45 protein-coding genes and 4 pseudogenes (1 of these 49 running past the window's edge) are annotated in these 57671 nt (G+C 42.8%); 7 read left to right on the forward strand and 42 right to left on the reverse strand.

Annotated elements, in window-relative coordinates; translation table 11 throughout:
- Positions 1 to 72: 72 nt before the first annotated feature.
- From ARB69_RS02205 to ARB69_RS02280, 17 genes and pseudogenes are all read right to left on the reverse strand, one after another.
- Complete coding sequence (locus ARB69_RS02205) at positions 73 to 1308, reverse strand: sugar ABC transporter ATP-binding protein (protein ID WP_242857500.1); 1236 nt, start codon at positions 1306 to 1308, stop codon at positions 73 to 75.
- Positions 1309 to 1378: 70 nt separating this feature from the next.
- The gene (locus ARB69_RS02210; protein ID WP_055150562.1) at positions 1379 to 2407 is read right to left on the reverse strand and encodes a sugar ABC transporter substrate-binding protein; all 1029 of its coding nucleotides are present in this window, start codon (positions 2405 to 2407) and stop codon (positions 1379 to 1381) included.
- A gap of 183 nt (positions 2408 to 2590) precedes the next feature.
- Positions 2591 to 4177, reverse strand: coding sequence for a response regulator (locus ARB69_RS02215; RefSeq protein WP_055150565.1), 1587 nt, complete (start codon positions 4175 to 4177; stop codon positions 2591 to 2593).
- Positions 4170 to 5990 (reverse strand): cache domain-containing sensor histidine kinase, encoded by a 1821-nt coding sequence (locus ARB69_RS02220; protein ID WP_055150568.1) that lies wholly within the window; start codon positions 5988 to 5990, stop codon positions 4170 to 4172. The genes ARB69_RS02215 and ARB69_RS02220 overlap by 8 nt, the downstream gene beginning before the upstream one ends.
- A 3-nt stretch (positions 5991 to 5993) precedes the next feature.
- The gene (locus ARB69_RS02225; RefSeq protein ID WP_055150571.1) at positions 5994 to 6953 is read right to left on the reverse strand and encodes a substrate-binding domain-containing protein; all 960 of its coding nucleotides are present in this window, start codon (positions 6951 to 6953) and stop codon (positions 5994 to 5996) included.
- A gap of 266 nt (positions 6954 to 7219) precedes the next feature.
- Positions 7220 to 7663 (reverse strand): PD-(D/E)XK nuclease domain-containing protein, encoded by a 444-nt coding sequence (locus ARB69_RS02230; RefSeq protein WP_055150574.1) that lies wholly within the window; start codon positions 7661 to 7663, stop codon positions 7220 to 7222.
- Between the two features lie 371 nt (positions 7664 to 8034).
- Complete coding sequence (gene lgt, locus ARB69_RS02235) at positions 8035 to 8982, reverse strand: prolipoprotein diacylglyceryl transferase (protein WP_055150577.1); 948 nt, start codon at positions 8980 to 8982, stop codon at positions 8035 to 8037.
- Positions 8983 to 9027: 45 nt separating this feature from the next.
- Entirely contained in the window at positions 9028 to 10125 is a 1098-nt protein-coding gene (gene ychF / locus ARB69_RS02240; RefSeq protein ID WP_055150580.1) for a redox-regulated ATPase YchF, read from the reverse strand.
- 85 nt (positions 10126 to 10210) lie between these two features.
- Complete coding sequence (locus ARB69_RS02245) at positions 10211 to 10564, reverse strand: tyrosine-type recombinase/integrase (RefSeq protein WP_242857505.1); 354 nt, start codon at positions 10562 to 10564, stop codon at positions 10211 to 10213.
- Positions 10565 to 10800: 236 nt separating this feature from the next.
- Positions 10801 to 10986, reverse strand: a complete 186-nt coding sequence (locus ARB69_RS25760; protein WP_083486995.1) for an excisionase — start codon at positions 10984 to 10986, stop codon at positions 10801 to 10803.
- A gap of 22 nt (positions 10987 to 11008) precedes the next feature.
- Positions 11009 to 11719 carry an ATP-binding protein gene (locus ARB69_RS02250; RefSeq protein ID WP_173020109.1) on the reverse strand — a complete coding sequence of 237 codons (711 nt, stop codon included), beginning with the start codon at positions 11717 to 11719 and terminating at the stop codon, positions 11009 to 11011.
- Positions 11720 to 11812: 93 nt separating this feature from the next.
- Positions 11813 to 12088: pseudogene (locus ARB69_RS02255) on the reverse strand (replication initiator protein A); the annotation flags it as partial.
- A 577-nt stretch (positions 12089 to 12665) separates the two neighbouring features.
- On the reverse strand, positions 12666 to 13133 hold the full coding sequence (locus ARB69_RS02260; RefSeq protein ID WP_055150586.1) for a hypothetical protein: 468 nt from the start codon (positions 13131 to 13133) through the stop codon (positions 12666 to 12668).
- Positions 13123 to 14637, reverse strand: a complete 1515-nt coding sequence (locus ARB69_RS02265; RefSeq protein ID WP_055150589.1) for a DUF5060 domain-containing protein — start codon at positions 14635 to 14637, stop codon at positions 13123 to 13125. Before ARB69_RS02265 ends, ARB69_RS02260 begins: the two co-directional genes overlap by 11 nt.
- Before the next feature lie 185 nt (positions 14638 to 14822).
- Complete coding sequence (pgmB, locus tag ARB69_RS02270) at positions 14823 to 15452, reverse strand: beta-phosphoglucomutase (RefSeq protein ID WP_055150592.1); 630 nt, start codon at positions 15450 to 15452, stop codon at positions 14823 to 14825.
- Between the two features lie 80 nt (positions 15453 to 15532).
- Complete coding sequence (locus ARB69_RS02275) at positions 15533 to 18352, reverse strand: alpha-L-rhamnosidase (protein ID WP_055150595.1); 2820 nt, start codon at positions 18350 to 18352, stop codon at positions 15533 to 15535.
- A 32-nt stretch (positions 18353 to 18384) separates the two neighbouring features.
- Positions 18385 to 20073: a glycoside hydrolase family 3 protein gene (locus ARB69_RS02280; protein WP_055150598.1), complete on the reverse strand. Its 1689-nt coding sequence runs from the start codon at positions 20071 to 20073 to the stop codon at positions 18385 to 18387.
- A gap of 220 nt (positions 20074 to 20293) precedes the next feature.
- Between ARB69_RS02280 and ARB69_RS02285 the strand changes: the two genes are divergently transcribed.
- Positions 20294 to 21421: an AraC family transcriptional regulator gene (locus ARB69_RS02285; RefSeq protein WP_055150601.1), complete on the forward strand. Its 1128-nt coding sequence runs from the start codon at positions 20294 to 20296 to the stop codon at positions 21419 to 21421.
- Positions 21422 to 21515: 94 nt separating this feature from the next.
- On the opposite strand, the gene ARB69_RS02290 is transcribed toward ARB69_RS02285, so the two are convergent.
- From ARB69_RS02290 to ARB69_RS02305, 4 genes are all read right to left on the reverse strand, one after another.
- Positions 21516 to 23000, reverse strand: a complete 1485-nt coding sequence (locus tag ARB69_RS02290; RefSeq protein ID WP_055150604.1) for a family 43 glycosylhydrolase — start codon at positions 22998 to 23000, stop codon at positions 21516 to 21518.
- 72 nt (positions 23001 to 23072) lie between these two features.
- Positions 23073 to 24464: an MFS transporter gene (locus ARB69_RS02295; protein ID WP_055150607.1), complete on the reverse strand. Its 1392-nt coding sequence runs from the start codon at positions 24462 to 24464 to the stop codon at positions 23073 to 23075.
- 210 nt (positions 24465 to 24674) lie between these two features.
- A complete protein-coding gene (locus ARB69_RS02300; protein WP_083486996.1) occupies positions 24675 to 24968 on the reverse strand; it encodes a hypothetical protein in 294 nt (97 codons plus the stop codon).
- Between the two features lie 107 nt (positions 24969 to 25075).
- On the reverse strand, positions 25076 to 27397 hold the full coding sequence (locus ARB69_RS02305) for a family 78 glycoside hydrolase catalytic domain (RefSeq protein WP_055150613.1): 2322 nt from the start codon (positions 27395 to 27397) through the stop codon (positions 25076 to 25078).
- A 230-nt stretch (positions 27398 to 27627) separates the two neighbouring features.
- On the opposite strand from ARB69_RS02305, the gene ARB69_RS28180 reads away from it, so the two are divergent.
- Positions 27628 to 27735, forward strand: a complete 108-nt coding sequence (locus tag ARB69_RS28180) for an AraC family transcriptional regulator (protein ID WP_083487001.1) — start codon at positions 27628 to 27630, stop codon at positions 27733 to 27735.
- 3 nt (positions 27736 to 27738) lie between these two features.
- Here the strand turns inward: ARB69_RS28180 and ARB69_RS02310 are convergent, their stop codons facing one another.
- From ARB69_RS02310 to ARB69_RS02330, 5 genes and pseudogenes are all read right to left on the reverse strand, one after another.
- Complete coding sequence (locus ARB69_RS02310) at positions 27739 to 29937, reverse strand: glycoside hydrolase family 3 N-terminal domain-containing protein (protein WP_055150616.1); 2199 nt, start codon at positions 29935 to 29937, stop codon at positions 27739 to 27741.
- A 97-nt stretch (positions 29938 to 30034) separates the two neighbouring features.
- Positions 30035 to 32500 carry a glycoside hydrolase family 2 TIM barrel-domain containing protein gene (locus ARB69_RS02315; RefSeq protein WP_055150619.1) on the reverse strand — a complete coding sequence of 822 codons (2466 nt, stop codon included), beginning with the start codon at positions 32498 to 32500 and terminating at the stop codon, positions 30035 to 30037.
- Between the two features lie 58 nt (positions 32501 to 32558).
- The gene (locus ARB69_RS02320; RefSeq protein WP_055150622.1) at positions 32559 to 32990 is read right to left on the reverse strand and encodes a family 43 glycosylhydrolase; all 432 of its coding nucleotides are present in this window, start codon (positions 32988 to 32990) and stop codon (positions 32559 to 32561) included.
- A gap of 19 nt (positions 32991 to 33009) precedes the next feature.
- On the reverse strand, positions 33010 to 35637 hold the full coding sequence (locus ARB69_RS02325) for a family 78 glycoside hydrolase catalytic domain (RefSeq protein ID WP_055150625.1): 2628 nt from the start codon (positions 35635 to 35637) through the stop codon (positions 33010 to 33012).
- A 565-nt stretch (positions 35638 to 36202) separates the two neighbouring features.
- A pseudogene (locus tag ARB69_RS02330) lies at positions 36203 to 36490 on the reverse strand (IS66 family transposase); the annotation flags it as partial.
- A gap of 117 nt (positions 36491 to 36607) precedes the next feature.
- Between ARB69_RS02330 and ARB69_RS25770 the strand changes: the two are divergent.
- Positions 36608 to 36753: pseudogene (locus ARB69_RS25770) on the forward strand (helix-turn-helix domain-containing protein); the annotation flags it as partial.
- 276 nt (positions 36754 to 37029) lie between these two features.
- Here the strand turns inward: ARB69_RS25770 and ARB69_RS02335 are convergent.
- The 8 genes from ARB69_RS02335 to yhfZ form a co-directional block, all read right to left on the reverse strand.
- On the reverse strand, positions 37030 to 38241 hold the full coding sequence (locus tag ARB69_RS02335) for a phosphopentomutase (protein ID WP_055150628.1): 1212 nt from the start codon (positions 38239 to 38241) through the stop codon (positions 37030 to 37032).
- On the reverse strand, positions 38238 to 39398 hold the full coding sequence (locus ARB69_RS02340; RefSeq protein ID WP_055150631.1) for a YhfX family PLP-dependent enzyme: 1161 nt from the start codon (positions 39396 to 39398) through the stop codon (positions 38238 to 38240). Before ARB69_RS02340 ends, ARB69_RS02335 begins: the two co-directional genes overlap by 4 nt.
- A complete protein-coding gene (locus tag ARB69_RS02345; protein WP_055150635.1) occupies positions 39389 to 40498 on the reverse strand; it encodes an aminotransferase class V-fold PLP-dependent enzyme in 1110 nt (369 codons plus the stop codon). Before ARB69_RS02345 ends, ARB69_RS02340 begins: the two co-directional genes overlap by 10 nt.
- A gap of 4 nt (positions 40499 to 40502) precedes the next feature.
- Positions 40503 to 41417: a phosphotriesterase family protein gene (locus tag ARB69_RS02350; protein ID WP_055150638.1), complete on the reverse strand. Its 915-nt coding sequence runs from the start codon at positions 41415 to 41417 to the stop codon at positions 40503 to 40505.
- Positions 41418 to 41441: 24 nt separating this feature from the next.
- On the reverse strand, positions 41442 to 42755 hold the full coding sequence (locus ARB69_RS02355; RefSeq protein ID WP_055150641.1) for a YhfT family protein: 1314 nt from the start codon (positions 42753 to 42755) through the stop codon (positions 41442 to 41444).
- Positions 42756 to 42798: 43 nt separating this feature from the next.
- Complete coding sequence (locus ARB69_RS02360) at positions 42799 to 43161, reverse strand: DUF2620 family protein (protein ID WP_055150644.1); 363 nt, start codon at positions 43159 to 43161, stop codon at positions 42799 to 42801.
- A 24-nt stretch (positions 43162 to 43185) separates the two neighbouring features.
- Positions 43186 to 43545, reverse strand: a complete 360-nt coding sequence (locus ARB69_RS02365; RefSeq protein WP_055150647.1) for a PRD domain-containing protein — start codon at positions 43543 to 43545, stop codon at positions 43186 to 43188.
- A gap of 151 nt (positions 43546 to 43696) precedes the next feature.
- Positions 43697 to 44629 carry a GntR family transcriptional regulator YhfZ gene (yhfZ, locus tag ARB69_RS02370; RefSeq protein WP_055150650.1) on the reverse strand — a complete coding sequence of 311 codons (933 nt, stop codon included), beginning with the start codon at positions 44627 to 44629 and terminating at the stop codon, positions 43697 to 43699.
- Between the two features lie 159 nt (positions 44630 to 44788).
- Between yhfZ and ARB69_RS28185 the strand changes: the two are divergent.
- Positions 44789 to 45010, forward strand: a pseudogene (locus ARB69_RS28185) (DeoR family transcriptional regulator); the annotation flags it as partial.
- A gap of 5 nt (positions 45011 to 45015) precedes the next feature.
- Entirely contained in the window at positions 45016 to 45279 is a 264-nt protein-coding gene (locus ARB69_RS02380; RefSeq protein ID WP_083486997.1) for a DUF3847 domain-containing protein, read from the forward strand.
- 471 nt (positions 45280 to 45750) lie between these two features.
- Here ARB69_RS02380 and ARB69_RS02385 read toward each other — a convergent pair whose 3' ends face one another.
- The 4 genes from ARB69_RS02385 to ARB69_RS02400 all read right to left on the reverse strand — a co-directional run bounded on the left by ARB69_RS02385 (position 45751) and on the right by ARB69_RS02400 (position 51980).
- Positions 45751 to 46542 (reverse strand): AraC family transcriptional regulator, encoded by a 792-nt coding sequence (locus tag ARB69_RS02385; protein ID WP_055150656.1) that lies wholly within the window; start codon positions 46540 to 46542, stop codon positions 45751 to 45753.
- Between the two features lie 434 nt (positions 46543 to 46976).
- Positions 46977 to 47318: a galactokinase family protein gene (locus tag ARB69_RS28420; RefSeq protein ID WP_129878509.1), complete on the reverse strand. Its 342-nt coding sequence runs from the start codon at positions 47316 to 47318 to the stop codon at positions 46977 to 46979.
- A gap of 106 nt (positions 47319 to 47424) precedes the next feature.
- Positions 47425 to 48786 (reverse strand): MFS transporter, encoded by a 1362-nt coding sequence (locus tag ARB69_RS02395; RefSeq protein ID WP_055150659.1) that lies wholly within the window; start codon positions 48784 to 48786, stop codon positions 47425 to 47427.
- 155 nt (positions 48787 to 48941) lie between these two features.
- Entirely contained in the window at positions 48942 to 51980 is a 3039-nt protein-coding gene (locus tag ARB69_RS02400) for a glycoside hydrolase family 2 TIM barrel-domain containing protein (RefSeq protein WP_055150662.1), read from the reverse strand.
- Positions 51981 to 52190: 210 nt separating this feature from the next.
- Between ARB69_RS02400 and ARB69_RS02405 the strand changes: the two genes are divergently transcribed.
- Positions 52191 to 53051, forward strand: coding sequence for an AraC family transcriptional regulator (locus ARB69_RS02405; protein WP_055150665.1), 861 nt, complete (start codon positions 52191 to 52193; stop codon positions 53049 to 53051).
- A gap of 190 nt (positions 53052 to 53241) precedes the next feature.
- Positions 53242 to 53463, forward strand: a complete 222-nt coding sequence (locus tag ARB69_RS02410) for a hypothetical protein (RefSeq protein WP_055150898.1) — start codon at positions 53242 to 53244, stop codon at positions 53461 to 53463.
- Positions 53464 to 53649: 186 nt separating this feature from the next.
- Here ARB69_RS02410 and ARB69_RS02415 read toward each other — a convergent pair whose 3' ends face one another.
- The 4 genes in view from ARB69_RS02415 to pknB are tightly spaced (at most 3 nt apart) and all read right to left on the reverse strand, a layout consistent with a single transcriptional unit that may run on beyond the window.
- A complete protein-coding gene (locus ARB69_RS02415; protein ID WP_055150668.1) occupies positions 53650 to 54303 on the reverse strand; it encodes a thiamine diphosphokinase in 654 nt (217 codons plus the stop codon).
- Positions 54296 to 54958 (reverse strand): ribulose-phosphate 3-epimerase, encoded by a 663-nt coding sequence (gene rpe / locus ARB69_RS02420; protein ID WP_055150671.1) that lies wholly within the window; start codon positions 54956 to 54958, stop codon positions 54296 to 54298. Before rpe ends, ARB69_RS02415 begins: the two co-directional genes overlap by 8 nt.
- 3 nt (positions 54959 to 54961) lie before the next feature.
- The gene (gene rsgA, locus ARB69_RS02425) at positions 54962 to 55840 is read right to left on the reverse strand and encodes a ribosome small subunit-dependent GTPase A (protein ID WP_055150674.1); all 879 of its coding nucleotides are present in this window, start codon (positions 55838 to 55840) and stop codon (positions 54962 to 54964) included.
- 3 nt (positions 55841 to 55843) lie between these two features.
- A protein-coding gene (gene pknB / locus ARB69_RS02430; protein WP_055150677.1) for a Stk1 family PASTA domain-containing Ser/Thr kinase crosses the window boundary here: on the reverse strand, positions 55844 to 57671 show its 3' portion. Its footprint extends 287 nt past the window's final position; only the last 1828 of its 2115 coding nucleotides appear in the window; the start codon falls outside the window, past its right edge; the stop codon is at positions 55844 to 55846.

Here is a 57671-nt window from a genome sequence, read left to right on the forward strand (position 1 = left end):
ATATGACCACTATGTTTGTGCATTATGGCAAAGAAAAAGAAGCTCTGTTACGAGCTTCCTAAAGAATGAACGCTAAATCGACTGTGAATAGTAACCTTTCTGCTGGTTTCCGCCGCTTAAGTTCTTGACAAGCTGCCGCATAGTCGGAGTTTTTACGGTCAGCTTCTCAATCTGCTGCCGGCAGGCTTCCTCTTCTTTATTTCCGTTAATCAACACAAGAACATTTGTAATCCGGGGTGCGTATACAAAACTGATATTATCTTTTACAGACATGTTCAAAAACAGCCCCTGCTGCTTCCTGTCCTCGGGAATCAGTGCAATCCCATGTTTTATGGCATCCTCCGGAGACTGGATATTTACGGAACGTCCCTTGATCCGGATCTCTCCCTTCTGCATCTTATCCGCCCCGTATACCGCCCTTGCCGTCTCTGTACGACCTGCGCCGACCAGCCCTGCAAACCCAAGTCTTTCACCGCGGTAGGCCTCAAAAGATACCTCTTTTAAAAGCTCGGTACATACGTTTTGGACCTCCAGAACTTTTTCGCCTCTATCCGGAATAAATTCCGGAAACGTATCATTTAATTCCCGGTTTACCATCAGCCGGATCAGTTCTTCCTGTGTGGTGTCCTTTACATCCATTGTCTTTATGTAATGCCCGTCACGGAAAACAGAAACTTTATCACACAATTGAAATATTTCTTCCATACGGTGTGAAATGTACAGGATTGCCATGCCTTCCTGCTTCAGGGTTTTTACAATCTCAAACAAATACTCCAGTTCACTGTTTGTCAGAGCAGCGGACGGCTCATCCATAATCATAACCTTCACATCCTGTGAAAGTGACTTTGCGATTTCCACTAGCTGCTGATAACCGACCGACAGGTCTTTGACCAGCATCTTAGGATCTATCTTCACGCCAAGTCTGTCTAAAACCTTTGCCGCATCCTCTTCCATCCCACGAAAATCAATAAGCCCTCTTTTTTTTCGGTACCGGTTATAATAAATATTTTCTGCCACAGACAAGTGTTTCAGAAGATTAAGCTCCTGATAGATCGCCGTGATCCCCAGCGCCATCGATTTCTGTGGCGTATTGTCCTCGATTTGTTTTCCTTCAAATATGAGCGTCCCCTGCGTTGGTGCAATAGCTCCGGTAATCACTTTAATAAAGGTAGATTTGCCTGCTCCATTTTCACCGACAATCGCATGCACCTCTCCCCGGGAGAACCCCAGGGAGACGTCATCAAGGGCCACAACACCGGGATAAAGCTTTGTAATATGTCTTAATTCAAGTATTTTCTGCTCCATCATTCATAGGGGTCAGACCCCTTTGCCCTCCATTTTCAGAATTTTCTTAAAATATACAGTTGATTTTCAGCGCCTATTCAATATCATAATCCCCAATGTTCTCTTTTGTTACCTGGCTCATTTCATAGACGATCTGTTCTGATTTCGGTCCGTTTTCCAATACATCCTGTACTAAATCCAATACTTCCGCACCTTTTTCGGCGGGCTTGATGTCTACGGTTCCCTGATACATTGTATCTTGGGAGATCAGCTTGAGCGCTTCCGGCAGTGCATCCAGACCGATGATACAGGTATTGTCCGGTGTGTGCTCTTTATGTGTGAGACAGGATTCGTATACGCCCAGCGCGGAGGAATCGTTGATGCAGATGAACATTGAAACACCCGGATTGGACGTTAAGGCTGTTTCGGACAGGTTGTAACCTGTATCGGCATCCGCGGCGTTCTGCTCGTAGACATAGTTGATCTTCTTGTCGCCGGTATAAGTGTCTTCCAGCCCTTGTTTTAAGCCGTCTGCACGTTTGATAACTGACGGTATCTGGTCATAGCGGACAACCACGACCTCAATCTCGCCCTTATCGTTTGCAATATCGTCGATTGTGCCGTCGCTTTCTTTCTCGTTCAGCCATTGCCCTGCAAGCTCTCCGCCAAGCCGTCCGTATTCTTCTTCATCGATGCCGAAAAATGCATCCGAACCCTTTACTTCCTGGTCAAGGCTGATAACCGGTATCCCTGCTTCCTGAGCCTTCTTTACCGCATCTGCAGGCGCTTCCTGATCCACCGGACTGATGATGATGGCATCCACACCCTGAGATACAAAATCTTCAATCTGGCTGATATGCTTTGATGCATCTGCCTCAGCATCTGCAACTACCAGATCGATTCCTTTTTCCTTGGCCGCAGCCTTCATCCCCTCCACAATGGAAACAAAGTACGCATTTTCCATGCTTTGTACGGTATACCCTACCTTCAGGGTTCCGTCCTTTTTCTCTTTCGTGTCGGAAGAACCTCCTGCTGAATCATCCGAAGTCTTCACCAGGCTGCATGCCCCAAGGGACATCACCATCACCGCCGCTACCAGAATACTTAAAACTTTCTTTTTCATAAATTTTCTCCTTCCTATATGAAACAGTTCTATTTAAGATAGTTCTATTATAATTTTCATTGTCCAATCTGATAATCCAATATCATACGATAAACTTTAGATATCATACTCTCTTTCATATTGAACGGATTTCGGGTTAAGATAAACATTCAGCCAGGGTTCCCTAAAAAAAGAAGGCGGATGCTATACGCTCTCTCCGCCCCCGATTCCTTTAATCATTTTTTTATATTGTGAAACACTGACTCCCGTATATTTCTTAAAAGCCGCACTAAAATAAGCGGGATTATCATATCCAGACATATAGCCAATCTCCTGGATCTTATAATCGGAGTTCGTCAGGAGCAGCTGGGCCTCTTTCATCCTTCTGCCGATCAGATAATCTGTAAAACTTTCCCCTGTCACTTCCGTAAAGACCGAACTGAAATAATTGGGGCTTAAGCCCGTATGCCCGGCAACCTCTCCAATCCGGAGGCCCGGCTCGGCAAAATGCTCTTCTATATACTCACATGCCTTCTTGATCATTTGATCGTTGGATATGGCATCTCCGGCCTTGAAACGCTCAGCCATCTTTATCAGTTCCGTTTCCAGAAGCTCCATTGCATCGTCCAGCGTTTTTTGTTTGATCACATGACGGTATACTTCATCCAGACCGGCTTCACCTGTTTCTGCAAGCTGCTGGGTTTTCCCCAGCTCCCCTAATATGGAACTCAGAGAAAAAGACAGCATCAGCAAAGAATCACTTCCTGTATACCTCAGGTTATTTTTCAGCCTTTCCACATACTCATGGATCATCTCCGTATTTCCCATCAGAACTAATTTTGCCAGATATTCCACAAGACTTTTATTTACGGTATGATGCTGGTCAAAATATTTATCCAGATCTTTCTCCGTCAAATCCTTGCCCTTTTCCTCGCTGAACTGGTAGCTGCATATCTGGCGGACTTTTTCGTACGACAGACCCAGGTAGTATAACTCCGATACCGCCGGCCCCATGATAAATGATATTGTGGCTGGCATATTTCTCTCCCGTATCCTCTTTCTGCATTCTTCTTTGAAGCTGCCGGCATCCGCTTCTATCCTTTCCCCGCTGCCCCAGCAGCAGATCAGACTGTGTCCAAAACTACAGATATACTGGTATCCGCGCATCTGGCAGACGCTCTTCACGATCTGGTTTATTTCCGTCTCCTTCTCATCATCGTCAAACATGGCCTCCATAACAAGCCACTTTTGACTCTCCTGTTTCTGAAAAGGCTTCTCCAGTTTACGGCACACTTCTCTTGTGTATTTCTGGTTCAGAACGTTCTTAAAAAAGGTTTCCTCCAGGATCTTTTCGTCCTCAAGCACGATTTCTTCCAGTCCGCTGCTATGTTTTCTCAGAGTCTCCGCCCGTTTCTTTTCATTTTTCTGATATACAATCTGCCTCATCGTCTCCCGGAGCTGGCTCAGGTCAATCGGCTTCAGTAGATAATCGTCCACGCCCAGCCGCAGCGCCTTCTGTGCAAATTGAAAATCATCATAAGCGCTCATAATGACCACCTGAATCTCCGGACACTGCTTTTTGATCTGTTCCGTCAGGTGCAGCCCATCCATATTTGACATCTTAATATCTGTCAGAAGGATATCCGCCTGCTTTTCAATCGCTGCTTCCAGCGCCTGATCCCCATCCTCGACTCCGGCTGCCACTTCAATCCCCAGCTCCTCCCATGGAAACGCACAGCACATTCCCTTCAGCTGTATTTCATCATCGTCTGCGATCACCAATCTATACATGCATACGCTCCTCTCTTATCTCGATCAGAACTTTCATCCCTGCCCCTTCTTTGCTCTCAACCTTCATCCTGCACGCAGCTCCGAAGAAAAGCTTCAGCCGCTCGTTCACATTGGTAAGCCCGTAGCTCTCAGATTCCTCCACAAACCCTTCCGAAAGTTGTCTCTGGATTTTCCGGCAGCGTTCCTTTGGCATTCCAAGCCCATTGTCTTCCACCATAAGAACGATTCTCCCATTTTTTCTCCTGCAGTCAATCCGGATCTTCCCTCCGTCCTCTTTCCCCTTGATTCCGTGGTAAATCGAATTTTCTACCAGGGGCTGGAGGATTAGCTTCGGGAGTAAAAAATCCCTGATGTCTTCCTCCAGATATATGGAAAATGAAAGCTTCTTCTTATATCTCATAAGCTGAATCGTCAGGTAGCTTTCAACATTCGAGATTTCATATTTAAGGGACACTTCTTCCCTGCCATTGTTTAAACCCGTTTTAAAGAAACGGGTCAGGGCCTCCAGCATGTTCTCTGCGTCCCTCTGTTCGTTCATGCGAATCAGCCACATAAGGGAATCCAGCGTGTTATATAAGAAATGGGGATTGATCTGTGCCTGAAGCAGAAGCAGTTCATAGTGGCGCTGCCGCTCGTGTTCCTTCTGAATGCGCTCCATCAGGTTCCGTATTTCCACAACCATGACATTAAACTGGCTCCCCAGCTCCCCAATCTCGTCCTCTGATTCACATGTAACCGCTATTTCAAAATTCCCCTCCTGCACCTTTTCCACGGACTTCTTCAGGGACAGAATCGGCCTGGTGATGCTGCCGGCCACTCGGTAAGATATGTACCCGCCTATCACAATCAGGAGGATGGTTACGATAACCGACACCGCCAGCACGTTGATCAAAAGACTGTAGTATGCAGCCTGAGGCATGTAATAGGCGATAATCCAGTCATTTGTATGGAGCTGCTGGTAGGCCGTAATAAACTTCGAGATGGTTCCAAAATCTTTTTCCGGAAAATCTTTTTTCCAGTATGTCAGAAACCTGGACGCCTCCAGAACTTCCGGCATTTCTTCCACCACTTCCTCATGGCCCGCTATACCATTTTCACAAATTAGCGTAACTCTGTCATCGTCATAGAGCTTCACCTGTCCATCCCTGATTCTGATCTGTGTGTCCGGGTAAAACAAGTATAATTCTCCACGTTCCTCCTGATACTTGCTGTTGCGCAGAATATCCGATACCGCCACTTCTACCATCACACTGCCCAGCATACGGCCTGTTTTCTCTGCCGTTACCGGAATTGCCAGAGAGACAAATTCCGTTTCGGCCGTACTGACAAAAAAGGATTCACTGTGCAGTTCAAACCAGTTTGGTTCCTTTATCTCTTTTATCAGCTTATACCAGTCCTGGGATTTATAATCTTTTTCCTGGAGTGAGTATGGGCTGTCCTTATATACGCCGCCATTTTCTCCGACAATGTAGATCTTGATGGCCTCATCAAAATACCCGGATGTCCCCAACAATAAACTGTTCAGCTTTATTTCACTCTCATGAAGTTCCTGCGCGTCTGAAAAATTCCGCGATAATTCCCGGTTAACCACTTCATCTCCCGCTATCGTCTGACCGATCTGATAGGCCTGCTGGAGAAGCTTATCCAGCTGGGCCGCCTGATTCCCGAGATTCGTGGTTATCTCATTCTTTCTTTTTTCCTGCACATTTGCAGATATGTAAAGCAGCATTACGATACAAAAAAGTACGACCGGTATCAGGGAAAAAAGCGCAAAGTTCTTCAACAGCTTGTCCCGGATTGATTTTCTCTTCATCTTCTAATACCCCTGCATTTCATCAAGATTACTTACAGTAAATACATTTCCCCTTGTCACCATGCTGCTCTGGGTCTGTACCCCCTGCATGTCTTTAGCGATCAGTTCCGCCAGTTCTCTCCCCAGATATGGAGATGCCTCGACACAGCCATAATATCCGCCTGCCTGTATCGCTGTTTTTACATCTTTGATCCCATTCACTGAGACTACGGTAATCTGTTCCCGAAGCCCCAGTTCTTCCAAGGCATGAACCGCTCCAATGCCTTCTTCATCCGTGTTGGCAAAGATAGCGTCGATTGAATCCGGATGGTTTAAAAGAAAACTCATGACATTATTCCTGGCGGTTCCCCGATCCCCATTCCCCTCCGTGCTTGCCGTGATTTCCAGATTGCCGTACTTGCTTAATCGGTTTCTGAATCCGATATTATGCATCCTGTTAATGGATGAGCCATTTTCTCCGCGTACTTCCAGAATCTTTCCTTCTCTGCCGTCAAAAAACTGTGCCAGAAGATCCGCACAGGCTTCCCCTTCCCACAGTGCATCGGTTCTGATCTCTGCCATAATAGAGACGTCTTCTATGTTGTCGGCCAGCCTGTCCAGCATGATAATCTTTGCTTTTCCCTGATCCGCCTGGCGCAGGCTTTCTTCGAGCCCTATCGTTTTCACAGGCATAACTGCCAGGTATTCCGGTTCATATTCTAATAATTCCTGTATATCGTGTTTCTGCTTATCTATATCGGCATCTGCATCTCTCCACGCGACTGTAAAGCCCTGCCTTTCCAGATTCTCCAAAACATCCTGCCATATGGCAGTTGTCCGTGCGTTTTTTGTATCGCTGAACGATACTGCTACCTGAACGCTCTTTTTCCTTTTCTCTGCGCCATAGTCAAAGCAATTCACAACCAGCCAGAATAAAAGACAAATGATAATAACTGCGCTTATCCAGATACTTTTCTTTTTCATGACCGCCTCCGGGGTTTTTTATAATTATAGCATAACACTTTCGTCCCGTAATAATTTTTTACGAAGGGAAATATATGGGAATCCGATGGGATGCGGTACCTCGTTCCTTCAAAGCACTAATATCAACTTTATATGTATTCTGACGAATACTTAGAAATACGTTTTTTATTTATATCACAGCAAAAAAGCCCCAAACAACAACCGTCATTCGGGACTTTTACATGTTTTTATCCACTGCCTGTGCTTACATTTCACATCTTTGCCTGTCATTTAGTAGTATACTTTTCAATAAGGCACTGATGCCTTTTTACTTTCTTATCATAGCTGATCCTAACCAGTAAAATCTCGCTGCTTTCTTCTACTTTCTGCATGTAGTTCTTTTGTTTTATCTGACAAATTGCATTCTCCGGGGTATCATCTACTTTTAACTCAAGAATGATCGCTGTTCTTCCTTTTTTCTTTGGTATAAAAAGATAGTCACAGTATCCTTTGCCACTTTTGGCTTCCCGTTCGATTCTGTAATCCTTCCTTGCATATAAATAACTTAACGTAATGAAACAAGCTAGTGCATTCTCATCATTATATTCAAGAAACGGAATTTCCCGGTCATGGATCTTTTCCAGCATTGCAGCTACTTTCAGTCCGTCACATGAAAGCGTTGCATCCAGCATCTCTTTCGATCCATCTACAATCTGCTTCACTTCCCCCATACGGCACTATATCCGTTCAAATCTGCCTCTACTAATAAACCAGATACCATCTTTCTGCCGATTGGATGCACCCAGCAAAATGAAGGGATAGCCGCCAGCCTCCTAAGGGCACATATACCGTTGCGAATTGCTAAAGCAGACCTTAGAAATTCTTAGAAGGAGCCAGCCGCGAAAGTGGGGAGCATTTATGATTCCGAATCATAAATGCGGATGGCCCAGCGCGGGAAATCATCGGATTTCTCGTGATGTGCCATCCCGTGCCCCACTTTCGTGGCTGGCTCCTTCTTAGAATGTCTTAGGACTGTGTCCGCAATTCGCAACGGCATATGTGCCCTTAGGAGGCTGGCGGCTATTCCTTTATTTAGCGACTCCTATTTAAACAGCCTGTCTTTCGCCTTCGGCCGTTTCTTCCCCACAGGTTTATCCGGCAGCGGTTCATATTTCCTCCCGCTCCTCAGAAAAGGCATCCGCTTATGATTCCGCCATAGATAAATCAGAAGGCCGCCGGTTACAACAACAATCAGCCCGGCCAGCAGCTGTGAAACCGGGAACCCAATCCCAGGAATTAACAGCTGGTCTGTCCTCAGTCCTTCGATCCACACTCTTCCCAGCCCATATCCAAACAAATACAGCAGGAACAGTTCCCCTTCGTACTTCTTATGCTTTCTGTAAAGAAACAAAATAATAAACAAAATCAGGCACCAGACCGACTCGTACAGAAATGTGGGATGGACCTGGATATAGCTGACGCCATCCACCACCTGCATATTGGCCCTCATCGTCTCCGTCACATCACTGTCCCGCACCGCGTCCAAAGGCAGCTGCATCGCGAAAAGGCTGTCTGTATATTCTCCAAACGCCTCCCGGTTGAAAAAATTCCCCCAGCGTCCAAGCATCTGTCCGTTCAGGATCGCTAATGCCACCGTATCAAATATCTGGGGCGCATTCAGGCGTTTGACCTTCGCGCAGATGATTACCGTAATCACCGCCGCAATCACGCCGCCATAGATCCCCAGCCCGCCTTCACGGAGGTTCAGAATATCGAGAAGATTATCCTTATACATATCCCAGGAGAATACAACATAGTACAGCCTTGCACCTGCAATGCCGCAGACAACGCCGATGATACCCATATCCAGATAATCCTCCGGATTCTGCCTCGTCCGCTTCGCCTCAGATGTGGCTATCAAAAAACCAATCAGAATCGCACATCCGATGATAATCCCGTAAAAAGCAATCTCAAATCCGAAAACAGTAATCGATTTCTCTACGTGTTCCAGATGAATTCCCAAATGCGGGAAATTTATATTATAATGCATGTCCTATGCTCCCTTCCTGTAGGATTGTTCAGAGGGGTCTGAACCCTATACATTAAACCGAAACAAAATAATGTCTCCGTCCTGTACTACGTATTCTTTTCCTTCCAGTCTGACAAGCCCTTTTTCTTTGGCCGCAGCATGTGTCCCACAAGCCATCAGGTCGTCATAGCTTACGATTTCTGCACGGATAAATCCGCGCTCAAAATCGGTGTGGATCTTTCCGGCAGCCTGCGGCGCTTTTGTGCCGCGCTTGATTGTCCATGCGCGGACTTCCGGCTCACCGGCCGTCAGATAGCTGATCAGGCCCAGAAGATGGTAACTGGCTTTTATCAGTTTTTCCAGTCCTGACTCTTCTAATCCTAAATCTTCCAAAAACATTTTTTTCTCTTCGTCATCCAGCTCCGCTATTTCCTGCTCGATCTGGGCACAGACCACGAATACCTCACACTCTTCGCGCTCTGCGTACTCACGCACTGCCTGCACGCCAGCGTTGGAGGCTCCGTCATCTTCCAGGTCGTCCTCGGTTACATTTGCCGCAAAGATAACCGGCTTGCGGGTCAGCAGGTTATAGCTCTCCAGCCAGCCCTGCTCGTCTTCATCGTCTGTGCCGAAGCTTTTTGCCATTTTATTCTCTTCCAGGTGCTCTTTAATCCGCTCCAGAAGACCGAGTTCTTTTGCCGCTGCTTTATCGTTTCTTGCTACCTTTGTGGTTTTTGAAATTCTTCTCTCCAGTATCTCGAGATCGGAGAAGATCAGTTCCAGATTGATCGTCTCTATATCGCGCAGTGGATCAATGCTGCCATCCACATGTACGATATTGCCGTCCTCAAAACATCTCACCACATGCACAATCGCATCTACCTCGCGAATGTTTGCGAGAAACTGGTTTCCCAGGCCTTCCCCCTTGGATGCTCCCTTTACAAGGCCCGCTATATCTACAAATTCGATGGCCGCGGGAACGATCTTTTTTGTGTGGTACATTTCTCCCAGCACGTCAAGACGCTTGTCCGGCACTGTTACGACGCCCACATTCGGATCAATCGTGCAGAACGGGTAATTCGCAGACTCCGCCCCTGCCTTTGTCAATGAGTTAAACAATGTGCTTTTCCCAACATTCGGTAATCCAACGATTCCTAATTTCATCTTTCATCTATCTCCTTTTAAATTGCTTTATTTTACTGGGTTTTGCGCTCACTCAATTTGGTAATGTACCAATTTATGTACCAGTTTACACCACTTTGAGCGATGCTGCGATTTTTTCAATCTCTTTTTGCTTTTCATCTTCTGTCGTGTGTACATACAAATTCATGGTAATCCCAATATTGGAATGTCCCAAAATTGTCTGTAAAGTCTTTGGTTTCATTCCTCCTTCAATGCATCTGGTCGCAAATGTATGTCGAAGTACATGCATCGAAAATCTTGGAATCCCGATTTTATCACACAGTTTGAACAGCATGGTATCATAAGTGCTATTTTTTACCGGAGTGCCTTTTTTACATAGAAATACAAACTCTGACCATTCTATTGGAATTAATTTGAAACAAGCATTCTTTTGTTTCTGTTTCTTAAGGATTGTCTGCACTCTTGTAACTTTCGGAATAATTTCTGTTTACGTTTTCCGTATTTGGTCGTAAATCTCCCAACATAATATCCATCTGGTCGCTGGCATATTCCGACACCTAGCTCTTTTCCTTTTAAATCTTTTCCCATATGGTAAAAGCTCCTTTCGTTCTAAAGAGCCTTAATACCTACGTTATAATGTAACATATTAAGCCCCAAAAGTAAATTATCAGATTTTCAATAATTTCCATAATTTGGTCATAATACTAAAGATTCCGACAAGAACTTTTCAAATGCTTTTCTTTTTACCAACTTTTTCTTTCCAACATACAATACAAAGCTACACATCGGTTGCTTCAACAGCTCCTCAATCCGGTTAATTCCAATATTAGAATACTCCGCAGCCCCACGTATTGTTAAATTTGTTTTTTCCCAAATCGGGATTTCTTACATATGCACATCCTCCTCACATTTCGAGCACACGATCATAAATTCTCTTATAACTTAAATCTATCGTATTCTTTATTTCCTTCAATGTCAAATTGGTAGTAACAATGAATGGTTTCCTGGTACGGTATCTGGAATCAACCACATTATAAAGCTGTTCAAGCCCATACTCTGTGCCTCGTTCAACCCCTAAATCGTCAATAATGAGCAATTGGAAACCACAAAGATAATTAATATATTCATTCCGTCCATCATATTTAGCTTGTAAATCGTTTAATATTTTCGCAAAGTTTGTCATATGGACGGAAACCTCTTTGTCCAACAATGCATTGGCAATACAGCCAGCCATATAACTCTTCCCTGTACCAACACTTCCCCACAGAAACAATCCAAGATTTTTTTCTTTTACGGACTCCCATTTTTCAACATAGGTTTTTGCTAGCTCAATTTTTTCATTCATCCCATTATCATTTTCAAATCTCCAATTCAGCATATTCCTATTCTGAAAGCGCCTTGATTTCAACCGCTCCATTGTATTATGGTGTTCCATTTTTCTGGCTCTGCTTTCCTCTTTCGCTACTTCCTCTCTCATACAGGCACACATAGATGGATGTCTGTCAAAATGTCCAAAGCGAATCTCTTTCGGCAAAAAGGCTTCTTTTGGTTCTTTACAAACACCACAATAAAGTAATCCATCTTTTCCAATAAAATCTTTCTCTTCTTCTCTCATCAAAAACTCTCTCCCTCTTCAAATGTATAATCCATTGACCTGATATCTCTTTTGTTACTGTTATAATTTGTTTTAGTACAGTTATTAGTAACCAAAGTCTGTTCTGATACGTTCAAACAATCCTGCTCCCGATAATTCGTTCAATGCTGCCTTTATTGTTGTCCTACCCTTGCGCATCTCTTTCGCCAGTTCCTCAATCGGAAACACAATAAAAACTCGCCCTCGCTCATCCACCCACTCATTCTTCTGAGATAATGTTGCCCGGTTCAAAAGCAACGCATACAGCACCCTTGCCGTCTGACTAATATCCAATTGCAACAAATAGTTTGGAAATGGCAAATACAACGGTAGCTTTGTGTCTGCACTAATAAAACTTGTTTTCTCCATCCATAAAGTCCTCCTTCTGATTTACATTCTTTGTTAATTGCTTTCACCTATAGAAAGCCTGAAGGGCTGTTTTACAACCTTATGTAGAAAAATTTTAAAATGCATAAATTGATTTCTTCCTTTAAGCATAAAAAGAAGACCTCCACTCGTCAGAATGAAAGTCTTCCATTTTTGTCTGAATATGCATTTTTCTTCGATTTATTTCGAAGTTGTGAACATGCCATGTGAACCAATATTTATCTTTTCGGGTATGGGATTTCCCATCAAGAGTACAACACGGTCAGAATACAAATCCCATAAAATGGGATATTGTATTACCGGGTGGATCTTGCTCTTAGTATTTTCATTTATCAATAAAGTTTCTAAAACACTAAGAGCAAGATCCACCCATGTTTAACAGTATTTCCTTGGGCTCCCTGTTTCTTCATGTTTTTTCTTGATCGGGATTTCGTTTCCCCATACCCTCGATTTTAGACGTATTTCACTTTCGATTTCCGTCCTGATATAGAACTGAAAATCTGCTGTACAGCCAGCAGTCCCCTCAACTCCCCTCTTTCTATTAAAAAATATCTTTAGCCAGAATAATTTCGCTTTTCTTAACGTTTGATTTTTCCAAAGGCCCAACCGTCGGAATTTTATTTCGGAATGAGCCAAAATAATCCTCATTAAAAGTAATTAGTGTGCCATCTGGATTTTCAAAATACTGTTCCGGTTCAAAAGCCATACCCAGCGTTTCAGTACAAATCATCTTCCCAGTGGTCAAAGAACCACCAATCAGATTATGTACAAATGCAACACCCTGCGTGTCCAGTTTTACTGCTCTTGCTGAAAGAAAAATGTTGTTGTCCAAAAGTGTCGGGCCATGAGATACTTCAATAAATACGTCTTCACCCATAGCCTGGAAAAGTTCCAATCCAGGTTCAGCGTCCTCACGCAAAAAAGGCACTGTGTTGTCATGAAAAAAGTTCTGAGTCACACGGGTTCCCTGTGCCTGCCAGTCGAGCCATTTCGCCTTGCTAGTTTTCAATTGCTAATACTGCCATTCTTTCTTTCCCCGGAAGTTCAACTACAATCTGCCCACTTGCGTGTTCTGCAAATGTCACTCTTGTCATCTCCCATGTATCGATAATCTCTACTTTATAATCTTTATCTTCCGGAAGACTCATATGATACTGTGCACAGCATTCTGCATTAAAGTAACGAATAAATGCCCTCTCACTCTGTCCCGTATACTGTGTCATCTTTTCTGCATCTTGATCTTTGACTTCCTGTGGAAGACTTTTCATCAGATTGAAGAATGGACTCTCCATCAGACTGCCATATTTCGCTATATCATCTGCTGCGTTCTCTCCAAGATATGGCATTGCATGCCATGGTCTTAATGTTCCCGGAATACTTTCCATCACTTCTCTGAGAAATGCAATTCTTTCTGGACTATGCCCTTTAAGTCTGCCACCTCTTGCCCACCACAGAATCTCATCATTTGACAGATACGTTTCACCATGTGTCGCATATGCACCTACTGCATAAGCTTTCCAGAAGCGCGATGTCATCTCCTGCGCAGAAATATTCCCCCATGCCAATTCTAGATTTCCTTCATAACAGCATTCATCATAAATCACTGGTTTACAATACTGTTCAATCCAGACGGCGGCCTTATATAGCAATGAAATCTGAATACTGCAGTGTGTAATATTCTCTCTTGTAAAATCATAAAATCCAAAACAGTTGTGATTGCTAAGGAGATGTCCGTATGGATCTTCATTCGCAACATATTCTTCTATATCGTACCAGTCATCCATTGTCTTCGAGAATACAAGATCATATTCATTTGACATACTCCACCAAAGATCCGGATAGGAAGCAAGTCTTCGGATCAAATAATCAAGATAAACGTGATTCTCCTCTCTTGACAATTCTGAGAAGCCCCATCTGTCATATGGATGGAATAAAATTAAATCCGACTGAATTTTCAATTCTGAAAGTCTTGCAAGGATCTTTTCGAAATGATCCCAGAATGCAAAGCAAGGACGATTCACATCCCATTTTCCATTTTCATCTTTTTCAAATGCATAATATTGTGGTTCATTGTGATTATAGTCATAGTGTTTTGGGAATACACAGTGACGAAGCTTATTAAACGGTGCTTTTTCAAGACTGTCTAGCGTTGTTTCAATTAATTCTTCCGATTGATTAATCAATGCATAAATTGTAGTTCCAAACGGAATATAACGAGTTCCATCCTCAAATTCAAAATGTGTATCTACTGCTCTCACAAGACCGTGTCCTGCATTTTCTGTCGTACACACTTCCTGCCCCTCTCCGCTGACCACACCGGTCACCTTCCAGTCATATGTACCGGCCTGCTGCGGAAGAAAACGCACTTTATATATTCCATTTCCTGCATAAAAACCTTTTACTTTTTTTGTAATACTTCCACATGTAAATTCAGCTGACACATCAACATCAACCTGTGAGCCAACTGGTTCTTCTCCGTGAAATTTCAATTCAAACATCTGGTATAAAATCATATCATATTCGACTCCGTTTCTTTGTTTTCACTTTTTACTGACTGTTTCTTACCATAACACTTGGTATTCCCAGCCTCTCAACTGACTTAAGATGCCAAAAATCCAGTCCCGAACACATCCCTGCCTTTTCCTCTAATGTCATTTGACTAACTAACTCTTTTATTTTCATAGCTGGTCTCCCTTTTTCAAATATTCAGTAATTCGTCAAACTTTGATATCTTGTAATCCGCTTTCTCATAGCTTGCTGCGTCCCCGATACCTACCGCTGTCATACCTGCTACCTTTGCTGCGTCAATTCCCGCATAAGCATCTTCTACTACAACACATTCTTTTGCCTCAATTCCTAGGAACTCACCTGCTTTGATGAACACCTCCGGATCTGGTTTTGAATGCGTAATATTATTTCCATCTGAAATTGCATCAAATGCATCCAGCAATTCTACTTTTTCCAAAATAAATCTTGCATTTTTACTGGAAGATCCGATAGACAATTTAAATCCGGCTTCACGCAGTTTTTTTAATGTTTCTCTGACTTCATCAGATACATCAGCCGGTGTCATTGTTGCAAGTAACTCACGATAGGTATTATTTTTCTCTTCCATTAGCTCTGCTTTTTTCTCTGCACTCAATGGTTTTCCTTCATATCGTTCCAAAATAATCTCCAAGCTTTCTGCCCGGCTTACACCACGGAGACGATTATTAATTGTCTCATCAAAATAGATTCCCATCTCATCCGACATTTTCTTCCATGCTTGATAATGAAATTTATCTGTGAATACGATTACTCCGTCTAAATCAAAAATAAATGCTTTCATATTTAATATCTTCCTCATTTTTTCTATCTGTTCCTACTCCACTTGATTTTGGGTCAGCTAAAACTCAAACTACTGCGTAATTATTCTACGATCAATTCTCTGATTTCCTCAATTGCAGTCTCCAACTGTGCCGGATCAAACGGCAGAAATCCCATATGAGACAGTGCCTCCAAAGATTTCGCTCCCATTTCCGGATCTCCTGATGCAGCGATTCCTGCAAGTGCCGGTGCATATTTTCCAAGTATTCCCATTGCCTTCGAATCCTGTGCAAGTCTTCCAAGTGTTGTTTCCCTGCTGTACGGCTTTCTCAAATCCTCTTCAGGCCTGTAGCTGAAATCATAAGTTCCCGCCCCCAATATTTGTTTTCCTTCCGGATATCCCGGCAGTTCTACCTCTGCTTCACAGTTGAATGGAATCTCAATATGGCCTGTGAACATACCATCCTCTTCTATCTTCCAGTCACATACATAAGAACCATTCACCGACTCATAGGTGCAGGCAACATTTCTCAGACGGATATCCGGATGCGGTGCGATTACAGCACGCTTAAATCCCGGCTCCAACAGACGAATTCCCGCTACATGTGCATACACAAATTCCATAACGGAACCATATGCGTAATGATTCAGGGAATTCATTCCCGTATCACTGATTGTTCCATCCGGCATCACGGAATTCCATCTCTCCCAGATGGTTGTCGCGCCCAGATTCACACTGTAAAGCCAGCTTGGGAATCCTTCTTTGAGCAGAAAATCATATGCAAGTTCATATTCTCCTGCCTCTGCAAGCACTGTACACAGAAGCGGTGCTCCGACAAAGCCACATTTAATCTGATTCAAATCCTTTTTCAGACGAAGCTTGAACTGTTCAATGATTTTATTCCTGTCAATATATATCCCGAATTTTAATGCAACTACATAAGCCGCCTGTGTGTCGATAGCAAGTCTTCCGCTCGGTGTAAAGAATTCACGGAAAACTGCCTGTCTGATTTTCTCTTCCATTTCAAAGTAATACGCTGCATCTTCACACTTCTTCAGGCGTTCTGCCATTTCACGCACAATCTGGACAGAACGGTAATAATACATCGTCGAAATGTACACATCATCGGTACTCCCCTTGAAGCTGGTCGGTGTCGAACCGTCCAATGCCAGCCAGTCGCCGAAGGTGTCGCCGAAATCAACCAAATACTTCCGCTCACCGCGTGTAGCATCTTTGCGTTCAATAGCGTCCACCCAGTCCTTCATCATCGGATAACAATACTCAGCTTCATCCAGGTTACCGTAATATGTATACATTGTATTCGGTAAAAATGTTGCGATATCTCCCCACACACTTCCGGCACTTTCCTTATGTCCCGGGTTCGGCAGGAAATTCGGCATTCCACCATCCAGCATAACCTGTTCATCTCTCAGATCTTTTGCAAACTTGTGGAAAAATGCTCTTGTGTCCATATGATAGCTTGCCGTCGGTGCAAATACCTGTGCATCGCCGGTCCAACCCAATCGTTCGCTCCTCTGCGGACAATCTGTCGGCATATCAATGAAATTCGATTTCAATCCCCAGACAGTATTTTCATACAGACGATTGATTTTCGGATTACTTGTCTGTATATATCCTGTTCTGTGAATATCTGAATAAATCACCATTCCGGTAAATGCATCCTGTTCCGGCATTCCCGGCCATCCGGTCACGCGCACATAGCGGAATCCGTAGAATGTAAAATGCGGACGTACCACTTCTTTCGTTCCATTCGATATATAAACAAACTGAGAGACTGCATCTCTATAGTTTTTATTGTAGAAATTGCCTTCTTGAAGAATCTCTCCAAAGTCCAGTACAATCTTTGTCCCTGCCGGAAAATCCGCTGTAAATTCTACAAATCCGGCAAAATTCTGCCCCATATCCAACACAATTTCCCCCGCCGGAGTCTGAATAATCTCCTGTACCTCTATTTGTTCCTTTACAATAACAGGAAGACTGAGCCGGTCACTTAAATGTGATTTTTCTAGATTTTTCGTTCCTTCTTCTGCTTCCGGATGTTTCAATACCTCCACCTGTTTCAATGGATTCTCTTGTTCTTCCCATAGCTGACGGTTCAAAATTTCACCCAGATAAATACCGGAATCTTCAATATCTGATCCACAGTAATTCCATGTTTCATCCGTCGCAATCACTTCCTCACTTCCGTCGGTGTATTCCAAATACACTTCTGCGATTGCAGCCATACGATCCCCATAGTTATGTTCCTTCATTTCAAGACCGAATGTACCCATATACCAGCCTTTTCCGAGCAAAATATCTATTTGAATATCTCTGCTTTCTTCCTTTGAATCATTTTCTTCATTCAGAAGTTCCACTGCAACCGGAAGTGTCATCACCTGAAGATTCGTTTCATAGTGATTGATGTACGGCATCAGATATTCATTACCCAGTTTTTCTCCGTTTATATATGCCTCAAATAATCCCACACCACAGATATACATTCTGGCTCTTTTTACCGACTTGCTTACAGAAAATGTACGAGTCAGTATTGGATGAAATGTATCCTTCGCTGCCGAGGCAATCCAGTCTCCGACCCATGCTTCATCCATTTTTCCTGTCTCAAAGGTACACACATTACTTGTCGCATGATCTCCTTGCTCTCCTTCCACAAAGACACGATAATAATATGTAGTTCGAGGTTTTAATTCCATCTCAAGAATTTCTCCGCTCTGGCATAGATTTTCGCCTTCCTTTTTGTATAAAATTGTCTCGAAAGAAACTTTTTCACTAACCTCAATTATCACATTGGTTTGCTTCTGACTCTCCGTATCCTCAACGTTCCATGAACAAGAAATCCGCTCATAAAGAAATCCCACCGGATTCTCAATTCCATTTATTCTAACGTTCGTTATTTTCATATATGTCTTCCTCGCTTTATTTTTGTCAGATTTTAGAACTTCAGGTCCATCTTTCCGCAGAACGGATCAATCGGAGAAGTTCCTTTGAACTCGCTTCTTCCCATCATCTTCTCAATGACTGCATCCATTACATATTCCGAATTGCAATATCCGTTGATAAATGTTTTCAACATAGGCGCATCCAACAAATGATATGGATTCCCCACGCTGACAAATACCGCCGGAATCTCATGTACCATCCACGGCATATTATTTCCAAGTCCAAACATTGTATGCCAGTTCAGACGGGATACAGTCTTATTTGATGCCGTTTCTATATTGGCAAGATACAGAATCAGATCATATCTGTGTTTGAAGTTTTCTACGGTGTCTTCCAGCACCTCAAAGCCTTCGTTTTCATATACAGTAACTTCAAACCCTTCGCTTTCCAGCTTTTCTTTAAAATATGTCCAAACTCGTTCATTGGACGGGAAGTCTCCCATCAGTTCCAAAAGAATACGTTTCTGCTTTTCTGCACAAATCGGAAGAAGATTCTGTGTATCCTTCACAAGAGTAACGCCCTGATCTGCGCATTCTTTTGCCCACACATCATGCTTCTCACATTTCAATATTTCCAGAGCTTCCGGTCCCGGCACAAGAATTCCTTCCGCTTTTTTCTCCGGCAGCTTCATCGCCGCTTTTGTTGCCAGAATTCGTTTTACTGCCTCTTCCAATCTAGCCTCTGAAAGAATTCCTTTTTCATATCCTTCCGTCATAAACCGATAGTCTTCCTCCATATTCCGGTTGAACAAGAAGACATCACATCCGTTTTCTATGGACAAAGGTACTGCCGTTGCACGATCACTTGCACTACAGAAACCTACCATTGGAGTCGCATCTGTCGTGATCAGTCCGTTAAAGCCAAGTTTTTCTCTCAGAAGATGTATCATAAGATTCTTTGACAATGTTGCCGGAATAATCTTTTCACATGGTTTACCGTCGAAATATTCCTCATAAGCCGGCATTGCGATGTGTGCCGCCATTACGGTCAATGTACCTGCCTCTATCATTTCCTCATAGATTTTTCCATATGTCGCATCCCACTCCTCACAGCTTAATGAATTGACACTTGTCAAAAGATGCTGATCTCTCTCGTCCACGCCATCTCCCGGGAAATGTTTTACGGATGTCGCCACACCTTCTTCCTCCGCTGCTTTAATATAGGCTTTTCCCATATCAATGACAGTCTGCAGATCATCTCCAAATGTCCGCACATTTGTGATCGGGTTGTGATAGTTCTGATCCAGATCCACAACCGGAGCAAACGACCAATTCACACCGACCGCCGCACCTTCACTGCAGCTCACCTTACCAAGCTGATACGCTTTTTCTGTATCCCCTGTTGCGGCCACAAGCATTTCGCGTCCAAAGTATGTTCCCTCAACAGCTGATCCATTTCCACCGTATTCCAGATTAGATGCTGTCAAAAGCGGAATTTTTGCCGCGTCCTGCAATATCTTGTGCGCCTGACGGAGTTCTTCTCCCGGACCTTCTCTGTAAAGCATTCCTCCGATATGTTTTTCCTGCACCAGTTTGCGAAGTTCATCCTCCTCTTTTGTAAATACGATTGGACAGAATAACTGACCTATTTTCTCCTTAATAGACATTCCTTCATATGTATCGTTTACCCATTGCACCTGCTCATCTTTCAAATAAAATGGCTTTGCCTTAAAATCAAACATCATTTTCTCCTCATCTTTCATTATTCACAATTAGTCACATCATATATTTATCTTACGTTTAATCTCGAAAGGTTTCCATGTAGTTTTTTTTTCTATCCGACATATTTTAATACTGTCATCTTGCTCTTGTTTTGTTTTTTTGATACAATACATCCATACACGACTACGTGAATCTGTAAACAGAAAACACAATATTATTTTATCAATAAGGAGTTTACATATGCCATACTACATGACTTACGGAGAATTTCAAAACCACATGAAAGACTATTATCAGCGTACCGGCAACCGTATGCAGTTCCCGGAAATGACAGCATATCTTTACCAGAAAGGGCTCCTGTCCGAAGTAGCTCCCACACCCTCCTTAACCGGAAATTTTGAAAATATGACTGACGAAGATTTTGATCGAATCGTGGACTCCCTTCCACTTTCTCTTTCTTTGTACGGTGGTGCACCACTGGATGTCACTGTTATGGAAAATGCACTTATTCCAAACACTAGAGATGTATTTGTTATCCGACACCCTCGGTATACACGCCCTTACAAGCATAAACATAATTATTTTGAGATTAATTTTGTTTCCAGTGGTCATGGAACTTTTATTTTTGAAAACGAGACACATATTCTTCACGAGGGGGAATTGTGTATCATTGCCCCCGGATCCGCTCATGATATGTTGTTAGAGGACGATTCAACAATTTTTACAATCTGTATCCGTAAGAGTACCTTTGATACAACATTCTTTTCGTTAATGTCCCGGAAAGATTTGTTATCCTATTTTTTCCGTATGATTCTTCAGGGCGAAAATCAATCCAATTATCTGATGTTTTTTACGCAGGATAATTTTGCTCTAAAAAAATATATTCGTTATATGATGATTGAGTCCTACAAACAAGATATGTACAGCAATGCCTGCTGTATCAGCTATGTGAATCTGATGTTTTCTTCACTGCTTCGGAACTACAGCCAGACAATCCAGTTCTACAATTATGAAATGGGGTCAGATTTTTCACTTGTATTACAGTATATACAGCATAATTATCAAACCCTGACTTTGTCTTCACTTGCAGAGCTTTTCCACTACAGTGAACCACATCTGTGCACACTGATCAAGCAGAATACAGGATATACATTCACTGAGCTGATCAAGCGGCTCCGTCTTGCAGATGCTATCGATTATCTGCTGAATACAAACTTAAAGGTCGGTGAAATTGCCGAACAGATCGGGTACAACTCGGCAGATCATTTCTCTCGTGTATTCCGCGCGACTTATAAAATGTCACCCCAGGAATATCGGAAACAGAATCAGACTACCGAAAACATGTTTGTGCCATTCTCGACAAATTAACTAATTTAATGCATTAGCAGTTGTAAAGACTACTGGTGTATATGCCCTCGAATCCGCTACTATATCCAAGCCACCCCCCACAACTGCTAACACATTAAATAGTTATTTCAAATCCGGCAAAATCCATACACCCTTCTTTTACAATAAAATACAATGCATGAACTGCTTCACATGATTCCATTTTTGTATCTACAATCTTCCAATCGCATGAATCCACTATAACTTCTGCAACTTTCTCTCCATCCGGAGTATCAAGATGTACTTCTACGGTACCGCATCCACGCAGTTCTAATGCGATTGTTGTCTCATCTCCGTCAAACCGGAAATACTTATATCCTGCCACAGCACCAGTCTTCAAGTTCCGTATAAACGGTTTTAGACCATGTTCCCCTTGTGCATCGGCTTCCTCAGTCACATACGGCATTTCCTCCGGTAATTCCGGCACTGGCTGCCCCGGACCGCCCATTACGACCTGACCTACTTTTGTTTGATCTTCCTCTGTGAGATGACATGCGATATAAGACAGATATCTTCCTTTTGCAGGAAGTGGTTCTCCATTCAGCCCACAGCTTGTGATCTCAATTTGCGGAATTGTTCCGTCTTCCAGTATGTGCACCTCATCTGCACATCCCTGTCTGGAAAATGCGATTCCATGTGTATGTCTATGCCAGAAAACATAATGTTTTCCACCGATTTCCACAAGACCGCCATGGTTATTCCCCGTATAATTCACTGGAAGTGTATTTCCTTTATAACCGATATCCCCATTAGATACAATCACGCCCTTATATTCAAACGGACCCTCTGGAGTTTTTGCCATCCCATAACATAGCTCATGTCCCTGCAGGCTGGAATACACAAGGTAGTACCACTCTCCGTATTTGCGGATACTGGATGCCTCAAAAAACGGATGTGCTTCATAAGCTGTTCCTTTCGCCGTGCCGACTCCATTTGCCACACATTTCGGCTCACTGATGATTGTATGCATATCATTAGCCAGCTTTATCATCATGCCGCCCGGAATATCCAATTCTTCCATTCCCGGGAAACGCGTTGGCGGGCAAAATCCGTAATATAGATAATTTCCACTTTCTTCACATAGAATCGCCGGATCAAACCAACGTCCCACCTGCGGAATGCTCCCATCCTCTTTTCTGACATAATCCAAAAATTCATATTGTCCTGCCGGAGTATCACATACTGCCACTGAAATGATATTTACTGTATCCAACGCATAATACAGATAATATCTTCCATCCGGTCCTTTGGTTACATCCGGTGCATACAGAAATCGTGTCCCTGCACCGAAAAAGCTGGGTTCAAACTCCGGCATTTGCTTTTCGTACGGTGCACCGTTAATTGGATCCTGATGCTTCCGATAAATCGTCCCCTCGCATGTCCAATTCCCCAAATCATCCACCGGAGCACTCCAGCAAACATAGTCACCCTCACAAAATGATGTACCATTTAATCGGTCATGACTTCCGTATATATAGACTCTTTCTCCAAATACATGCGGTTCTCCATCCGGAACCGTCTCCCAGAAAGGAAGATATGGATTTACTGCTGTTGTTTTCATATAACTTTTCCTCTTTTCTTGTTAAAAAGTCTCCCTGTTTCCGGAGAGACTTTTTCAACACACTATTTCTTATTACTCATTTGCATCCATTTTGGCTTTCATATCTTCGATTTCTTTTGCATATTTTGCAATCGGGTTCTTAGCTACACAGAGAATTAAGATAATTCCTGTGATAGATGGTGCTCCGAATTTCAAGAAGTTCAAAGCAAACATCGCTGATTCCGGCTGCTGTCCAATTGCTCCTGCAATATATCCGGATGCTGCAAGAACTGCAAGAATACCGGAACTTACTACTGTATTACCACATTTCTGTGCAAATCCTTTAATCGATGCAATCACACCATTTGCAGATTTTCCCTCTTTCAACTGAATGAAGTCAATTGTATCATTTACAAGTACATTTACCAATGCATTCTGCATAGCAGAGAAGCCAGATGAAATAAATGTTAACACGCAAAGATATGTAAAGTTTGTCTTTCCTGTAAAGAACAGAAGTACATAACAAATGATTGACAATGCCTGTGAAACAATCAACGCTTTTGATCCTGACTTGCAGATTTTCAATACGATTGGCATAAGAACCATCATAGAAACTAATGCTCCGATGGAAATAACTCCCATATAAGCACCAATCAGATCCGGTCTTGCCCAGTAGTACATCATATAGTAAACAGATGTTGCAAACATCATTCCGTATCCCATAGAAGCCATTACCCATGCAATCAGATTCGGGATTACTTCCTTATACTTCAGTACCATACTGATACTCTTCATTGGATTTCCTTTTTCTGCCGGCTGCAGATATTTTTCCTGCCCTTTAGAAGTAACAAATAGTCCCCAGAAAGAAATAAATGCAAGCACTCCGCAAATCAACATCAATGGAACATAACCATTGCTGAATCCAATGCTGTTAAAGAATCCGGTAATATTCAATGTAAATGTATTTCCGATTGTGAACATAAATGCACATGTTCCTGCACCCATTGTAATAATCGCATTTCTTGTCTGATTATTTTTGACTGCTGCCGGAAGAATCGCCATCTGTGGCATTGTATACATTGTTACTGTCATACCATATCCGATATACATAATCAATACATATGCTGCTTTTGCAACTGTAGACTCGAATCCCCAGTCAATCCAAAGCAATGTAGCAAAAATTGTCAACAAAATCGGTGCTGCAAAAATATATGGTCTGTAACGTCCCCATCTTGTCTTGGTACGGTCTGCAATAACCCCCATCATTGGGTCATTGATCGCATCCCATAATGTAGAGATAAACATAATTCCTGATGCCATTGCTGCCGGAATTTTTAATGTATCTGTCATGTAAACTGAAAGATAACTTGCAAGTACCGCTGCAATCAGCATTGCACCTCCGTTTACAGAAGTAGCATGAAACCATTTAAAAGCAGTACTGACTTCCTGTTCCGGCTTCTTCATTGTTGTGTTTTCATTAGCCATTGTCTTACTCTCCTTTTCTCCTTAATTCCTTAAGTTTCTTTTTATCTTACCTCTCTTTAAGATAATTCTAGTTTACTTCCTTTCCATAGATAATCCCATGTTGTTTCTTATTTGAAATCCGACATTTTTTCATGTTGATTTTATTTCTCCGACATTTCTTTTTATACATCCGACATTTTTTATCTTTCCTGAATATACTTTTAAAGTCAGCTACTTCAATCTTATGGAAAGTATTTCCAGTTTCTCTGGATTTTCAAATCTCAGACATAATTCATACACTCCCGCCGACATCCGGATTGGCGCTGCTGTCACAATCGCGCTGGATACTTCTTCTTTTCCATTTTCTGATACAGATACAATTCCGGCATTCTTTCCGTTCATCAGTATCGTCACAGTTCCGCTACCTACACAGGTCAGTTCCACTTCTGTCCATTCCTTCTCACTCTTTACATAACGAAATACAGCTCGTCCCCATCGGAAATATGTGTCAGTTAAAACTTCCATAAATATAAAGTTTTCCATCCGGCATTACATGACCTTCGCTATCCGGGACATGATATTCCAACGGAAGGATCGGGTTTCTCGCATTTTCAAAATCTCGCATATTATCATTACCTTTCCCTGAAAGCAGTTATTATTTTTCTTCCTGCCGACTCTAAATTACAAGTGTCTATCCTACATTCTATCTCCTTTGGAATTGTAATTTCCAATAGGACATCGTTTCCTTCTTTTTTCACATGAACTTCAATCAAACCATTTATAGAATGATAATGGCATATAAACTCACCAATACTTTCCGGAAGATATGGCTGGATTTTAATCTGTTTAAATCCTGGCTTTTCTGCCTGAATTCCTGCAATTCCATTGTAGAACCACTCAATAATATGTCCCATCATATCATGGCAGTGACTTCTCGGATTCGATTCCCAGTATTCTCCAAGTGTAGTCTCTCCATCTAAGACAAATGCATAATAACTCGGATGTTCTTCTTTCAAAATGAACTTACCGATAATGTCATTCATACCATATTCCCTTGCGGTTTGAATCACATACGGCAACCCGATTTCCCCACTGATAAATGCTTGATCCCTCTCGAATGTATAGCAGAGTGCTTTTGCAATATCCTCTTTCTTATCCTCAGGCACCAATCCCCAGTAAAGCGGCAGTGCCTCACAAGCCTGCGTAAGGAAGATTTCATCAGGATGATCCCATGCACGATAGCACCAGAATCCATGATCCGGATGTTGAATCAGCAGTTTTTCATTGTAATTCTGTTTAATTCTGTCCGCAAACTCCTGCAATTCTTCCCTGTCCTTTTCTCTGCCAAGGACTTGTGCAAATTTTGCCAGAGTTGTTGTATCTGCATATAAATATGCTGTTTCTATATTTTCTCTTACCAGTTCATTGCGCGGGTTTCCCCAATCTCCCAGACCGTGATTGATGAAGCCATCTGTATTGACTTTTTTCTTCAAGTGATTTAAGTAACGCATCCCTGCGTCATAATTGTCTTCAATTATCTTGACATCACCATAAAACTGATAGTGCCAATACGTGCCCAAGATGGATGTACCTCCCCATGGAATGATGTCGTAGAAACTTCCCATTCCCGGAACCGGTAAAACATTTGGAATATAGCACGGGCATTGGGACGGCATCATTCCTTCTCCCGGATATACTTTATTTCCTTCAAAATCCAGAAAATAGTCTGCTCCGGTATGCTGTGCAATCCGCATATCCGTCAAGAACTTCTCCCACAGTTTCCGCCCGTTTTTCATATACATGATTGACGGTGCCATTAAATGGTTCGGTTCCTGCCATGCAAAACGTTCTATCGTCGGGCAGTCCGTATGGACACTGACCATATTTGCCTCTACCGCCTTTTCAACCAGATTATAAATCTGATTGTAGCGTTCGTCATCACAGGTAAACGTTCCATTCGTTTCACTAGCACTGCTGATTGCATGTCCCCAAAAACTGCGAAGCACTATTTCTGCTGGCGTCTGTGCTGCTGAGATTTTCTCTGCCGCCATGTATCTTCCTGCAAAATAAGTGAATTTCATTCGGAATGTTTCCCACACATCATCCTGACCGATAATATACGTGATACAGGAGTCTACTGTCACCCAGTTCTTTGCAATTTGATCCACATCTCCGTTTTCCGAAAGTTTCTCTGCCGGATAACATTTCACCACATCTCCGGCATGACCTTTCACCTCGAATTCCAGAATACCGGACATATTTTGACCGAAATCATAGATTTGTCGTCCATTCACTTCATTCAATAATTGTCCCTCATACGAATGAATCACCCGAACCGCAGGCTGAAACTGATTCTGGAGACTTCCCTTCGGCACATCTTCTTGATTTACAATCACCGCCTGCTTCCAGTCAAAATCATCAAATTCCGCTGTGCTCCATCCGTACTGTACGAGTCTACCGTCCATCGTCTCTGATCCATAAACATTACTCATCACAATCGGATGCTCTTTTACAGTAAATGTATCATCTGCAGTAATCACATCTTTCGTACCATCTGTATACGTAACTGTCATTTTCAATGCCAGCATCAGATATTTTCCAAACGGCTCATATGGATTCGGATTCGGCGGCATAAATTCCGGGAACTTAAATGTATAATGTTCATCTGTTTTGATGAACCATCCATTCCCCACTTCTACACCTGCTACATTCTCTCCGTTCTTCAAATAATTGGTCACATCAAACGTCACATATTGTATAAGCTTTTTATAGTCCGTCCACCCCGGATCCAGTTCGTGATCTTCCACTTTCTTCCCATTGATATAAAAGTGAAATTGTCCCAGCCCGCAGACTTTCGCTTCTGCTTTTTTTATGTTTTTTTCAACTGTGAATTTCTTTCTCGCATAAAATGGTGACGATGTTTCGTTCGTAATCCATTTTCCAATTTCTGACATTCTCTATTCCCCCTTTCTCATTTCATCTAAATTCAGTATAGCAATCTCATCTGCTTTCAGACAGGGGAATGCAATAATTCTCCATAGCATTTGAACTGGAATATATTTTCAAAGAACTGTACTTCAACTACCCTCAGCGAAGTCTGAATATTCCACACACCCTAGATGAAATTCGGGATATACTTCAGATGAGTTTTCTTCGGCATCTTATCCGATAATGAGTTGCTGCGATTGCCGAGGAACTTGGATATTCCGACGCCGGCACTTTTCGACATATTTTCAAGAAGTATTACGGCATGCCCCCGATTGATTACCGGGACAGATTTTTATATTTATAAAAACTAATTCATATCAATTTTTATACAATTTTGTGAATCACTTCCAATATAGAATGAAATGTCCTGTAATTCTGTAATGTACTGCATATCCCAGTCATAATATCCCAGTTCACTGATTGGTATCTCAAAGTTCACCTCTGCAGTCTCACCTGCTTTGATGTTGATTTTTTCAAACGCTTTGAGTTCCTTCACTGGGCGTACACGTTTTGCCGTCTTATTCTGTATATAACACTGTACGACTTCTTGGCCGTCCCTGGCCCCGATATTTTTTACTTTTAACGATATCCGAAATACATCTCCTTCTCGCTCCATTCCTTGATCCAGATATTCGAATTGCGTATAACTTAATCCGTAACCAAACGGGAATACAGGTTCCAGCGGTGTATCCAGATATTTCGATGTAAACTTTGACTTTCCGCCCGGACGTCCTGTATTGATATGTGCATAATACGTCGGACACTGTCCGCTTGCATATGGAAAGGTTGTCGTCAGTCTTCCGCTTGGATTGACCTTACCAAATAGTATATCCAACAAAGCATTTCCGGCTTCCACACCCGGATGCCATGCTTCCACAATTGCGGGTACATGTTCTGCCACATACGGAATTGCCAACGGTCTCCCATTAAATAGCACTGCCACGACCGGTTTTCCTGTTGCCAGTAGATTACGTACCAACGCAAGCTGTTCCTCCGTCAAAGTAATATCAGCCCGGCTTGCCGCCTCTCCACTCTGATCTTTTTTCTCTCCAAGTACAGCAATCAGTACATCAGATTCTGATACAATGTCTGCTATCCGGTTATCCTCATCACTATACTGATAAGCTATACCCTGCTTCTCGCAGGCTTCCAGCAAACTCACACAATCTTCCGGGTTCGCACCGATTGCCCACGCACCAGTCATTTCTCCCTTGTCTGCTGCCAACTTTCCAAAAATCCCCAACCGTGTTCCATCTTGCAACGGAAGAATCTTCTCTGCCTTCTCGGATTCACTACTACATGCATCAACATGTGTATCGTTCTTTAATAAAACTATAGATTTTGTCGCAGCTTCTCTCGCCAGTTCCCGGTATTCCGGTTTCATAAATGCTTTTGACTCACGTTCTTCACTTGTTTTATATGGATTCTCAAATAATCCTAACTCAAATTTTACGCGAAGAATATTTGACACTGCTTCATCAAGTACTGTTTCCCCGATTTCACCGTCTCGGATCAAATCAGCCAGATACTCACTGTAACTATTGGACGTCATATCCATATCCACCCCTGCTTCCAGCGCTTCCTTTGCAGCAGTACGCTTATCCGACACGATTCCATGGTTTACACACTCTGCAATCGCATTGGCATCACTGACTGTCATACCATCAAAGCCCCACTGCTTTCGCAGTACATTCTTCAGAAGCCATGGATTCACAGAACATGGGACTCCATTTATATCATTGAACGCAGGCATTACCGCTCTTGCTCCTGTATCAATGCACATTTTGTAGGACGGCAGATACTCTTCCCATAAACGCTGCATAGACATATCCACCCGATTGTAATCCCGTCCTGCCTCACAGGCACCATATGCCGCAAAATGCTTCACGCATGCCGCCATTGCATCTTCTTTTGCCAGATTCTCCCCCTGAAAACCTCTCACTTTTGCCGCTCCATAAAGTCCATTTAAAAGGACATCTTCTCCGGCACCTTCGCTGACTCTGCCCCAACGTGCGTCCTTCGCCACATCAACCATCGGCGCAAACGTCATATGAACCCCGCCTGCTGTTGCTTCTTCAGCGGCCATCCGCCCTGTGCGTTCCCACAGATCCGGATCCCACGCACAACTCTCTCCAAGAGGAATCGGGGTAATCGTGCGAAATCCGTGAATCACATCGAATCCAAACAGTAACGGAATTCCAAGTCTCGTTTCCTCCACAGCTATTTTTTGCAGACGATTAGCTGTAGCAGCATCACCAACTCCATTATAAGATCCTATTTTCCCTGCTCTGAGATCTTCTTCATGGAAATCCTGTTCTGCTGTTGCCATCAGCCGTCCAAACTCTTCTTGAGAGATTCTGCCATCAAACATCATATCCAGCAATTCTTCAAAACTTACTTCAAATGCCCCTACCAGTGAAGGTCCACACTGCTGAAGCTGTCCAACTTTTTCTTCTAATGTCATCTGATCCAGTAAATCTCTGATTTTCTTGTCCTGTTTTTTCATAAGCCCTCCCACCTTTTATACTGCAAATTGTACCAAACCGATAATACATCCCTTACAGGTTTGGTACAACTTCTCATACTGAATATATACATTTTAATTATTCATTTGTCTTTAAACAAACTTCCGCTGTTTTTCCATTCTCTGCCGCCACCTTCACAATCACAAACTCATCGCTGACTTTCTTCAATATTATCAGTGCCCGACCGTTAAATGTCTCTGTAACGCCATCATTAAAGTTGTAGTTTGGTTTCGGATTTCCACTTCCAAATCCTACTGCCTCTGCTCCGCCTTCAACAGACAAATTCAGTTTTTGATCATCATCTGTTACAATTATACCCTTCTCATCACAAAGTTCTACATCAATATAATACAATTCCTGTTCTCTCCCCTTTAATCCGTGATATATTTCCGGCTTCAGAACAAGGTTATAGGCTTTTTCTGCAGTTTTCAGTTCATATCTTCCAATCTCTTTTCCGTTTTCATATGCAACTGCGGCTACTGTTCCCGGTTCATAAGTTGTCTCGAACAATGTGCGAAATCCCACTTCTTTTCCTGACGTTTTTCTTCCGCAAGATACTCCGTTCACCAAAAGTTCTACTTCTTCTCCCGGTGCGTATACTTCTATGACTACCGGTTTTCCTTCACAGTCTTTCCAGTTCCATGCAGCCGCCGCATCACTGATCACCCAAGGCGTCTTAATAATAGGCTGTCCGTATTTGTATGGATTCTGTACTGCAATATAAGGTATCGTTCTCATGCCGAACACAACCTCACGGTAATACGATGCCGGTCTTCTGAATCCGGTAATATCAATATCTCCCGAATATGCAAGCTGTGCCGGGAATGTAGCACCAAAACCGCCTTCTCCCCACTGGTATGCCGGAATTCCAACGCCTGCTTCCCCGATATAATCCCATCCTGTCCATGTAAAGTCTCCGATAACATACGGTAATTTCTCTACTAATGCCCAGTTTCTTGCGATTTCAGGAGGGTAGGTTTCGCTTCCTACAATTACACGATTCGGGTATTTCTCTCCGTCCATCTCGTAGCGTGCTGTCATGTAATTGTATCCAATGATATCGGTAGATGCAGCTGCTTTTTCCAGTCTTTCCGTGATTGCATCATGTACAACAATCTTATCCATATGCGTGTCCATTAAAGTCATGAAATTATTTACATTCCCTTCAATCTTACCTTCCCGGCTCAAATCAGCAACAACATCCTCAATGATTTTCGGAACCTGATCTCCAGCAGCAAACACACCATTGACAGAGGCTAATGTGAATCTGCTGTCATCCAATTCTTTTACCTTAGAACTTAATTCATAACACGTCTTTGATCCGCCGTTTGTTCCAATTTCCGGAATCTCATTTCCAATGGAATAAAGCACTACCGATGGATGATTGAAATCTTTTCTCACCATGGCAGTTACATCTTTTTCCCACCACTCCTGAAAATACAAACCATAATCATAATTGGACTTCAGTCGATTCCACATATCAAATGTCTCGTCCATCACATACATCCCCAACTCATCACAGGCACGAAGCATCGCCGGAGCCATCGGGTGGTGTGACATTCGGATTGCGTTAAATCCAGCTTCTTTCATTCTTCTCACCTGACGATACTGAGCATCCTCATACGTAGCTGCTCCCAGAAGTCCACTGTCATGATGAATACATCCGCCACGCAAATTGACAATTTCTCCATTTACGCAAAATCCTCTTCTTGCATCAACCTGAACTGTACGTATTCCAAATATTTCTCTGTTTTCATCTAAAAGAATAAGTTCCTCTGCTTGCTTCTCAAACAGACGGCTTACACAGGTATAAAGGATCGGTGAGTGCTCGCTCCATAATTGTGGAGCATCTACCGTAATTCTCTGAGATAATTTTCGCATTTCCTGATCAAACAAAGCCAGGCTCGTTCTCTCAGATGTAACAACGCGTCCATCAGCATCTTCAATTGCGGTCTCCAGAACCAGTTCCTTCACAGTATGATTTCTGTTTTTTACTTCGGAAGAAATCTGAAGCACGGCATACCCGTCTTCTATTCTCTCCGTTTTAATCTGCACACCCTCCGGCACCAGATAGGTTAATCCCGACTCCAGAAGATATACATCTCTGTAAATACCAGCACCGGAATACCAACGACTGTTTGTCATCGCTCCTGCTCTTACCTGTACACGAATCTCATTCTCTTCTCCATATTTTAGAAAATCGCTGATTTCCGCATAAAATGTCGTGTAACCGAATGGACTTTTTGCTGCTATCTGCCCATTTACAGAAACAAATGCATTCATGTAAACACCTTCAAACTTTATCATAACTGTCTGATTTTTGTATTCCTCCGGTGCAAACAGCATTTTTACATAAGTGTAGCACTCTGCATCGCGGAAGCCTGTATTACCTCCGTTCAAACTGTTCGGATCTGCCGGATTTTCAATCATGGCATCATGCGGCAATGTGATTTCTTTTGCAATTTCCGAAATATCCCACACAAGTGCAAATGAATCTTTATCCGGCCAGAATTTCCATTGTTTGTTCCATTTTAGTTCTTTCATAATTTGTTTCTCCTTCTTTCAAACAACCATACCAGTACTTTTCTTTTTTTGACTGATACTATTTCAATCTTAATTTTTCGTCTTCCAGATTCATTCTGGCAAACATCGGACGTTCTTTATATTTATCGTTTGGAAAATGTAACGTAAACAGTAGTTCCCCCTTTGCATCCCGGAACATCATTCCATGTCCTCCGTTTTCCGGAAAGATTGGCTCCTCCATCTGTTTCCATGGTCCCTCTGTTCTTCCTGCTTCCTCATCCGCTTCCAGGTACACACATTCCGGTGCCCAGTAATTTTGATCAGCAAAAAATCCGTCTGGTCTGTGGAAGATTTCTATCGGGCCTTCCCAGTTCTCCATATCTTCACTGACATAACAGTCGAATCCGTCTGCCGGTCCCCAGCAGGACTCACTCCTCGTTCCATACAAATAATACATTCCCCCATGTACCATAACAAATGGATCACGCATATTTACCTCACATGTTTTCATATCCTTTTCCCTTTCCTTTTCACTTCTCTGTTGTAAATGTATAATTTCCAGCTGGCAATGTCCACCTTTTGTTTCCTATCATCAATTCTGCCTCCGCATCAAAAGGTACTTCAATCTCATATAACACCGTTCCGTTTGTATTACAGCTCCATTTGCTTCGATACAATCCTGCTGCTGTATCCAGCTTCATTTCAGCAAACCCCAATCTTGCATCTGCATGTGGTTCTATCACAGCCTTCTTAAATCCGGCCTCCACTGGTCGGATTCCGCAAAGATCTCCATACATCCACGCTGCAATGCTGCCATAGCTATAGTGGTTTAGGCTGTTCATCCCCTCTGGGTTCAGATGTCCGTCAGGCTCCACTGAATTCCAACGCTCCCATATGGTCGTTGCTCCCAGATTGACACTGTAAAGCCAGCCCGGAAATTCCTCATTCAACAACAGATCTGCTGCTGTTTTGCTGTGTCCCGTCTTTGTCAATGCAGGACAGAGCATCGTTGTTCCGACAAATCCGGTATTTAGATGCCCATTGTTTTCTTTCACGCGGGCATATAACACCTCTCCTTCTCTATTCTGTGCATCCTCATTTGGATTCAAGCCAAACATAACTGCAATTGCCGAACCTGTCTGCGTATGACAGATACACAATCCATTTTCATCAAAATATGTTTTCTGAATCGCTGCTAATATCTCATTCGCCAATTTTCCGTATTCCTGCTTATCTATTTCATATCCCAGCACTGCCGCTGCTTCTGCCACACTCTTCGTGCATTTATAGTAGTATGCGTTTGCAATATAAAGTGCATCTGTTGCACCAAACGGCCCCGGCTGCGGATTATCCAGTGCCAGCCAATCTGCAAAATGAAAACCGTCTTTGACAAGATGCAGCCCTCCCAGCGCCTCTTCTTTTCTCCGCTCACAATCCACCCAGTCTTTCATCCCCGGATAGCACTCTTTCAACAATGTTCTACTTCCATAATGCAGATAGACATTCCATGGAATAATTACTCCTGCATCTGCCCATGGACAACTTCCATGTTCCGCAACCATTCCTTGTTTTAATCTTGGGACTACATTGGGCACTGAGCCGCCCAAAATACTTTGTTCCGCACGCATGTCCCACAAATATTTTCGATAGAATGCGGGCATGTACATGTTATAGCATGCTGTTTCTGAGAAAATCTGAGCGTCTCCGGTCCATCCAAGACGTTCATCACGCTGCGGGCAGTCAGTCGGCACATCCAGAAAGTTATCCTTCTGCCCCCACATTGCATTGGAGAACAGCTGATTTACCTTTTTGTTCCCCGTTATAATACTGCCGATTTCATCAAAATCACTGCGCAGGTGATATGCTGTAAAATGCTCTTCCTCTGACGGTCTCCGATCTGCCAGAATATTTCCCTTCTCATCCAGATATTCTACTTTCATATAACGGAATCCATAGAACGTGAAATGCGGTCTTACATGAGATTGCTTTCCATTGGAAATATAAACGAATTCTGTTTTTGCCGTCCGAAAATTATCATGGTAAAAGCACTCATCCTGCATGATTTCCGATGCTGTAAGACGAATCTGCATCCCCTCCTGCATCTGACAATCAAATTCTACCCAGCCGGTCAGGTTCTGTCCGAAATCCAACACATTTTCCTGCTTTGTAGTCCGGATGATTTCGATTGGTTCAAAGTGTTCTTTCTTTACAATCGGCAGACTATACCGGTCTTTCAGCGGTCCACATTTTTCTGGAACACGAAGATTTACCAATTTCCATTTTCCATTTTCTGCTGCATTTTCCGCAATATCACCTATCTGACTTGTCTCACGATGCACTGCATATTCTCGTCTTGCATCATAAATTTCTCCATCATAAATGTTACTGAATTCAATTGGTGACTGTGTGTATTCCCATGTCTCATCCGTACATACAACAAGCTCAGTTGTTTTCGCTCCGTCTCCATCACGTCGCTCAACATACAATTCTCCCATCGCACAGCAAAACTCTCCATACAGATTTTCATATCCGCCGTCAAATCCAAGACGACCTTTATACCATCCACTTCCCAGCCAAATCTGAATTTCATTGTCTCCTTCTTTCAGATAATCCGTCACATCATATGTCTGCACCTGCAGATGAAAGTCATAAGAATGATAGCCCGGCGCAAGATATTCCTCCCCGACTTTCTGTCCATTGAGATACACTTCATAAACGCCAAGTCCACACAGGTACAATCTTGCATTAACTCCCACAATTGCTTCATCCACTCTAAAACACTTCCTGAATACTGGTTGTATTTCCTCGTCTCCCAATTGTGGTGCAATCCACTTTGCAGTCCATTTCTCTTCCATCTTTCCTGTTTCGAAATGCCCTGTCGCTTCCGCTTTCTGTCGGTTATCTGCCGTCACTTCCACCGTCCATGTATAATGTGTCCTCGGCATCAGAGAAATATCTACATTATAATCCAGACTGTTCATCCCTCTTTTTTCTCCACTGTCAAAAACAGGAGTGTCTCCATTAAAGATTTGTAATCTGGCAGACTCCATCCGCTTTGCCTCTCCGGCTTCTGTTACTTTCCACGAAAAACTTAACGGGATCGTTTGAAATCCCAATGGGTTCTTCACATGGTTTACTCTTAAATCTGTCAGTTTCATCTGTCAATTCCTCTCTTCCACAAATCTAATTGGTCACCTGAGCTGTATCAAGCAGTACCTTATAGCTGTTACTCATTTTACGTCTATTGTAAATCTCTCTTAAATCACTGTCCATGTTTTATCTTTTCGCAAATCCGACATTTTCTAAGATTACCTAGATAAATTTCATTGTACTCATTAAGATTATCTGGCATATTCAAAAGTTCTGTTTGCAATATTTTCCATTCAACCCCAGCCTTCTGCATTCCCTTCCGATGTTTCACCTAATCCATTGGCCGCAACATTAAGAGCTGCTGATGAAGCCGCAATTGTCCTCATATCTGAATCAGCTTCCATAGCAGCCTTCTGGGCAGCCTCGTCCTGCATCTCCTTCATCTGTCGTAAGGTCTATACTGATACTACATTGATCCCTTCCGCCGAAATTATTGCCTACTTGTTCTAACATTCCATCAGCAGACTCTATACTCTTATCATTTAGTCTGAAAGTAATTCCTGAAAACTCTTTGCATAAATTTCGTAAATATTCCTGACTCGAAATGTCTTTATTAGAATTGACAGGCTCCTAATTCACCGCTTTGTCCATGCGGGTATTCCGGACCGGCTTCTGCTGATCCAGCCACGGCCAGAAAGCCTCCAGAATGGGTTTCTCCTTCTTGAGACGCAGCTGTTTCCGCTTTTCATGATCACCGGGATATTTCTTGTTAATGGAATCCTCGATGGCGAATAACCGGTTGCAGTACTGGACTCCCTGTACTGCCGGCTGGCTGTAATCATACTGTTTCCCTTTGGGGACGGCATCAATGAAATATTGACGTATGTGCGCCCAGCAAAAGCAGCGTTTGATACCCGGCAGGCTGTTGCAAGCCGGGCAGCCATAGCTCTGGCTGTAGTTTTCGATCACTTTGCATGTAGCACTATGAAAGTGTGATATTCCGTTTGATATTTTGGGGTTATAGAAAAGAATTAACAAATAAGAAAAGATTATGGCTATCCCTCATTAGGGTAATTTGTAAAACGTCTGCTGGAAATGAAAAGGCGGTTAAAGGAATTTTGAAGTTCTATGACGCTTATATCTCTAAGTTATGCCTGCGTCCGTTTTACCGCGCTGAAAGTGGTTGAAATCAGAGTGAAATAATCATATTGCATAAATGAAAACCGGGAGATATACAGTTATTCTGTGCTATCCCCATGTGGTTTTATCATCATATCAAGGCTCATTCAATCGTGGTAAATTTCTTGTAAAAATGAGTGTTTTTATATTTCAAATGACTTGAAAGTGTAGTGGTTATGCGGATAATCGAATGTGCAAATCTCTCCGTTTCTTTTAATTTGCACATTTCTGATTATTTGCATTTTCTTTTTCTACGCTCACTTTCTCTTTTAAGCCTTAACTTAACATAACTGTTCTAAAAAGCTTCTGCCGTTCTGGGGTGCATTCGTTTGAAAATATTCGCAAACAGAGGCCCCTACATCCGACAAACTTTTGCGAATCCCCAGGTTTCTGTATTCGGTTCCCTTTTTATATATCAACAGTGGAACACATTCCCTTGTATGTTTACTGTGCCCGATATCCGGGTCATTCCCATGATCCGCCATCACAACCAGTATATCTTCTTCTCCCAGAACCGGAATCAATTTGCCTAGTCCTGCATCTGCTTGTTCCAAAATCTTACGGTACTGCACAGAAGACTGTGAATGACCTGCCAGATCTGTTTCCTGCACATTCGTGCAGATGAACCCTCTGTCTGTTTTTTTTATGGCATCCAGTGTCAGCCGCATACATTCTTCTGTCGGCACACAGGAGATACTTGTTCCGCTGTCATTGGCAACAATATCCGCCACCTTTCCAATCAAAGTAACCGGGACTCCCGCTTTGGTTAAAATCGTCGGAGCCTGCACATTTTTATCTACACCATAGCCTAAATGAAGGCATTGGTATCCATACTCATAAGATTTCGATCTTGCAGATGCAATCCCAATAAACTTACCTTCTTTTATTTCCTCCGCCTTATATAAATCTTCCATTGTATTGCCTGTTCCGCCGAACACAATCACTCTCCCGACAGTCACAACCTCACGGACAAGCCGGGCGATCTCATACTCCTTTTCAAACGAAATAAAATCCAGCGGAGCTGTCACATTATAGCACATGCCCAAATCAGCCTCCAGGTTGTCTGCAACCGTAACGTAGTCATCACAAACTATGTAGCGCAGTCCGCCTCGGCTGACAATCCTGACTTTGTGTCCATTCTCTTTTAGATGATAATATACTTCATCCACTTTTTCCTGAAATTGATGCATGGTTGGCTTCTTCGGCAAAGTTCCCATGATTTCCTGATGTCCCATGAAAGTATCCGCCCCAAAGTGCATCAGCTCAGACTTTCCATAATTCGCTGTTTTGCAAAACTTCATTTTAGCGCTTTCTTTTCCAAAAGCATTCATAAGTCCAAGCCGCTCCAGATTCGGAAGCTTCAGATCAGGGCAATCCCGTAGAATACTTCCCAGCGTATTCGCCTTTTCATCCCCCGGTCTCTCTGTCACCGCGTCATTCATTGCACCAATTCCAAATCCATCTAACACAATTACGACAAATCTTCTGCTCATTTTTTCACCCTTCCCATGCTGTCATAAATCCCGATGATTTTCGGATGTCCTTTTTGAATTCCCTGAATCAGAACCACGTCACTCCTGGTCACAAAAATCTGGAAACGAAATGCCATGATGGCCGCATCTCCGATCTCACACTCTTCTGAAATTCCAAGATAGTAATCAATACTCTCTAAGGATGGCGGTATCACATCCAGCTTCTTTGCTGACTTCAGTTCCTTTCCCACCAATACCGATTTCATGTGGGATCTTCGATAATATCCGCCTCCATAACAATATGCGTTTCCGTCAAAATTATGGGAAATCTCACTTACATATACAACACATGGCGTTTCCTCCATTCCCTGTACCGCATGCATAGGAGTTGTCCCCGTCATTCCGTGTCCCGGTTCTCCACAGTTTCCGCCTAATTCCGCCATCATCTGCAATGTCCTGACACAAGTAGCAGACGGTGTATTGACGATTTCCGCCTCTATACCAAGCTTTTGGAGAATTTCAACAGCCTCTTTTACTGTATTCAGATTATAAGTAGGCCGAATATCCCCGGCTTCTTCGTCATACAGATAACACGGAAAAGAAGTGACCCCTTTTATCTCAATATTTGGGTAATCGTCCATAATTGTTTTTGCAATCTCCGGCAGATCCCGAAGCAAAAAGCCAGCAGTCTGCCCCTGATAACTCATATCGTCTTCATTATAAACCCGCAGCAAAATGCCCTGGAACACTCCAAGTTCCTTCGCTGCCTTCTGAATCTGTGCGGCCTTATCCAGGGAATAAATTGTCATCACTTCCGGATGATAGGCTACGATCTCGGAGAGCATAGCATTCGGCGCCTGTACCAAATGTCCCACGTTTCCAATCGGAATTCCCGCGTCCATCATGATCTTTGCTTCTTTAAAATCTACCACAACAGCTCCTTCGTATCCCATTTCCACCAGTTTCTCTGCTATATATGGATTTCTTCCTAATTGTTTCAGCATAAAATATAGTTTTATATTTTGTTTTTTTGCTTCATCCAGAATTTTTCTCGCATTGTCCAGCAAGGTATCCATATCAATCACATAGGAATCCGGCATGATCTGCCCGCTTTGCTGTAATGCAAACGCCGTCTCAAGCAGCTTTTTATTCTTTTCTAACATTTGATCTACAAACATACTTTTCCTCTTTCTATAGATTCCTTTATAATCCGCATTACCGTATCGCTTCCTGCCCGAAGAGGGTTGATACGGATCATACGCTCTTCCAGCGCCGGATCTGCTTTACGAAATGTACCGGAAATCCGGTAAAAAAGCGGAACCATCTCGTATTTTGACTCACATCCCACAGGATATGGAGCTGCCCCTAATGCTTCAGCCTCTTTTAAAACTCGTTTTGCTATTTCCTTTCGAAATTCAACCAAAATAACCTTCGACTGTGCATTCGCCAAAAACGCCCGTCTTACTTCTGGAATTTCTCCCTCGTTCAGCCTGCGGACACATTCTTCGCTCACCTGCGCTTCCAGTGCCAGCGCCACAGGGGCATAGACCATACCGCGAAGTACATCCAATGCCTCATGGCCCTGCACCTGCATTCCGCCCGAATAGTTCTCCTGAATCAATCTTTCTATGTAACACTGCTTACCTACAATAATTCCGACCCCCTCCGGGCCAAGCAATTTAAATGACGAAAAACAGGATAAATCAGCACCGCACTGCACTCCGATCTGTGGGACTTTCAATGCCGCATAATTATCGTCAGTCAGTACGGGAACAGGCCTGACTCGTTTTACTGTCTCAATTACATTTTTTAAATTATAATGATCCTCTGGACACTGTCTTGTATGCTGTACTAATACTGCCTTTATCTCCGGTTTTTCTTCCATTATCTTATGAATTTCCCCGGCATCATGAAAATCTGCCTCTGCTTTGTAGATTCCCATCATATCCAAAGACGTTTGCGTAGTATCATAAATTGGAGCCTTATGAACCAAAATCATGTCTCCCGAATTGAGTATTGCGTGAAGTCCCAACCGGATTGCCCCGCTCCCGGCCCCGCGCACCAGCATACATGCTTCCGTGCCAAATATGTTTGCAATTACCGCTTCTGCTTTCTGTGTGATGACCGGTTTATTCTTCCCACACACCACTCCCAAATCTCCTCTGGTAACCATTTCGCGGCCGCTTAATTCTCTTGTAATACAGTCCACGATCCGAAACTGAAACTTTGCAGCCTCTTCAACCGTAAGACTTTGTAAAGGATATGTCTTCGTAATCATCACCTCAATTCACTTTATCAAAAATCCGGGCAGGATTATCTATCAATAATTTGTTCAATGTCCCTGGCTGAATTCCCCATTCTTTTAAAAGTGGGACAAAATCTTTCATCACTGTCATATATCCAGAATATTTGCCTCTGCTTGACAGATAACTTTTTCGCGAAATATCCTGAGAGAGTACAATTCGTTCCTCCCAGCCTCGTTCCAAAAGCCACATCAGATTATCTGCCCTTACCTCATCACTTAGATATGCAGTCTTTCCAATAGTGTCAAATCCGATATTTACTCCTGTTTTCAGAACCTCTTCATAGTACGTTCGATCATTTGCCAGATCCAAATGCCCCAGCACAATTTTCGCAGGATCCATTCCGTACTTCTCAAACAGCCTGGCCTGCTCCATTGCCAGTCTTCCAAGCTGACAGTGCGTCGTTACGGCCAGTCCGGTCTGCTTTCCGGCCAAAGCTGCAGCAATCAGCACATTTCTCTCGCTTGGCCCCATACTTGGATTTCCAGATGCAACTTCACCGATGACGCCTGCTTTGATATCTGTGCCATCAATTCCTTCCAGGATATCTTTACAGAAAATTTCACTTAATTCTTCAGGGCTTGCCTCCCGAACCGCATCCGAATGGTATTCCTCCAAATAAAATCCGGTTGCCGCAATAATATGAATACCGCACGCCTTACTGTACATACGCAGCTTCTCTACGTCTCTTCCCATATCATTGCAAGTTACTTCGACAACGGATTTCACCCCATATGCCTGCATTTTCCGAATTTCATCCAAAATCAATTCTGTATCATCAAAGTCGGAATCCTTGTCCCCTCTCACAGGGGACAAGTCCAGCGCCAAATGCTCATGGCACATCGTAATTCCTAATTCTTCCGGGGAAATCTTCCCATTTACTGTCTGAATCATATGATTCCACCTCTTTCATATGCTTTATACCAAAGGAGTCAATCCAATCAAATAGGTCAGATTCAAAATAATTCCAGTTGCGATTGCTGCGACTGGTCCAATCGCCATACGCATGATCTTACGTCCGGTCATCTCATTAATCAAATATATACATCCGCCGATAACAAAACCGCCTGCAGCTCCTGCAGAAGTAGAGGCACTCATCGTGCAGCATGCCGCAATAGAGCCGATCAGCAATGCAAACTCAACACAGGTGTTCATCGCACTGCGGATATTATCAGATGCATCACGCATAGATGGAAAATTTCCGAGGAATTTTCCGATTAGGCCAAGCAACATAACTTCCACTAATATAATAGCCGCACCTGCAATCGCTGCAACGATCGGGTTCGGGCAAAGGTAACCTGCAACATAGATAAATGTAAATCCGGCAACTCCATACACACCCGTTGTAACTGCTGTTGTCGCGATCAACGGAATAAAGCTCAGTGCCCTCATGAATTCATTCGTAGCAACAGTCTTTATCAACGTAGCTGCCTCCGCAGAATCTTTCATCGCATAGGCCTTTGACAAGTCAAACATAGACACGTCGGAACCTGCCAAAACATGTACATTACAAGCGATTGCAATCAATGCCCCTGCAACCATGAGAAATGGCAGATTCTTTTTGATTCTTTCAGTTCTTTCTGAAAAAATATTCAAATCTTCTGTCACGCTCTTCTCCTTATTTTTAAAGTCTTTCCAAATACATAGTGCAACCAGGGCGATCACACCTATCATCATTGTCCAGGCATCCCCGCTGATTGTGGAGAAACCAGGTCCGGCAAAGCGAAATACCATTACAATCACAGCGGTTATAATTCCTGTCTTTATTCCAAACTGCATGATAATTGCAACGATTGGGAATAATGCAAAACCGGTCACAACATAAGTTCCGACATCTCCCATTGCGGTAATCAGATCCACCGGCATTCCTGTCAACACCGCATTGATCCCGCCGATTCCTGTCATGCAAATCAGACCCCACAACGCGCCGAGAATCGGGGCCAGCCATTTCTTCGGAGACGCAATTCCAATAATATCTGTTGCCAAAAACAGCAGCCATGGATTCAGCAAATTAGTTACCAGTGCATTTCCGATTCCAACTGATGCGATGAACCCAACGCTCAATCCAAATGCAATGGACGCCATCTCACTTCTGTGCATACGTCCTTCAATGTATTCCGGAATGACCGGACGGATTCCATCATGAAAAACTGCCATTCCCATATGGGATAAAAAAGCTGCCATGGCACATACAAGCATAACAATTATCACATTTACAATACTTAATTCCATATTTTCTTCCTCTTTTCTTTGTTCGCCTTGTTACTATTTCCTATTACTTCTCCTCATGCTCCATTAATACTTGCATCAGCACCGGCACTGTGATGTCAATGTGTGACACCGCCATACCGAAACAGACCTTTCCGTCATTTACAAACTTCTCAATCTCTTCTTTTTTTGGTTTGCCTCCATTTTTGCAGACTGTACAGCATTTGCTGTAGCCAAGCAGACCAATCAGTATTGAAATCGCAGAACCGCCTCCGCTCTCACAAGCACCAATATAATAATCTACCTCCCCTTTCTTCATCATAGATACAGCATTCATATCGTTTGTGATGATCGTCTCCGCATCCGGGCAGCATTTTAAAATTTCCTGCTGCATCTCATTTTTCTGCATTCCTCCAATTGCAATTTTCATCTTTTCTTCCTCCTTCTTATTTTTTTATGAAAAAAGATTACATAAATGGACTACCAAATATCCCTTCTCAACTTCCGGGAACTCAATATCAGTATGCTCATAAATGTTTTGGGCAAACCTCTCTGCATCAGGATAAACAGCCTCTTCCCTGAGCCCTGCAAGCACGGCATCATCCAGCGGATTCTCACGCTCTCCGTTTAAAATACGCTGAATCGCCATTGCGATATGGGTCGTAAACATTTCCAATTTCTCCATATCCGGCCGCTCCTTTCTCTCGAAAACCAACCCAATGATCTTCTTCACCTGTTCTGATACATGAGGCGTGATCAATCCCCCCTGTTCCAGGATTGCTAACCTCTCGTACAAAGTTTCCATCTCGTTCATCTGCTCCTCCTTTAATATACATTTTTTTGTACTTTTAATTAAAAAATATTTTGGAAACGGATTACATAATCCACTTCTCGTTTACCTTACGACATAAAGTACATTTTTTTGTACTATCAAAAAAAACAACATAGGCGCCAGACACATTTCCTTAATAAAACGGATGGCGCTTTCCGCTGCGAACTTCGTTCTGAATTTTTAAAGTCATGCTTACACTGATGTTTTTTTCTAAAACCTTTTTTAAATAACCACTATCCTTCCTGATCACAAGAACAGCCGTAGAAAACGAATCACTATATTCCGATGCATTCAGGAATACCACTTTCAGATTGTACAGATGATGGTTCTCCAGGATATCATCATAGTTCCATACACCTGCATCGATTGTGCCTTCCAAAAGTGCGGTGACGGTCTGCTGGGTTGGGATATTCACCAGTTCAACCCGTTTCCCTTTTACGACATTTTTTGTAATCTGACTCTGATCCAGAGAATCACTGTCGTAAGCCACCTTCATACCATCCGCTATCCCATTCTGATTCTGGTCTCTCAGCAGCAGGACATGCCGTGACAAAAAACTCCCGGCACCAAAGTTTAAGGCGATTTCTATATTCTTACCAATCTTCATTTCGTGTTCGACTGCATACTGGGAACAAATCGCAAACTGGTAAACCCCCGACTCAACGAGTTCCATACGCCCTACAGCGCCCCTTGCATATGCCATATTAAACCGCAGATTCTTCAGTTGTTCGTACATCGCAGTAGCAAAACCTTCGTAAGTTACGGAATAAGGAAGCGGCATAATGCCCATTAACCCCTGTGCCACACAACATTCCTGCAATTTTACATAATCAATCCATTCTACATATGTACCCAGATGTCCATGAGGGGCAAGCACCACTGCTCTGACTTCTTTTAAGTAGCTAATGGCATTCTGAATCGTCCCCCTTGACACACCGAATTCCTCCTGATATTGGGAAATAGAGTGAATCCGATCCCCCACGTTTTTAGAAAGCAGACTAAGAGCCATATTGCTGATTGTAACGCCTATCTTCTGATATAATACACTTCTCCCATCTACATCCATAAACGATCCCCCATTGTTCAAAAATTTGTATATTGATATTATATCCATTCCTCTCTATTTTGTCAATAATTTGTTCCAACAGATAATGATTCTTCTGGGCACATTCATCCCAACTGCATGCATATTCTATATTTCCCTGCCAATTCTTCTGGCGGTTAAATGATTCTCTATTTTCCATCTGTTCCGCCCTGCGTTCCGCTGCCGAGGGCTGTGGTGAAGCTCCCAATCAGCAGCACAGCCAAAATCCTGTATGCCCGTCTGCTGGGCGAAATTCTGACAGATGGAATCCCGGACAGCAACGGGATTTTGTTTATCCGCTTCCCTATCATGGAGCTGGCGGCGGCACTTTCCCGAAGCCTTATGACCGTGAAGCGTTCCCTGAAGAGCTGGAAAAACTGAATGAGCAGATAGCAAAGGGAGAAGCCAAGCTCCGGCGGGCGCAGCATGAAGAAAAGATATTGCAGCACCAGATAAAGATGCTGACCCGAAAGGAACAGACACACCGGCTTTGCACCAGACGGGCAATGCTGGAAAGCTATTTCCCCCACCCAGAGAATGTGACGGATGAACAGGTCAGCACGGTTTTGAAGCTGCTGTTCCATCGGAGCGAGAGAAATCTCTCTATACTTTTTTATCTGGATGAAATATAATAGAGCCGGTGATAAATTAAAAGTTTATTGGGAGGAAATAAGATGAACAGAATTTTAGATGAAATCCGAAAAATAGTTGATAATAATATATCTTTATATTTACCTCATGTAAAGTAACCGCCAAATAATAATGCGGTCAAATTGTAGTGAAATAGTCTAAGTATCTAACAGCTACAATTTTAAAGAATTCCTTGAGCACATTTTTAGCCAGCTCATCAATTAAAATATCTGGAATATCTTTTCTCACCGAATGCATCGAAGCTTTCTCTTATGGGACAACTTCGGTGCTTTTTTGATTTTAGGAGAATCTACAGATGAAGAAGATAATAGGAACCATTACTATAATTATTGGAACAATTTTATCAGCCATTAGTGTTCCCTCCTTTATTGCCCGGAAGTAAGTCTTCATATAGAAGTTTTCATTGACACAATTATAATATAACACCTGTATTTTTACCAGTTATTTAAACATCATATCCCTTTGCAGTTCTTCCTATATTCGCTTGGAGTCATATGATATCTGTCCTTAAATGCTCTGTTAAATGTTCTCTGACTATCAAAACCACTCTCCATACTGATATCTAGGATATTGTCATTCGTTGTCTCAAGGCAGTGAACTGCATAGTTCATTCTGGTGTCGTTTAGGTACTGGCTGAAGTTTCTGTGGAAGGTTCCAGAGAACGTTCTCGATAATACATATTTACTTACGCCAAGATCACTAGCCATCTTCTCCAATGACATCTCTTCTCTAAAATGAGCAGATATATACGAAACCACCTGATATACCAAGTCTGTACTTCCCACGTTCTGTTTCTCCACAAGTGATAATTCCGGCAGGCATTTTGCCAGAATGATTTGCACATACGCTTCTACAACCATTTCCTCTGATTCGCTTGTATGTGCGACTGCTGTGATAGCGTTCACCATATCGGCACCTATCTTTTCTTTTGTAACTACAGGACATTTCGGTGCGAATTTTTGAAGCTTATCAAAAAAAGCGCCAACCGTTGAAGGTTGGATTTGTATATAATAGGCCTTGCTTGTACCACTTCCTAATACCTGGTAATGATGGATAACATCCGGGAAAATAAATCCTATATCACCTGTCTCCATATGAAACAGCTCCGTTCCCATACCAAGTTCCAACGTACCTTCCGTAACATATACGATTTCCAAGGCACTGTGAAGGTGTGGCTCTACATGCTTCGATATTCTCTCTGATATCTTTACCAAACGCTTTGTTTCCTTATATTCTAAATGCAAAATAACCACTCCTTTCCCATTAATATCATCATTAATATTTTACCCTGCCCGCTCTAACTTTCCAATAAACTTAATGGTATACATCCTGCACAAAATAATACGACGTTTTATCCGTCTGCAATTTTTGTCTACTTTTTAATGCTTTTTGGCAAGATTTATATATCTTTTCGCCCTATAATGACCTTGTAAGATAAAGAAAGGAGATGAACAAAATGAGCAAGATTAAGAATTATGTAGATGTACTTTTAGATTTCTACGCACCTATGTTTGAGCATGTAATCCGTGCATAAGCATCAGGCAGAATCTAAAAGGACAATTTGTGAAAACTGAATACTTTAAAAATCAGACCACTTCACAATGTGAAATGGCCCTTTTATTTTCTTAAGAAACCCACTTCAATAAGCTGTAAGCTTGTTAATCATTTTGACCGCCTCCTAAACTGTCTCATATCCGTGTGGATGAGCCTGGTGCCATTTCCATGCAGTATCAATAATTGTCTCAAGGTCAGCAAACTGTGGATTCCATCCAAGAACGGTCTTTGCCTTTTCACTTGATGCAATAAGTGTAGATGGATCTCCTGCTCTTCTTTCCTCTTCCTTTGCAGGGATTGGATGTCCTGTTACCTTTCTTGCTGTCTCTACCTGCGAACTGTAGGCGGAAATCTTCATATCGTATGTTTTCTTTACGATTCCGATTGCATCAAGGTTAATAGATGCTGCTAATATCTCGCCATGCTGATGATCGGTATGATTGCCACCAACCTCACTTCTTCCCAAATTATTCTTCTTGTTTCCTAAGCTTTGACCTATCAGCTTCTTTGCTTAAGAAAAAGCATTGCCTTAAAGGGGTTACCTATAAGACAATGCCCCTCTTACATAGACATTATTCTGCTTCTTTCTGAAGTTCTTTGTTTGCCTTCTCAACATTTAACTTGATAAGGACAAATGTGATTAATAAGTTAAAGATCATTGGGAGCCATAAATACATTACATGAAGCATATTCACACATGACTCTGGCTGAACTAGTGCGTTCTTGATATACCCACTTGCTGCAAGCATCCAGCCTGCGATGGCTGTACCAATACCGCCGCCAACCTTTGTACCAAAGGATGTACAAGAATACATTGTACCGTCAACTTTCTTGCCGGTTGTAAGTCTCGTATATTCTGAAGTTGTTGCAATTAAAGCATTCATATCACCCTGAAGTGGACTCATACCAAGAGCTGCGATAGCTGTGAATGCAAGCATAAGTGGGATATTTCCCATATATCCGGCTGCTATTACACCAAGTCGTCCCGCTGTACCTATAATATAACCTATGATATTAAGTTTGTACATTCCTCTAAACTTTGCTACCAAAAGTGGTGTTACCAAAAGACCAACAATCATAGGAATATTTACTGCCCATGAGAAAGTTCCGAATAATCCCTCATCACCGAGCACATACTTCATGAAGTAGATACCCATTCCAAGTGTTGCTGAATAAAGCTGCATTAAAAGGTATGTTCCGCAGATCATAAGGAAGTACTTGTTGTGAACAAGAATCTTGAAAGCATCAATAAGATTGTACTTCTCTTCCTTTTCTTCCTCTGTCTTACCTTCTGCAAGTTCTTCATCAGAAAGCTCCTTAACTGATAAAACAGAAAGTGTATTAGAAATAACACCGATGATTGCATAAATGATTGCTACCATTCTCCATGCTGCAGCACCGCCACCAAGCTTTGCTACAAAACCAACTGTTACTGCCTGGATTAACATGCTTGTACCAAATGCAAACATGAATCTGATAGAACCCATCTGAACTCGCTCTGAGTTATTCTTTGTAATAAGTGCTGTAAGTGCTGAGTATGCAATGTTGTTAGCTGTATAGAAACCAGCATTTAATAATATATATGCGATAAAGAACCATGCATACTGTGCTTTCTGTCCCATATCAACAGGAATACAGAAGATTGCAACTAAGCATACGGCACATCCGAAGTATCCATACAACATCCATGGTCTTGCTTTTCCAAGTTTTGTCTTTGTTTTATCAATCATTGCTCCAAAGAACACATCACTGATTCCATCGAAAATCTTGGACACCATAATCAGTGTTCCAACGATACCGGAATTAAGTCCTACAATATCTGTTAAATAAATCATTACAAACGCTGATAAAAGCGCATAAACAACATTTCCTGCGATATCACCAGAGCCGTATCCGACTTTGTTATACCACTTCAAGTATCTTTTTTCCTCCATTAAAAGATCACTCCTTCTCTGTACATTTTTGTATTCACAACCGTTACCCTAACAGTTATGAAGAAATTATCCTTGCTCATATAATAATGCAGCCGGCGGATATTTCATTTTCCCCGGGGTAACATAATCCATACCCGCCCTGCAGTTATTCGATTTTATCCTTTTACAAAAGGAACTAACTTGATATTAAAGTCAAATGCTACATCATCGAATCTATACTGATCCGTTACTACCGGTCCGCAACTGTTAGAACCGATTCCGTTTAATGCATAATCAAGGCAAAGCACTGTACTCTCTGACTCTTCAAGTTCATAGTTGTGTGCCGCTCTCTCAAGTTCTTCCTGTGTATAAACAGATGCATTGAATGAGAATGTTTTCTCTGATGCTGCCGCAATACCGAACTGGCCATTTGCGATTTCTACATAATCGCAATCGAAGTGACTGCTGTTTTCCTGTGGCATGATGTAATCCTCATGCATTTCACTTACCTTGGCTCTGTATAATCCGTGGCTTGTAGACTGGTGCTTATCTCTGTAGCTTTCGTGAGGTCCCATTCCAAAGTAAGAAACATTTTCAAGTTTCTTATTTAAGAAAAGTCTAAGTCCGAATCTTGGAAGATCTGGGAACTCGTCATCCTTTACAACCTGGATAGATGAAGTAATTGCTCCGTCACAATCGATTTTCCATGTAATAGCTGCATCAAGAATCTTCTGAACAGTTGCTGCTGACATTGAAGTCTTAACTGTAATCTCTACACCTTCAGCTGACTGGTTGATGTCTGTCTCATAGGCTCTTACGTAAGCTTCATCGTATTTTGCCTTCTTCCATTCAAGCTTTGCATACATGTCATTATCTGTAGGTGCTCTCCAGATATTAAGTTCCGTTGGTCTGTCGATGTATTCTCTTCCGGCAAATACGAGGGTTTCAAACATTCCATTCTTCTTGCTATAGATATAAGTAAACGACTTACCCTGAATAGTAACCTGTGTATCTGTTTCTGATACTTCCATATCAGACTGTGTTGCTTCTTTCTCTAGCCACTTTACTGCGTTCTGATTTCTTGCATCTTCATTTGAAATCTTTACTTCATCAAAGCCAAGCACATGTCCTGCAGGAATCAGTCCCATTTCCTTCTTAAGAGTGTAGGTAATCTTAAGGAATACCTTACCCTTATTCGGTACCTTAATCTTAATTTCCATCTCTCCATCACTGTGAGGAGCTATGGAAGGTACGGTAAGCTTTCCTGAATCCACTGTAAGTCCATCGCAGGTCACTTCATACTGAGCATTTACAAAATCCTTTAAGTCATCGAAGTCCATGTAGTTATGAAGAACTAGTTTGCTGCTTTCTTCATCATAAGAAACCACTCTCGCAGGTCTGTATACATTTTTATATTCTAAAAGTCCTGTGTGAGGCTTTCTGTCAGGATATACAAGACCATCCATACAGAAGTTTGAGTCATGCACTGTCTCACCGTGATCTCCGCCATAGTAGTACATTGTCTTTCCATTTTCTGCTGTTCCCTTGTCAATTGCGTGGTCACACCACTCCCAGACAAAACCTCCGCACATAAGGTCATTTTCCTGAATCAGCTTGAAGTAATCCTCAAAATCTCCAGGGCCATTACCCATACTGTGGCAGTACTCTACAAGTAAGAATGGCTTGCTTGCATCCTTCTCAAGATATTCTCTGATTTCTTCAACGGAAGGATACATTCTGCTGTATAAATCTAGATGGTCATAATTGTATGTCACATCATAGTTTCTGTATCTTGCGCTCTCATACTGTGTGATTCTTGATGGATCAAATTCCTTTGTCCACTTAAGAGCCTTTTCAAAGTTGCAGCCATAAGCACTCTCATTTCCCATTGACCACATCACGATGGAAGGTCTGTTCTTATCTCTTCCTACCATCAGCTGCACTCTGTCAAGAATGGCTTTCTCCCATGCAGGATCATCTGCAAGTTTTTCATTCCATCTCTTAAATCTGTTGTAGTCTGTATCTTCTTTTCTATAAAGCATGAATGGTCCGTGTGCTTCGATATCCGCTTCATCAATAACCATAAATCCGTACTTATCACAAAGCTGGTAGAAATATGGAGCATTAGGATAATGACTGCTTCTGATAGAGTTGAAGTTATGCTGCTTCATCATGATAAGGTCAGTCATAAGCTGTTCCATGCTGATTGCAAATCCTGTTACAGGATCTGAATCATGTCTGTTTACACCCCGAAACTTTATCTTCTGTCCATTGAAGTAGATAACCTTATCAATAATCTCGATTGTTCTAAATCCAACATATTCAACGATTGTTTCATTCTCAGTCTCAAGGAGTAATGTATAAAGGTAAGGATTTTCTGTATTCCAGAGAACCGGGCATGCAACCTCAAGTTCAATATTTCCGTTTTCTGAAATAGAGTCTGCAGCAACTACAGCTCCGTTCTTATCTTCAAGTGTTACCTTCGTCTCTACTGAATTTGTAAATTCTACGGATAAGTTAACCTTTGCTGCTTCCTTTGATACCTTTGTGGTAATTCTGTAATCACGTATGCCTGCTTCTGGTCTCTTTAAGATATATACATCTCTGAAAATTCCGCTCATTCGGAACTTGTCCTGATCTTCTAAGTAAGAACCATCGCACCACTTCATTACTAAAACTGCGATAGTGTTCTTTCCATCATTGATGACCTCTGTGATGTCGAATTCGCTTGTGGCATGTGGTACCTGGCTGTATCCAACATAGAAACCGTTTACCCATACATAAAAGCAGCTGTCTACTCCTTCAAAGTTAAGGAAAACTTTTCCTGCTTTCTCGTCCTTCTTATACTCGAAGTCATATACATATGCGCCGCAAGGAATATCCTGTGGTACGTATGGCGGATCAAATGGAAATGGATATTTGATGTTTGTGTACTGATGACAGTCATAACCCTTGTTCTGCCATACACCAGGAACCTTCATGTCTGCATATCCTGATAAATCAAATCCCGCCTTGTAAAACTCTTCCTTTACATCATAGATGCTGTCAAAGTACTTAAACTTCCATGTTCCGTTTAAGAACTGGATACGGTCTGACTCTTCACGGTGCTCTACAAGATTATCCATTCTCTTTGATGCTGGAATGTAATATGCTCTCACCGGCATCGTATTCTCATGTAAAACACTCAAATCCTCATAATAACGTGGTACGATCATTGTAACCTCCTCCTTACATGGTGTACCCCACACACTTTTATTTTTTCTGTTTATTTTCGTTTTTCACTTTTGTTAGCTTAATTCTAGTGTATTCTGCAATTTTTGTCCATAAACTATAATAGACAGAATATGCACAAAATGGTACAATATCATAAAAAGTATAATTTTTACGAAAACGATTAAGTAAATATCCCTATCGGAGGTGTCTATATGTATTTAAATTCCGGTTATCTGAACAACTCCGCCATCGACTTTAAGGATAAGAGCAGACCTTTAATTGTCGGCAGTTGCGGAACCTATCGTCTGCTTACAAGACCAAAACTTCCTACCTATCGTCCCCGTGGCCGTGTAGATTATCAGCTTATCTATATCAGTGCGGGGCAGGCTCACTTTCATTTTGATAATGAAGAAAATGATACCATCGTCACCGCCGGAAACATGGTGCTCTTCCGTCCGAGAGAACTGCAAAAGTATGAATACTATGGCGAGGACAAAACAGAAGTTTACTGGGTTCATTTCACAGGAAGTGATGTAAAGAACATTTTGAGAAAATATGGAATCAAAGATAATATGCGCACCTTCTTTGTAGGTACTTCATTAGAATATGAAAAAATCTATAAAAGAATGATATCAGAATTGCAGCGTTGTCAGGATGATTACGAAGAACTACTGACCATCCTTATGCGCCACCTATTAATCTCCATACACAGAGAGCTTCAAAAAGAACGAAAACTTTCTGACGTATATCTTGATAATGAAATGGATATGGCTGCACAATATTTTAGTGATAATTACAGCAACGAGATTAATATCAAGGAATATGCCCAGTCCCGTGGCATGAGCATCAGCTGGTTTATCAGAAGCTTTAAGAAATATACCGGCACTACGCCTATGCAGTATATTGTTTCCGCAAGAATTGCCAACGCACAGCTCCTTCTTGAAACCACACAGTATTCTGTTTCAGAAATATCAAGAATTGTCGGATACGATAATCCGCTATATTTCAGCAGACTGTTTCATAAGACGAAAGGCTTCTCTCCTTCGGAGTATAGGAAGAAGATAGAAAACTAATAGCGACTGGATAAAGACCTTAGCAGATACTTGCAGCATAGTATCGTAACCGCCAAATAATAATGCGGTCAAATACAAAATTACTCCTGCCCTTTACGAGTTGGAGTAATTCACTATAATTCACATGCGATTTTTGATAGATTGGAGTTTTTCACTCCAAGGCGCCAATGCTGCGAGCGAGATGATCTTAATGAGCGAAGAAAAAAAGAAGGCTGGTCGTAAATTAACGCCAGCACGTAAAGAAGCCAATGCAAGATATAATAGTAAATTTGTGGAAGTCAAAGTAAGAATGACCCCAGAACATAGAACTAAAGTCCAAGAACATGCAGCCAGCATGAATGAAAGTGCAACTCAGTTTATTAACAGAGCAATCAACGAAACAATAGAACGTGACAAACAAGATAAACAATAAAAAATACCGGCAGTATAGGAAATCACTTCCCGTACTGCCGGTTTCATTTTTATCTCTGCTACTTTGGAACTTCATTGCTCAACCAATAATTTAGTATCTTAATCTTTATTCTGCGGCCTGCCACAGACTTCTTTATGAGTAAAGACATGCCCTCTGCATATACCTGTTCTTCTCTCCAATACAGCATCAGTCCCGTGTCTCCATCAAGACAACCGTCCCGTAAGGAAACGAGATTCTCACCTCATCCCCCTCTATTTCATTGCTGACACACAGACTGTCAAAAGGCGTCAGCATATGATGGCTCAGAGGATACTTGGCTCCGGTTATATTAAAGTCCTCCACTTCACCGCCCAAAGGAAATACGGAGAAATATGGACCATATGCCTCTTCCTTTTTCAGAACCAGCTCCTCTTTAAGAAGCCGTATCTGGTTATGCCTGTCCACAATCCTGGCATCTGCCCCCGCGTCCAGGGCCACCTTCAGCGTCTGCACATTCGCCCACACATGGTCCAGCCTGGTGCCGGTTGCCCCCAATATCAGGATATTCCGCCTGTGCAGATCCAGACACAGACGCAGTGCGATCTCTGTATCCGATGCATCCTTCACAGGATTAAATTCCCGGATCGGAACCTTTGTCTCTTCTTTATAGTACGCAATGACCTCTTCGGGCGCACTGTCGAAATCTCCTACGATATAGTCGGGGAGGATGTTATGCTCGTAAAGGAAGAGGAGTCCCCTGTCCACACCAATAATAAATTCAGTCTCTTCATCCTTTAAGATATCAACGGCGAATTCTTCCTCCAATAGTCCGCCGCTGACAATTACTGTTCGTTTACTCATTTTCTTTCAAAATCTCCATCAGTCCTGTCACATTATCCGCAATTGTTCCCTTAAATACTGCGGAACCCGCCACGATTACATTCGCGCCTGCATCCAGGACTTCTTTCACATTGCTTTGGTAAATCCCGCCGTCGACTTCGATGTCTGTATTCAGTCCACGCTCTTTCAGCATAGAACGCAGGCTTCTGATCTTGTCCAGTGATTCCGGAATAAATGCCTGTCCGCCAAAACCAGGCTCCACACTCATAATCAAAAACATGTCCGCCTGATCCAGAAATGGCGCCAGCGCCTCCACCGGTGTAGCCGGCTTAATCGTTACCCCGGCCTTCATACCGCAGGCGTGGATCTTGTCCAGCACGGCCTGCACATCCTCACATGCTTCCAGATGAACTGTCAGAATATCTGCTCCGGCCTCCTGGAAAGCCTCCACATAACGCCCCGGATCTGTTACCATCAGATGCACATCCATCACCTGGGGGCTTACCCCCTGGATTGACTTCAGGACGGGCATTCCAAAAGAAATACTGGGAACGAACATGCCGTCCATAACATCGAAATGCAGGTACTTTGCACCATTATCCGATGTAATCCGTATCTGTTCTCCTAAAACCTTAAAATCTGCTGACAAAATAGATGGCGCCAAAATATTTTTCATAAGCTAATACCTCTTCTTCTCCTGTAATTCCTGATACATTTCCAGATAATCCTCATACCGGACGGTATGAATCTCTCCATGTTCCACGGCCGCTTTTACAGCACACCCCGGCTCGTGCACGTGGTCGCATCCGTTAAACCGGCACTTTCCTTCATAGGGGGCAAACTCTCTGATATAGTACTTGAGCTCCCCTTTTTCAAAATCATTGACATACAGAGAACTGAAACCAGGCGTATCCATGATATAGGAACTCCCGTCTATCGTAATTAACTCGGAATGTCTGGTCGTGTGCTTTCCTCTTGCAATCTTTTTGCTGATACTGCCCGTCTCCATCCGGATCTCCGTTTGGAGCAGATTGATCAGAGAGGACTTCCCTACCCCGGATGGTCCCGCAATCACGGTCGTCTTACCCAGAAGCACTTCCTTTACAGTCCCGATATTCTCCTCGTTTAAAGCACTGGTGAATATGACCCGGTATCCGCAGGCGCTGTAGATCTCCTGCAGTTCTTTGAGTTCCGGCTGTGAGGCTATGTCCTTCTTATTGAAACAAAGCACTACCGGAATCTCCTTGCTTTCCATCATGACAAGGAACCTGTCCAGCAGGTTGAAATGAGGCTTTGGCTCTGTCACCGCAAACACGACCAGCGCCTGGTCAATGTTCGCCACAGCGGGGCGGATCAATTCGTTCCTTCTGGGCAGAACCAGGACAATATTGCCGGTCTTCTCCGCCTCGTCTAAAATCTCGATCTCGACGTCATCCCCTACCAGGGGCTTTACCTTTTCTTTTCTGAATACACCTTTTGCTTTACACTCATAAATACCGGATTCTACTACGTGTACGTAGTAGAATCCGGCAATTCCCTTTATTATCTTTCCCTGCATAAACTAATAACCTTCTGTATCACTGTCACCTGAACCATTTCCTGGATCGGTGCCGTTATCTGGATTCTCCGGTTCAGTATTTTTTTTAGGGCCTGAACTTATTACAAAATCAACAGCTTCCCCTTTTGCCTTCGTGCTATCAGCTGGCGCAGATTGCCTGATTACATACCCTGCCATCACCGTTTCGCTCGGCTCTGGTGTAATATCTCCTGCCTGTAAGCCTTCCGCTTCCAACATTTGAATTGCAACGTCCTGGCTGTAACCAATGATCGAGGGTACTTTTACCATCTCCACCTTCGGCCCTTTACTGACAACATACTCAACCGTTGTCCCGGCATCCACTTTCTTATCAGCCTTCGTCTTCTGCGACATGACAATCCCGGCGTCATACTTATCACTATACTCCTCAGAAGCACTTCCCACAAGCCCCGCAGCAGCCAGAGCCGCTTCTGCATCTTCCTGGCTCAGTTCGACCAGATTCGGAACGGTGGCCTTCTCAGCGCCCATGCTGACAGTCATTGTAACCTTGGTGCCTTCTTTTACCTCAACACCGGAAGCCGGATCCGTAGATATAACCTTCCCTTCCTCTACACTGCTATCATAAACCGCTGTGGAATCCACCACCAGTTTGACGTCGTCCAGCATCTTCTGTGCCTCGTCTTCACGCATTCCTACAACATTCGGAACCATAACGGTCTTTTCTTCTTTGCCGCTACTGACCACCACATTAATCTGTGTATTCTTATCTACTTTTGTCTTGGCATCTGTCTCCTGCCGGATAATCACGCCACTATCGTACTTATCGGATGTCTCCCGCCCGGATACGTGATAGCCCAGATTCTTCTTGGAAAGGGCTTCCTTTGCCTCCTCTTCCGTCATGCCAACCAGATCAGGCACCGTCACCTTGCTCTCTGTCTGTGTCGTCTTCAACCCGGTACCGCTCTTAAAGAGCCCAGCTGCCTTCCCAATCATGAAAAGCAGGATAAACGCGATGATGACCGCCGCCACGATCATCAATATCTTCATGATCTTCCGCGTATTCGGATCCACATCATTCTTCTTCCTGCTGTCCCTTCTGTAGTCCTCCTCATCATCACTGTCGTACTCGTCGCTGTCATAATCGTAATCATCGTCGTCGTAATCATCGTCGTCGTAATCGTCATCATCATAGTCGTCATCATAATCATCTTCATCGCCGTAATCACGGTCCTGGATCCGTTCCATCTCCTCCGTGGACATCACAACCGTAGTGTCTGATCCGGATGCGTAAGGAGACATATTGACGAAATTCCCTTCCGGGCTGACAAGAGACCGCTTCAGGTCCAGAATCAGCGCCTGGCAGTTCAGATATCTCCGTTCCGGATTCTTCTGCGTACACTTCATGATAATGCATTCCAGGCTGTATGGAATATCCGGCACTTCCTCCGCAGGCGATACAATCTCCTCCTGCAGATGCTTGATTGCAACGGATACGGTAGAGTCCCCGTCAAACGGCACATGGCCGGTGATCATCTCATACATGGTGATGCCGGCCGAATAAATATCACTTTTTTCATCTACAATGCCGCCTCTTGCCTGCTCAGGCGAGGTGTAGTGTACGGAACCCATAACATTGGTGCTGATGGTATTGGTGGCCGTGGTTGCCCGCGCAATCCCAAAATCCGTTACTTTTACTTTTCCTTCTTTGGAAATAATAATGTTCTGAGGTTTGATATCCCGGTGAACAATATGCTGATTATGTGCAGCCTGAATACCTGTCACCATCTGTATAGAAATGCTGATCGTCTCTTTCGCGGTGAGTCTTCCCTTTTTTTCAATGTATTCCTTTAAT

This window comes from Faecalicatena contorta, assembly GCF_001404335.1.
GTDB lineage: Bacteria > Bacillota > Clostridia > Lachnospirales > Lachnospiraceae > Faecalicatena > Faecalicatena contortus_B.

What these genes read in the sequence shown, in the direction of transcription:
- ARB69_RS02205 (WP_242857500.1), bottom strand. Translation starts at nt 1,308, where the DNA reads ATGATGGAGCAGAAAATACTTGAATTAAGACATATTACAAAGCTTTAT.
- ARB69_RS02210 (WP_055150562.1), bottom strand. Translation starts at nt 2,407, where the DNA reads ATGAAAAAGAAAGTTTTAAGTATTCTGGTAGCGGCGGTGATGGTGATG.
- ARB69_RS02215 (WP_055150565.1), bottom strand. Translation starts at nt 4,177, where the DNA reads ATGTATAGATTGGTGATCGCAGACGATGATGAAATACAGCTGAAGGGA.
- ARB69_RS02220 (WP_055150568.1), bottom strand. Translation starts at nt 5,990, where the DNA reads ATGAAGAGAAAATCAATCCGGGACAAGCTGTTGAAGAACTTTGCGCTT.
- ARB69_RS02225 (WP_055150571.1), bottom strand. Translation starts at nt 6,953, where the DNA reads ATGAAAAAGAAAAGTATCTGGATAAGCGCAGTTATTATCATTTGTCTT.
- ARB69_RS02230 (WP_055150574.1), bottom strand. Translation starts at nt 7,663, where the DNA reads ATGGGGGAAGTGAAGCAGATTGTAGATGGATCGAAAGAGATGCTGGAT.
- lgt (WP_055150577.1), bottom strand. Translation starts at nt 8,982, where the DNA reads ATGCATTATAATATAAATTTCCCGCATTTGGGAATTCATCTGGAACAC.
- ychF (WP_055150580.1), bottom strand. Translation starts at nt 10,125, where the DNA reads ATGAAATTAGGAATCGTTGGATTACCGAATGTTGGGAAAAGCACATTG.
- ARB69_RS02250 (WP_173020109.1), bottom strand. Translation starts at nt 11,719, where the DNA reads ATGAGAGAAGAAGAGAAAGATTTTATTGGAAAAGATGGATTACTTTAT.
- ARB69_RS02265 (WP_055150589.1), bottom strand. Translation starts at nt 14,637, where the DNA reads ATGATTTTATACCAGATGTTTGAATTGAAATTTCACGGAGAAGAACCA.
- pgmB (WP_055150592.1), bottom strand. Translation starts at nt 15,452, where the DNA reads ATGAAAGCATTTATTTTTGATTTAGACGGAGTAATCGTATTCACAGAT.
- ARB69_RS02275 (WP_055150595.1), bottom strand. Translation starts at nt 18,352, where the DNA reads ATGAAAATAACGAACGTTAGAATAAATGGAATTGAGAATCCGGTGGGA.
- ARB69_RS02280 (WP_055150598.1), bottom strand. Translation starts at nt 20,073, where the DNA reads ATGTTTGATTTTAAGGCAAAGCCATTTTATTTGAAAGATGAGCAGGTG.
- ARB69_RS02285 (WP_055150601.1), top strand. Translation starts at nt 20,294, where the DNA reads ATGCCATACTACATGACTTACGGAGAATTTCAAAACCACATGAAAGAC.
- ARB69_RS02290 (WP_055150604.1), bottom strand. Translation starts at nt 23,000, where the DNA reads ATGAAAACAACAGCAGTAAATCCATATCTTCCTTTCTGGGAGACGGTT.
- ARB69_RS02295 (WP_055150607.1), bottom strand. Translation starts at nt 24,464, where the DNA reads ATGGCTAATGAAAACACAACAATGAAGAAGCCGGAACAGGAAGTCAGT.
- ARB69_RS02300 (WP_083486996.1), bottom strand. Translation starts at nt 24,968, where the DNA reads ATGGAAGTTTTAACTGACACATATTTCCGATGGGGACGAGCTGTATTT.
- ARB69_RS02305 (WP_055150613.1), bottom strand. Translation starts at nt 27,397, where the DNA reads ATGTCAGAAATTGGAAAATGGATTACGAACGAAACATCGTCACCATTT.
- ARB69_RS02310 (WP_055150616.1), bottom strand. Translation starts at nt 29,937, where the DNA reads ATGAAAAAACAGGACAAGAAAATCAGAGATTTACTGGATCAGATGACA.
- ARB69_RS02315 (WP_055150619.1), bottom strand. Translation starts at nt 32,500, where the DNA reads ATGAAAGAACTAAAATGGAACAAACAATGGAAATTCTGGCCGGATAAA.
- ARB69_RS02320 (WP_055150622.1), bottom strand. Translation starts at nt 32,990, where the DNA reads ATGAAAACATGTGAGGTAAATATGCGTGATCCATTTGTTATGGTACAT.
- ARB69_RS02325 (WP_055150625.1), bottom strand. Translation starts at nt 35,637, where the DNA reads ATGAAACTGACAGATTTAAGAGTAAACCATGTGAAGAACCCATTGGGA.
- ARB69_RS02335 (WP_055150628.1), bottom strand. Translation starts at nt 38,241, where the DNA reads ATGAGCAGAAGATTTGTCGTAATTGTGTTAGATGGATTTGGAATTGGT.
- ARB69_RS02340 (WP_055150631.1), bottom strand. Translation starts at nt 39,398, where the DNA reads ATGTTTGTAGATCAAATGTTAGAAAAGAATAAAAAGCTGCTTGAGACG.
- ARB69_RS02345 (WP_055150635.1), bottom strand. Translation starts at nt 40,498, where the DNA reads ATGATTACGAAGACATATCCTTTACAAAGTCTTACGGTTGAAGAGGCT.
- ARB69_RS02350 (WP_055150638.1), bottom strand. Translation starts at nt 41,417, where the DNA reads ATGATTCAGACAGTAAATGGGAAGATTTCCCCGGAAGAATTAGGAATT.
- ARB69_RS02355 (WP_055150641.1), bottom strand. Translation starts at nt 42,755, where the DNA reads ATGGAATTAAGTATTGTAAATGTGATAATTGTTATGCTTGTATGTGCC.
- ARB69_RS02360 (WP_055150644.1), bottom strand. Translation starts at nt 43,161, where the DNA reads ATGAAAATTGCAATTGGAGGAATGCAGAAAAATGAGATGCAGCAGGAA.
- ARB69_RS02365 (WP_055150647.1), bottom strand. Translation starts at nt 43,545, where the DNA reads ATGAACGAGATGGAAACTTTGTACGAGAGGTTAGCAATCCTGGAACAG.
- yhfZ (WP_055150650.1), bottom strand. Translation starts at nt 44,629, where the DNA reads ATGGATGTAGATGGGAGAAGTGTATTATATCAGAAGATAGGCGTTACA.
- ARB69_RS02395 (WP_055150659.1), bottom strand. Translation starts at nt 48,786, where the DNA reads ATGGAGGAAAAAAGATACTTGAAGTGGTATAACAAAGTCGGATACGGC.
- ARB69_RS02400 (WP_055150662.1), bottom strand. Translation starts at nt 51,980, where the DNA reads ATGATCGTACCACGTTATTATGAGGATTTGAGTGTTTTACATGAGAAT.
- ARB69_RS02405 (WP_055150665.1), top strand. Translation starts at nt 52,191, where the DNA reads ATGTATTTAAATTCCGGTTATCTGAACAACTCCGCCATCGACTTTAAG.
- ARB69_RS02410 (WP_055150898.1), top strand. Translation starts at nt 53,242, where the DNA reads ATGAGCGAAGAAAAAAAGAAGGCTGGTCGTAAATTAACGCCAGCACGT.
- ARB69_RS02415 (WP_055150668.1), bottom strand. Translation starts at nt 54,303, where the DNA reads ATGAGTAAACGAACAGTAATTGTCAGCGGCGGACTATTGGAGGAAGAA.
- rpe (WP_055150671.1), bottom strand. Translation starts at nt 54,958, where the DNA reads ATGAAAAATATTTTGGCGCCATCTATTTTGTCAGCAGATTTTAAGGTT.
- rsgA (WP_055150674.1), bottom strand. Translation starts at nt 55,840, where the DNA reads ATGCAGGGAAAGATAATAAAGGGAATTGCCGGATTCTACTACGTACAC.